This window comes from Ralstonia sp. UBA689 (genome assembly GCF_002298975.1).
In the GTDB taxonomy this organism is placed as follows: Bacteria; Pseudomonadota; Gammaproteobacteria; order Burkholderiales; family Burkholderiaceae; genus Ralstonia.
On sequence record NZ_DBMV01000030.1, the window covers coordinates 1 to 56,225 of the forward strand.

53 protein-coding genes (1 of these 53 running past the window's edge) are annotated in these 56,225 nt (G+C 63.6%); 34 read left to right on the top strand and 19 right to left on the bottom strand.

The genetic code is table 11. The features are described 5' to 3' along the window. Window positions 1-100: 100 nt before the first annotated feature. The 11 genes from B4F51_RS13310 to B4F51_RS13360 all read right to left on the bottom strand — a co-directional run bounded on the left by B4F51_RS13310 (window position 101) and on the right by B4F51_RS13360 (window position 11,281). Window positions 101-955, bottom strand: a complete 855-nt coding sequence (locus B4F51_RS13310) for a DUF4123 domain-containing protein (RefSeq protein ID WP_296226234.1) — start codon at window positions 953-955, stop codon at window positions 101-103. 82 nt (window positions 956-1,037) lie between these two features. Further along, entirely contained in the window at window positions 1,038-1,511 is a 474-nt protein-coding gene (gene yiaA / locus B4F51_RS13315; RefSeq protein WP_296226235.1) for an inner membrane protein YiaA, read from the bottom strand. 38 nt (window positions 1,512-1,549) lie between these two features. Then, a complete protein-coding gene (locus B4F51_RS13320; protein WP_296226236.1) occupies window positions 1,550-4,003 on the bottom strand; it encodes a type VI secretion system Vgr family protein in 2,454 nt (817 codons plus the stop codon). Window positions 4,004-4,254: 251 nt separating this feature from the next. Beyond that, entirely contained in the window at window positions 4,255-5,049 is a 795-nt protein-coding gene (locus B4F51_RS13325; RefSeq protein ID WP_296226237.1) for an ABC transporter ATP-binding protein, read from the bottom strand. 1 nt (window position 5,050) lies between these two features. After that, complete coding sequence (locus tag B4F51_RS13330; RefSeq protein WP_296226240.1) at window positions 5,051-5,959, bottom strand: ABC transporter permease; 909 nt, start codon at window positions 5,957-5,959, stop codon at window positions 5,051-5,053. Between the two features lie 175 nt (window positions 5,960-6,134). Further along, entirely contained in the window at window positions 6,135-7,115 is a 981-nt protein-coding gene (locus B4F51_RS13335) for an ABC transporter substrate-binding protein (protein WP_296226241.1), read from the bottom strand. Between the two features lie 281 nt (window positions 7,116-7,396). Continuing rightward, window positions 7,397-8,194: a peptidylprolyl isomerase gene (locus tag B4F51_RS13340; RefSeq protein ID WP_296226242.1), complete on the bottom strand. Its 798-nt coding sequence runs from the start codon at window positions 8,192-8,194 to the stop codon at window positions 7,397-7,399. Window positions 8,195-8,217: 23 nt separating this feature from the next. Continuing rightward, the gene (locus B4F51_RS13345; protein ID WP_296226243.1) at window positions 8,218-8,490 is read right to left on the bottom strand and encodes a BolA family protein; all 273 of its coding nucleotides are present in this window, start codon (window positions 8,488-8,490) and stop codon (window positions 8,218-8,220) included. Then, entirely contained in the window at window positions 8,490-9,047 is a 558-nt protein-coding gene (locus B4F51_RS13350) for a septation protein A (RefSeq protein ID WP_296226244.1), read from the bottom strand. Before B4F51_RS13350 ends, B4F51_RS13345 begins: the two co-directional genes overlap by 1 nt. Before the next feature lie 34 nt (window positions 9,048-9,081). Next, window positions 9,082-9,468: a peptide-methionine (R)-S-oxide reductase MsrB gene (gene msrB, locus B4F51_RS13355; RefSeq protein ID WP_296226245.1), complete on the bottom strand. Its 387-nt coding sequence runs from the start codon at window positions 9,466-9,468 to the stop codon at window positions 9,082-9,084. Between the two features lie 229 nt (window positions 9,469-9,697). Beyond that, on the bottom strand, window positions 9,698-11,281 hold the full coding sequence (locus tag B4F51_RS13360) for a protein adenylyltransferase SelO (protein ID WP_296226247.1): 1,584 nt from the start codon (window positions 11,279-11,281) through the stop codon (window positions 9,698-9,700). Between the two features lie 331 nt (window positions 11,282-11,612). On the opposite strand from B4F51_RS13360, the gene B4F51_RS13365 reads away from it, so the two are divergent. The 6 genes from B4F51_RS13365 to B4F51_RS13390 all read left to right on the top strand — a co-directional run bounded on the left by B4F51_RS13365 (window position 11,613) and on the right by B4F51_RS13390 (window position 18,619). Next, complete coding sequence (locus tag B4F51_RS13365) at window positions 11,613-13,241, top strand: 3-(methylthio)propionyl-CoA ligase (RefSeq protein WP_296226249.1); 1,629 nt, start codon at window positions 11,613-11,615, stop codon at window positions 13,239-13,241. 221 nt (window positions 13,242-13,462) lie between these two features. Beyond that, window positions 13,463-14,716, top strand: a complete 1,254-nt coding sequence (locus B4F51_RS13370) for a branched-chain amino acid ABC transporter substrate-binding protein (RefSeq protein ID WP_296226251.1) — start codon at window positions 13,463-13,465, stop codon at window positions 14,714-14,716. A gap of 116 nt (window positions 14,717-14,832) precedes the next feature. After that, on the top strand, window positions 14,833-15,780 hold the full coding sequence (locus tag B4F51_RS13375; RefSeq protein WP_296226252.1) for a branched-chain amino acid ABC transporter permease: 948 nt from the start codon (window positions 14,833-14,835) through the stop codon (window positions 15,778-15,780). Beyond that, window positions 15,781-17,115, top strand: coding sequence for a branched-chain amino acid ABC transporter permease (locus B4F51_RS13380; protein ID WP_296226255.1), 1,335 nt, complete (start codon window positions 15,781-15,783; stop codon window positions 17,113-17,115). An 8-nt stretch (window positions 17,116-17,123) separates the two neighbouring features. Then, window positions 17,124-17,900, top strand: a complete 777-nt coding sequence (locus B4F51_RS13385) for an ABC transporter ATP-binding protein (protein WP_296226379.1) — start codon at window positions 17,124-17,126, stop codon at window positions 17,898-17,900. After that, window positions 17,900-18,619 carry an ABC transporter ATP-binding protein gene (locus tag B4F51_RS13390; protein WP_296226257.1) on the top strand — a complete coding sequence of 240 codons (720 nt, stop codon included), beginning with the start codon at window positions 17,900-17,902 and terminating at the stop codon, window positions 18,617-18,619. The genes B4F51_RS13385 and B4F51_RS13390 overlap by 1 nt, the downstream gene beginning before the upstream one ends. 53 nt (window positions 18,620-18,672) lie before the next feature. Here B4F51_RS13390 and B4F51_RS13395 read toward each other — a convergent pair whose 3' ends face one another. Next, a complete protein-coding gene (locus B4F51_RS13395; protein ID WP_296226259.1) occupies window positions 18,673-20,205 on the bottom strand; it encodes an amino acid permease in 1,533 nt (510 codons plus the stop codon). A 77-nt stretch (window positions 20,206-20,282) separates the two neighbouring features. Next, window positions 20,283-21,821: an amino acid permease gene (locus B4F51_RS13400; RefSeq protein WP_296226262.1), complete on the bottom strand. Its 1,539-nt coding sequence runs from the start codon at window positions 21,819-21,821 to the stop codon at window positions 20,283-20,285. Window positions 21,822-22,203: 382 nt separating this feature from the next. On the opposite strand from B4F51_RS13400, the gene B4F51_RS13405 reads away from it, so the two are divergent. The 12 genes from B4F51_RS13405 to B4F51_RS13460 all read left to right on the top strand — a co-directional run bounded on the left by B4F51_RS13405 (window position 22,204) and on the right by B4F51_RS13460 (window position 36,039). Then, on the top strand, window positions 22,204-24,285 hold the full coding sequence (locus B4F51_RS13405) for a 3-hydroxyacyl-CoA dehydrogenase NAD-binding domain-containing protein (RefSeq protein WP_296226264.1): 2,082 nt from the start codon (window positions 22,204-22,206) through the stop codon (window positions 24,283-24,285). A 35-nt stretch (window positions 24,286-24,320) separates the two neighbouring features. Next, complete coding sequence (gene pncA / locus B4F51_RS13410) at window positions 24,321-24,959, top strand: bifunctional nicotinamidase/pyrazinamidase (RefSeq protein WP_296226268.1); 639 nt, start codon at window positions 24,321-24,323, stop codon at window positions 24,957-24,959. Window positions 24,960-25,027: 68 nt separating this feature from the next. Next, on the top strand, window positions 25,028-26,206 hold the full coding sequence (locus B4F51_RS13415) for an acetyl-CoA C-acyltransferase (RefSeq protein ID WP_296226270.1): 1,179 nt from the start codon (window positions 25,028-25,030) through the stop codon (window positions 26,204-26,206). A gap of 318 nt (window positions 26,207-26,524) precedes the next feature. Beyond that, on the top strand, window positions 26,525-28,393 hold the full coding sequence (locus B4F51_RS13420; RefSeq protein WP_296226272.1) for an acyl-CoA dehydrogenase: 1,869 nt from the start codon (window positions 26,525-26,527) through the stop codon (window positions 28,391-28,393). 39 nt (window positions 28,394-28,432) lie between these two features. After that, window positions 28,433-29,215, top strand: a complete 783-nt coding sequence (locus tag B4F51_RS13425; protein WP_296226274.1) for an SDR family oxidoreductase — start codon at window positions 28,433-28,435, stop codon at window positions 29,213-29,215. 34 nt (window positions 29,216-29,249) lie between these two features. Then, a complete protein-coding gene (locus B4F51_RS13430; protein ID WP_296226277.1) occupies window positions 29,250-29,684 on the top strand; it encodes a PaaI family thioesterase in 435 nt (144 codons plus the stop codon). Between the two features lie 81 nt (window positions 29,685-29,765). Continuing rightward, the gene (locus B4F51_RS13435; protein WP_296226279.1) at window positions 29,766-31,139 is read left to right on the top strand and encodes a serine hydrolase domain-containing protein; all 1,374 of its coding nucleotides are present in this window, start codon (window positions 29,766-29,768) and stop codon (window positions 31,137-31,139) included. Window positions 31,140-31,182: 43 nt separating this feature from the next. Then, a complete protein-coding gene (locus B4F51_RS13440; protein ID WP_296226281.1) occupies window positions 31,183-32,193 on the top strand; it encodes an NADP-dependent oxidoreductase in 1,011 nt (336 codons plus the stop codon). Window positions 32,194-32,295: 102 nt separating this feature from the next. Further along, window positions 32,296-33,144, top strand: coding sequence for a class II aldolase/adducin family protein (locus B4F51_RS13445; RefSeq protein WP_296226282.1), 849 nt, complete (start codon window positions 32,296-32,298; stop codon window positions 33,142-33,144). 27 nt (window positions 33,145-33,171) lie between these two features. Then, entirely contained in the window at window positions 33,172-34,128 is a 957-nt protein-coding gene (locus tag B4F51_RS13450) for a glutathione S-transferase family protein (RefSeq protein WP_296226283.1), read from the top strand. 54 nt (window positions 34,129-34,182) lie between these two features. Then, window positions 34,183-35,085 (top strand): SDR family oxidoreductase, encoded by a 903-nt coding sequence (locus tag B4F51_RS13455; protein WP_296226284.1) that lies wholly within the window; start codon window positions 34,183-34,185, stop codon window positions 35,083-35,085. A gap of 27 nt (window positions 35,086-35,112) precedes the next feature. Continuing rightward, window positions 35,113-36,039 carry an alpha/beta fold hydrolase gene (locus B4F51_RS13460; RefSeq protein WP_296226285.1) on the top strand — a complete coding sequence of 309 codons (927 nt, stop codon included), beginning with the start codon at window positions 35,113-35,115 and terminating at the stop codon, window positions 36,037-36,039. 10 nt (window positions 36,040-36,049) lie between these two features. Here the strand turns inward: B4F51_RS13460 and B4F51_RS13465 are convergent, their stop codons facing one another. Beyond that, complete coding sequence (locus B4F51_RS13465) at window positions 36,050-37,198, bottom strand: iron-containing alcohol dehydrogenase (protein WP_296226286.1); 1,149 nt, start codon at window positions 37,196-37,198, stop codon at window positions 36,050-36,052. A gap of 109 nt (window positions 37,199-37,307) precedes the next feature. Between B4F51_RS13465 and B4F51_RS13470 the strand changes: the two genes are divergently transcribed. The 3 genes from B4F51_RS13470 to B4F51_RS13480 are packed head-to-tail and all read left to right on the top strand — an operon-like array spanning window position 37,308 to window position 39,185. After that, entirely contained in the window at window positions 37,308-38,282 is a 975-nt protein-coding gene (locus tag B4F51_RS13470) for an alpha/beta hydrolase (RefSeq protein ID WP_296226287.1), read from the top strand. Between the two features lie 22 nt (window positions 38,283-38,304). Beyond that, the gene (locus B4F51_RS13475) at window positions 38,305-38,742 is read left to right on the top strand and encodes an acyl-CoA thioesterase (RefSeq protein WP_296226288.1); all 438 of its coding nucleotides are present in this window, start codon (window positions 38,305-38,307) and stop codon (window positions 38,740-38,742) included. Further along, window positions 38,739-39,185, top strand: coding sequence for a GNAT family N-acetyltransferase (locus B4F51_RS13480; RefSeq protein WP_296226290.1), 447 nt, complete (start codon window positions 38,739-38,741; stop codon window positions 39,183-39,185). Before B4F51_RS13475 ends, B4F51_RS13480 begins: the two co-directional genes overlap by 4 nt. 5 nt (window positions 39,186-39,190) lie before the next feature. Here the strand turns inward: B4F51_RS13480 and B4F51_RS13485 are convergent, their stop codons facing one another. Then, complete coding sequence (locus tag B4F51_RS13485) at window positions 39,191-40,096, bottom strand: LysR family transcriptional regulator (RefSeq protein ID WP_296226291.1); 906 nt, start codon at window positions 40,094-40,096, stop codon at window positions 39,191-39,193. Window positions 40,097-40,199: 103 nt separating this feature from the next. Between B4F51_RS13485 and B4F51_RS13490 the strand changes: the two genes are divergently transcribed. Next, a complete protein-coding gene (locus tag B4F51_RS13490; protein WP_296226293.1) occupies window positions 40,200-41,093 on the top strand; it encodes a sterol desaturase family protein in 894 nt (297 codons plus the stop codon). A gap of 309 nt (window positions 41,094-41,402) precedes the next feature. After that, window positions 41,403-42,407, top strand: coding sequence for a M23 family metallopeptidase (locus B4F51_RS13495; protein ID WP_296226295.1), 1,005 nt, complete (start codon window positions 41,403-41,405; stop codon window positions 42,405-42,407). A gap of 44 nt (window positions 42,408-42,451) precedes the next feature. On the opposite strand, the gene B4F51_RS13500 is transcribed toward B4F51_RS13495, so the two are convergent. From B4F51_RS13500 to B4F51_RS13510, 3 genes are all read right to left on the bottom strand, one after another. Further along, complete coding sequence (locus B4F51_RS13500; RefSeq protein WP_296226297.1) at window positions 42,452-43,270, bottom strand: NRDE family protein; 819 nt, start codon at window positions 43,268-43,270, stop codon at window positions 42,452-42,454. A 131-nt stretch (window positions 43,271-43,401) separates the two neighbouring features. After that, window positions 43,402-43,692 carry a DUF4936 family protein gene (locus tag B4F51_RS13505; protein WP_296226299.1) on the bottom strand — a complete coding sequence of 97 codons (291 nt, stop codon included), beginning with the start codon at window positions 43,690-43,692 and terminating at the stop codon, window positions 43,402-43,404. Window positions 43,693-43,714: 22 nt separating this feature from the next. Beyond that, window positions 43,715-44,755: a YgfZ/GcvT domain-containing protein gene (locus tag B4F51_RS13510; RefSeq protein ID WP_296226301.1), complete on the bottom strand. Its 1,041-nt coding sequence runs from the start codon at window positions 44,753-44,755 to the stop codon at window positions 43,715-43,717. A 134-nt stretch (window positions 44,756-44,889) separates the two neighbouring features. Here B4F51_RS13510 and mltG point away from each other — a divergent pair, with 134 nt between their 5' ends. From mltG to B4F51_RS13540, 6 genes are all read left to right on the top strand, one after another. After that, window positions 44,890-45,888 (top strand): endolytic transglycosylase MltG, encoded by a 999-nt coding sequence (gene mltG, locus B4F51_RS13515; protein ID WP_296226302.1) that lies wholly within the window; start codon window positions 44,890-44,892, stop codon window positions 45,886-45,888. Next, window positions 45,885-46,502 (top strand): dTMP kinase, encoded by a 618-nt coding sequence (gene tmk / locus B4F51_RS13520; RefSeq protein WP_296226304.1) that lies wholly within the window; start codon window positions 45,885-45,887, stop codon window positions 46,500-46,502. The genes mltG and tmk overlap by 4 nt, the downstream gene beginning before the upstream one ends. Window positions 46,503-46,583: 81 nt before the next feature. Continuing rightward, the gene (locus tag B4F51_RS13525) at window positions 46,584-47,594 is read left to right on the top strand and encodes a DNA polymerase III subunit delta' (RefSeq protein ID WP_296226306.1); all 1,011 of its coding nucleotides are present in this window, start codon (window positions 46,584-46,586) and stop codon (window positions 47,592-47,594) included. Between the two features lie 51 nt (window positions 47,595-47,645). Then, entirely contained in the window at window positions 47,646-48,035 is a 390-nt protein-coding gene (locus B4F51_RS13530) for a PilZ domain-containing protein (protein ID WP_296226308.1), read from the top strand. Window positions 48,036-48,086: 51 nt separating this feature from the next. Continuing rightward, window positions 48,087-48,890 (top strand): TatD family hydrolase, encoded by an 804-nt coding sequence (locus B4F51_RS13535; protein ID WP_296226311.1) that lies wholly within the window; start codon window positions 48,087-48,089, stop codon window positions 48,888-48,890. Beyond that, the gene (locus B4F51_RS13540; RefSeq protein ID WP_296226313.1) at window positions 48,874-49,752 is read left to right on the top strand and encodes an ankyrin repeat domain-containing protein; all 879 of its coding nucleotides are present in this window, start codon (window positions 48,874-48,876) and stop codon (window positions 49,750-49,752) included. Before B4F51_RS13535 ends, B4F51_RS13540 begins: the two co-directional genes overlap by 17 nt. 25 nt (window positions 49,753-49,777) lie before the next feature. Here the strand turns inward: B4F51_RS13540 and egtB are convergent, their stop codons facing one another. Next, a complete protein-coding gene (gene egtB / locus B4F51_RS13545) occupies window positions 49,778-51,112 on the bottom strand; it encodes an ergothioneine biosynthesis protein EgtB (RefSeq protein ID WP_296226315.1) in 1,335 nt (444 codons plus the stop codon). 258 nt (window positions 51,113-51,370) lie between these two features. On the opposite strand from egtB, the gene B4F51_RS13550 reads away from it, so the two are divergent. The 5 genes from B4F51_RS13550 to B4F51_RS13570 form a co-directional block, all read left to right on the top strand. Beyond that, window positions 51,371-52,441 carry a LacI family DNA-binding transcriptional regulator gene (locus tag B4F51_RS13550; RefSeq protein ID WP_296226317.1) on the top strand — a complete coding sequence of 357 codons (1,071 nt, stop codon included), beginning with the start codon at window positions 51,371-51,373 and terminating at the stop codon, window positions 52,439-52,441. Then, window positions 52,438-53,469, top strand: a complete 1,032-nt coding sequence (locus B4F51_RS13555) for an ABC transporter substrate-binding protein (RefSeq protein WP_296226318.1) — start codon at window positions 52,438-52,440, stop codon at window positions 53,467-53,469. The genes B4F51_RS13550 and B4F51_RS13555 overlap by 4 nt, the downstream gene beginning before the upstream one ends. Window positions 53,470-53,471: 2 nt before the next feature. Continuing rightward, complete coding sequence (locus B4F51_RS13560; protein WP_296226320.1) at window positions 53,472-54,326, top strand: ABC transporter permease; 855 nt, start codon at window positions 53,472-53,474, stop codon at window positions 54,324-54,326. Window positions 54,327-54,432: 106 nt separating this feature from the next. Further along, window positions 54,433-55,230, top strand: a complete 798-nt coding sequence (locus tag B4F51_RS13565) for an ABC transporter permease (RefSeq protein WP_296226321.1) — start codon at window positions 54,433-54,435, stop codon at window positions 55,228-55,230. After that, window positions 55,227-56,225 carry the 5' portion of an ABC transporter ATP-binding protein gene (locus B4F51_RS13570; protein WP_296226322.1) on the top strand. Its footprint extends 72 nt past the window's final position, so 999 of the gene's 1,071 nt are visible here — the first part of the coding sequence; the start codon lies at window positions 55,227-55,229; its stop codon lies off the right edge, out of view. Before B4F51_RS13565 ends, B4F51_RS13570 begins: the two co-directional genes overlap by 4 nt.

Here is a 56,225-nt window from a genome sequence, read left to right on the forward strand (position 1 = left end):
TCATCAGCCGACGCTCCGATTCACAGACGAGCCGAGGTGGACGCGCTTTAGCCACGAGGCATCGCCGCCATTGGTGATTGGTCCTTGCAATCTCATCCTGCTATTTCCCGTTCGGTGCTTTCGCAAGTAATTGCTCCCACACGGTGGGATGGATGCCTTCTTCGCACGCCGCCATGGAGCTACTGCTACGCATCCGCTCTTCCAATGCGATGCGAACATTGCTGTGTTCATCGAATGCGGGGCCGTACCGATAGGACAGTTCGCAAAAACGCAGCCGATCAGCAGGTTCGGTCAAGCCCCATGCCGCAGCTTTCTGGTAGCGATGCAGGAAGTTTGTGAACCGAGGAAGGTAAGGGCCATCCTGCGGTGCGATGCCGTTTTCTACCAATGCGGCGAGCAACTGATCAGGCTCGCAGTGCTCCACAAAGCGATCGAGTTGTTCTTGCGTGAGTTGAATGGGGAGTGGGGCGGTTTGCGTGGTGCAACCATCCGCGGGCCCATCAATACGCTCCCAGGTTTCGCTGTGGCCTCGGTACTTCCACTGCTCGATGGGCCACATAAGCTTGTCGCTGATCTCATCGCCCCAGACTTCCATTGTGACCAGCAGGTTGCGTGGGTCGTAATAGCGGATCAGTGCCGTCATGCCGTCGCCAATGTCGGCAATCAGGAATTGGCGTAGATGCTTGGCAAGCGCGTCGATGTCAGCACGGCTCCAGATCAAGGTGAGGCATGGAGCCTGCAAGTCCATCGCATCCAGCTCGGCCAGCCAGGGTGCGTCGGCGTCGGTTACGTGCGCGAGGAAGAGCGATGCGTCTCCGGCTTCTTCTTCGGGCAGGCCGGCGTAGACGTTGCGAAATTCTGTGCCGGCTTCGCGCAGCAAGGCGGCCAGGCGCAAAGGATAGGCAGCGCCATCCGCCAGCACGTAAATATGAACGGGAGTTTCGTTTCCTGACATTGCATTCTTTGCGAGGGGCGAGAGTGATTCCGGCTCGCTGTGACCGAGCTACACCAGCGAGCCGGAGGGCTTGCTGGGCGCGTTAGTCGTCCTGCTGCGCAAAGGTGCCGGTGTCGGGAACGTGCTGCACCAGAGCCGGATCAATGACGAGCGGTTGGGCCGCCTGGATATCGCGCGTGTTCTTCTGCACGGCGATTGCGCCAAACAGCGCAAGGGCAAACGACATGCCGTAGAAGCCCTTTTCGCTCAGGGCAAGCGTGGCGTTGAACAGACCCACGCACAGCAGCAGCACCGCAAGAAGCACGGAAACCCAGCTCAGGCCGTAGTAAATGCCGGTGACGGGGATACCTTCGAGCCTGTCTCGCACGCTCTTCTGTACGGACACAGCGGCAAAGAGGCCGTAGACGAGTACCGTGAAGTAGTAGCCGCGTTCATTCAGTTGCATGTTGGCATTGAAGAGCCCAACGAGGAACGCAAGAAAGCCGGTGAGCAACGCCGCCCATGAGGCTGCAACAAAGGCAAACGACGGTTGATGTGCTTGATAAGAATTTCGCATGATGAATTCAACGATGGTTGGAAAAAGCGGGGGGGGAATTAGCGAGGCACCACGGCGGTGTTGCGCGTGGCGGCCTTCAGCAGGCATTCAAGGCACACCTGCTTGGGCTTGAGATCGACCGGCACGCTGCTGGGGCCGGTGAGGTTCTTGCTGGCGGCGTAGACTTTCCACGCACCTTCGGTGCCGTTCTCGATACCGCCGGTGGTCAGCTTGATATAGCTGCCGCCTCCGTTGAGTTGCAGCTCCTGCTTGGCCTTGATGGTGATCTTCTCGGCGGTAGCGGTAATTTCGAGCTTGGCGAGCAGGTTGATCGAATCCTTGAGGGCCTGCACGTTGATGTTGCCGGCGGCCGCGACAAAGCGCATTCCCGCCGCGTAGACGAAGACGCGCCATGCATGGCGCACGCTGGCGAAGAATCCCCCAGCGGCTGTTACGGACACGTTGTCTCCGGTGGTGATGGCGAGATGCGTGCCGCTCTGTAAGTGGGTCAGACCCGGTGTTGAGGCGGCGATGCCGACAGGGCTGGTCAGCACGAGGTGAGGCGCAGTGAACTCTTTGAGCGGTCCTTCGCCTTTGAGCGCGGCGTGCTGCCGAGCCATGGCCTTGGCGATCTCTTTTTGCTCGCCATCTTGGGCATCCGCTTGCTGAGCGGCGTCGGCCAGTTGTTCGGTCTGTCGTTCTGCTTGTTGCAGGGCGTCCACCATGTCGCCCATGCTCAGGGCGTAGTCGCTGCCGTGGGTGCGCTTGTAGGTGGTCAGGAGCATGCCCATGGATGCACGCATGGCTCCCCACGCATCCGTGCGCAACTCGTAGCCCTCGCCGCGCTTGTTCTTGCGGCCTTGCCAATCAGGAATGGCGACGATATGGCCGAGCGCCAATTCCGATGATTGAAAGTCTGAGCCGATCTGCGCCTGCGGTTGCCCCGGTGTGTCGTCGGCCAGAATCTTGTTTTGGCGGCCGCCACCATGGCCTTCCCCATCTGGCAGTTCCTGGCTGGCAAAACCCGAGAGCGCCTGCATTTGCGGCAACTCCCACGGTGGCAGGTTCATCTTGTTGTAGACGCGCTCGGTGGCGATGAGACAGTCCGGGTCGCCATGAATGCCAATCACTAGAACCTCTTGCCCGACACGCGGCAGGTGCATGGCGCCATAGCGGTGGCTTGCCCACGCGTTGGCTACGCGGACCCAGCATGAGCTGTGCTCATCGTTGTTGCCGTACAGGTCATATGGCATCTGCACTTTGATGCGCCCATAAGCATCGGTGTGAATCGGGTGTCCTGCGGGGCCGACCACGCGCGCCTGGATGGGGCCAGACATACGTGGCTTGTGCTGCGTGCGTACGGGCCGAAATATTTCGTTGGTGGGCTGCACCTCGAATTCCACTTCACAATGCCATTGCTGGCCGGTGCCTGCGGCTTCGCCCACGTCTTCAATGCGCAGTTTGGTGCCGAAAATGAGGTATTCGCGGTTGGCTTCCTGTTCAAGAAAGCCGGTGAGGTGAAAAGTGCAGCCCGGCACCATTGCGCGCAAGTTGCCTTTGCCTCTGCCGCGCAGTCCGTGTTGGCGGATTTCCTCGATCCGAATGCGGGCGATGAACCGGCCTTCGTTCCATGGGTCGCTACCGGTTGTGGGCTGGCTGTGGTCGCCGGGGTATTCGTAGAGACTTTGCGTTGAATGCGCGGTGTCGCGCGGGTCGCGGTCGCGAATGCTCAGGTCGGCGCGCGGCTTGCCAAAGTCGTAGTCCGATGTACGCCACTCGCCCGCGACAAGCTGGTCAATGAGCTCGAATTCGTGGGCGTGCTCTTCGTCGATACGGTCTGGCGTGGCTTGCCAGCGGATCGTTTGATATGCGGTGCTTGAGTAGGGCGCCAGGCGTTGCCGACCGTCTGAATGGGCCATGAACCAGGAAATACCCCACTCTTGCGTGAGACGCTGGAAATAGGCGAAATCCGTCTCGCCATACTGTTGCTGAAACACCCGATTCGGGTATTTCCGCTCATCCAGCCGTTTTTCTACGGGGTAGATGTAATTTCCGAGCAGCGCATCCAGAATCTGAACAACGTTCTTGTTCTGGTAGATCTTGTAATCGGAGCGTCGCGTTGCAAGCCATAACCAGGGCCGCAGCGTAATGCGATAGGCGATGTGCCGGCCAGCGGGATAGGGGCCGCGCACCTGCGTGACGATACCGGTGATCTCACGCGTGCCCGCACCCGCACGGCCCTCTAAACCGACGCCCGAACCATCCAGCTCGATCTTGATCGTGACTTCGGTGCCCTCCAGGGCCTTCTTGTCGAGGTCGGCTGCGGGGCCGTAGATCGCATGACGCTCGTCTGGTGTGCGTAGTTCCAGATCGTATTCGAACAGTTCATTGAGGTTGTCCGTGCCGGATAGGCGCGAGAACACCAAGGTTGGTTGCCCCAGCAGCGTGGGCAGTGCCGCGCCTGAAACGGAAATGGTGCGCTCAGAAAGCGGTAAACGGTCGAGACCGTCCATGACGGGTGCTCCTCCTTTGGCAGGCAATCGACAAAATGAAATACGCGCAAACCTGCCGAAGGCTGCCAAAGGTGAAGCGGGAAATACATGAGACGATTCTGAAAATCGTTTCTAATTATCGAAATCAAAATTCAGAACCATTGATGCCAAATAGAACGTCGTCGAATGCGACGTTTATGCGCTGTCCCCAAAAGAAAACGGGCACCCGAAGGTGCCCGTTTTTCATGGTGCGTTGAAACGCAGTGCCAGTATCAGCCCAGCAGCAGCGCGTCGTCGTCCACCTTGGCGCCGCGCGTTTCCTCGAACTTCTGCAGCAGGTGCGGCACGTCCAGGCCTTTGCGTTCCTCGCCCTGCACGTCGAGGATCACGTTGCCCTGATGCAGCATCACCGTGCGGTCGCCGTAGTCGAGCGCCTGGCGCATGGAGTGCGTGACCATCATCGTCGTCAGCTTGCTTTCAGAGACGATCTTGGCGGTCAGTTCCAGCACGAAGGCCGCCGTCTTCGGGTCCAGCGCTGCGGTGTGCTCGTCCAGCAGCAGGATGCGCGACGGTTGCAGCGAGGCCATCAGCAGGCTCACCGCCTGGCGCTGGCCACCTGAGAGCAGGCCGATACGGTCCGTCAGACGGTTCTCCAGGCCAAGGTCCAGCCGGCGCAGTTGCTCGCGGAAGATCTCGCGCCACTTGCGGTTGGTCGCGAACTTGAAGCCGCGACGCTGCCCGCGGCACATGGCCAGCGACATGTTCTCTTCGATGGTCAGATTCTCGCAGGTGCCTGCCATCGGGTCCTGGAAGACGCGGGCGACTTTGTCGGCGCGCTGCCACGCATGCTTGCGCGTGACGTCTTCACCGTCGATGGTGATGCGGCCGCCGTCGACCATCTGGTCGCCGCTGATGGAGTTCAGGAAGGTCGATTTGCCCGCGCCGTTCGAGCCGATCACGGACACGAACTGGCCCGACGGGATCTCCAGCGACAGGCCACGCAGCGCGCGCGTTTCGATGGGCGTGCCCGGATTGAAGGTGAGGGTGAGTCCTTGTGCGCTCAGCATGTCAGTTCCCCTTGGAGCCGTTCTTGGCGAGTGCACCGAACACCTTGCGGCGCATGCCGGGCAGCACGAGGGCGATCACCACCAGCGCGGCGGTCACCATGTTCAGGTCTTGCGCCTGCAGGCCGATGAAATCACTGTTGAGCGCCAGGGCGATGAAGAAGCGATACAGGATCGCGCCCACCACCACGGCCAGCGTGGTCAGCACCAGGCGGCGTGCCGGCAGCACGGTCTCGCCGATGATGACGGCGGCCAGGCCGATCACGATGGTGCCGATACCCATCGACACGTCTGCGCCGCCTTGCGTCTGTGCGTACAGCGCGCCGGCGAGTGCCACCAGCGCGTTGGACAGCGCCATGCCGGCCAGCGTGGCACGGCCGGTGGCTACGCCTTGGGCGCGTGCCATGCGCGGGTTGGCGCCGGTCGCGCGCAGCGACAGGCCGATCTGCGTGGAGAAGAACCAGTCCACCAGCAGCTTGACCACCACCACCACCACGGCCAGCAGCACGGGGCGGAACACGTAGTCGGGCATCCATTCCGGCTGCAGCAGCGAGAAGACCGTCGGCTCGGTGATGAGCGGCACGTTCGGCTTGCCCATGATGCGCAGGTTGACCGAGTACAGCGCGATCATCATCAGGATACTGGCGAGCAGATCCATGATCTTCAGGCGCACGTTGAGCCAGCCCGTGATGAAGCCAGCAACGGCGCCTGCCAGCATGCCGAACAGGGTCGCCGTGAACGGATCGTGTCCGCCCGCGATGAGCGTGGCCGACACGGCGCCACCCATGGGGAAGCTGCCGTCAACGGTGAGGTCGGGAAAATTGAGGATGCGGAAGGAGATCAGCACCCCGAGCGCCACGAGGCTGAAGATCAGGCCGATCTCCAGGGCGCCGAGTAACGAAAACAGTGACATGACAGAGTAGGGCGCGGCGATTGGGCACCGCACCTGAAGGCAATGAACGGGGACGCTTGAGGGTAGAGCGCGAGCGCCCGGCCATTATGCGGCGGATAGCCGCGTTTGGGCGCGGGCTGACTGACCCGCGCCGGGCCGGCTCCGTTGGGCGGAGCACGGCCCGGCGCCTTGCGATTTACTTGATGATTTCCTTGGCGTCCTTCAGCAGGTCCGCCGACAGGGTGGCGCCTTGCTTCTTGGCTGCGCCTTCGTTCACGAACAGTTCCAGGTCGGAGCTGCCGGCCGAGGCGATGGCACCCGGCTTCTCGCCCTTCAGGATGCGCGCAACGACCTTGCCGGTCTGCTGGCCCAACTTGTAATAGTTGATGCCCAGTGCGGCGATCGCACCGCGCTTCACGCTGTCGGTGTCGCCGGCCACCAGCGGGATCTTAGCTTCGTTGGCCACCTTCACCAGAGATTCGTACGCCGACACCACGTTGTTGTCGGTGTTCGTGTAGATCACGTCAACCTTGCCGATCAGGTTCTTGGCGGCCGGGGCGATATCCACGGTGCGCGGCGCGGCGGATTCCACCAGCGTCATGCCCTGGGCCGGCAGCAGCTTCTTCAGCTCATTGACCACCACCACCGAGTTGGCTTCACCTGGGTTGTAGACCATGCCCACGCGCTTGGCGCCAGGCACCACGCGCTTGATCAGGGCGATTTGCTTGTCCAGCGGCAGCTTGTCGGACACGCCGGTCACGTTGGTGCCCGTCGGCTCCCAGCTTTTGACCAGTTGCGCGGCAACCGGGTCGGTCACGCCGGAGTAGACCACCGGAATGCTCTTCGTGGCGGCTACGACAGCCTGCGCCGACGGCGTGGCGATGGCGATGATGGCATCCGGCTTGTCACCGATGAACTTGCGGGCGATCTGCGCGGCGGTGGCGGTGCTGCCTTGCGCGCTTTGGTATTCCCACTTCAGATTCTTGCCGGCGTCGAAGCCCTGGGCCTTGAGTTCTTCCTTGGCGCCGTCGCGGATGGCATCCAGCGCCGGGTGTTCGACGATGGCCAGCACTTCGACCGACTTGGTGGCCTGGGCCAGCGCCGGGGTGGCTTGCAGAAGCGCCATCGGGATGGCAGCAAGGGCAGCGAGGCGGAAGGCATGCTTGAAGCTGGACATAAGGATCTCCTGTTTCCTTTTGGGTGGTTTCGCTCTGGCCGTGGGCGGGATGTGCCCGGGCTGGCGTGGTTGGTTTTCAGTATTTCTTGAGTGCACCGATGTAGTGCAATATCGGCGCGCGTGGGCGCACATTATGAGACAAATCTGACTGCTTTTCAGCAAACACTTCAAAAGAAGGCGTGCTGTGCCTGGGGGATTCCGATTGCGTGCGATGCAACCGGCCCATCAAATCAAAAAGGGGCACGCGGCCCCTTTTTTTGATTGCCCCAACGGGCTGTTGCTTACTGGATCTTCGCCTTTTCGCGCAGGTCCTTCAGCATGGACTGGAACTTGGTGCGTTGCCAGTTCTGGTCGCCCATCATCATCTCGAGCAGTTGTGGCTTGACGTCTTCGTACGACGGGATCTTGGCGTCGCGCGTGTCGTCCAGGCGGATCACGTGCCAGCCGAATTGCGTCTTGACCGGGGTCTGCGTGATTTCGCCCTTCTTCAGGCCGGTCAGCGCTGCCGAGAACTCCGGCACATAGGTGCCCGGGTTGGCCCAGTCCAGATCGCCACCGTTGGCGCCCGATCCCTTGTCCTTCGATTGGGCCTTGGCGATGTCTTCAAACTTGGCGCCTGCCTTGAGCTTGGCAATGATGGCCTTGGCGTCGGCTTCCTTGTCCACCAGGATGTGGTGGGCGTGGTATTCCTTGCCGTTGCCGAATTGCGCCTTGATCTTTTCGTACTGCTTGTGCAGCTCTTCTTCGGTGGCGGGGCTGTTCTTGACGTAGTCTTCGAACTCGGCGGCTACCAGCACGTTCAGGCGGGAGGCGGCGAGTTGTTCCTGCACGTCGTCACGCTCCAGCAGGCCACGCTTGGCAGCATCCTGTTCGATCAGCTCACGGTCGATCAGCATCTCGCGGGCTTTGTTGCGCAGCTCGGGCGAGTCGGGCTGGCCCGACTTCTTGATCAGCGCGTCCACCTTGGCGCTCGGGATGGCTTTGCCGTTGACCACGGCGGCGTTCTGGGCCATGGCCGGTGCAACAGCCGCAGCAAGGGCAACAGCCAGCAGGCTGGCAGTAAGGCTGGAAATCTTCATGGGATTGCGTTCGAGGGAAGGACTCAGACGTTTTCTTCGGGTGTGACCGCGTGGATCGCCAAGGCATGAATGGCAGCGGGCCACAGCGTGCGCAGCGCATCATACACCATGCGATGGCGCGCAACGCGGCTCTTGCCGGCAAAGGCTGAGCTGACGATATCGACGTTGTAATGTCCGCCGCCGGAAGCCGCACCGGCATGGCCGGCGTGCTTGGCGCTGTCGTCTTCAACGACGAGGTGGATGGGCTGGAAGGCCTCGCGCAGCAGGCGTTCGATCTCGCGCGGATCGGCGGCCATCAGGCGTCTTCCTGGGAGTTGGAGGCCGGGCGTTCCTGCATATGGCGCGCCAGCCAGATGCTCTGCACGATGATGAACACCACCATCAGGCCCATCGAGCCGAACAGCTTGAAGTTGACCCAGACGTCGGTGTCGAAGTGGTACGCCACGTACAGGTTCAGGCCGCCCATGGCGAGGAAGAACGCCGCCCACACCAGGTTCAGACGGGCCCAGAGCGGATCGGGCAGCGAGACCTGCTGCTCCATCATCGCGCGGATCAGGTTCTTGCGAACGATCAGCACGCTGCCCAGCAGCACAACGCCAAATAGCCAGTACAGCACGGTCGGCTTCCACTTGATGAAGGTCTCGTTGTGGAAGATCAGCGTTGCGCCGCCAAACACGCCGATGATGAGCAGTGACAGCCACTGCATGGCATCAACCTTGCGGTGCTTGAACCACACCCAGGCGATCTGCAGCACGGTGGCGACCATTGCGACGGTGGTCGCCACATAAATACCGGCCACCTTGAAGGCAGCAAAGAACAGGATGACCGGGAACAGATCGAACAGGAATTTCATGCGGGAGCGCGCTTAGGTGAGCAGATGCGGAAGATCAATCGCCGAAGTTTAGCGCAGCCGAGTTGATGCAATACCGTAGACCGGTCGGCGCGGGGCCATCTTCGAAGACGTGGCCCAAGTGCGCGCCGCAGTTTTTGCACTGCACCTCGATGCGCACCATGCCGTGCGAATGGTCGGTCTTTTCGGCGATCACCTCGCCGTTGATCGGCTGGAAATAGCTCGGCCAGCCGCAGCCGGCGTCGAACTTGGTCGACGATTCGAAGAGCGGGGTGCCGCAGCAGACGCAGTTGTAAATACCGCGGCCCCAGTGATCCCAGTATTTGCCGGTGAAGGGGCGCTCGGTGGCGGCTTCGCGGGTGACGCGGTATTCGATGTCGGAGAGCTGGTCGCGCCATTCGGCGTCGGTTTTCTTGACGGTCATGGTGATGAGACTCCTGGTTGGTTGCGACGGCGGCTTCATTGGCCGCCGATGTGGTTTTGTCGCGCAGCAGCGGCGATCCTGACAGGGCGCGATGAGAGCGTGGCATCAGGGCCTGCCCAATATCCAGCTGCGTGGCCCGATCTTGCCGCAGCGATGCTCGCCGTACCCGTGTACGGTTGCGCTTCTCACGCCAACCTCGGGCCGCTCGCTACGGATCATGAGGAGGTTCTCATGACGAGCAGCTCACCTCCAGCGATGACGCCCAATCCGGTGCGGGCTGCGCATAGTGCTCAAAGCCTGGGTGGTCGTCGAAGGGGCGGGCCAGCACGGCGCGCAGGTTTTCCACCTCGGAGAAATCCTTCTCCTTGGCGCGGCGGATGGCGATTTCGGCCAAGTGGTTGCGCAGTATGTATTTCGGGTTGACGCGCTGCATGGCGGCGGCGCGTTCGGCATCCGATTGCGGTTCGGCTTGCAGGCGCTGGCGATAAGCGGCGAGCCACACATCGGCGGCGGCGCGGTCGAAGAAGAAATCGCGCACGGTGCACGTTTCTGCCGCGGCGGGCGTGTCGTCGCGGCGCACGTCGGCGAGGTGGCGGAAGAAGAGCGTGTAGTCGGCGCGCTGGGTGTGCAGCAGCTTGAACAGGTCGCCGAAAAGTGTTTCGTCGGCATCCTGCGCGGCCGTCAAGCCGAGCTTGGCGCGGTAGCGGGCGTAGAAGGCGGCGCCGTAGGTGTCGCGGTAGACGAGCAGGGTGTCCTGTGCGGCGTCGATGGCGGGCTGGGTCTGGGCTTCGTCGCTCAAGTCGACCAAAATATCGGGATCTTCGCCGAACAGCGGCAGCAGGGCCTGCGCGAGGCAGAACAGGTTCCAGTAACCGATCTGCGGTTGCTGGGCGTAGGCGTAGCGGCCGCCGGTGTCGGAGTGGTTACAGATGTGGTTGGCATTGAAACCATCGAGGAAGCCGAACGGGCCGTAGTCGAGCGTGAGCCCCAGGATCGACATGTTGTCGGTGTTCATGACGCCGTGACAGAAGCCGACGGCTTGCCATTGCGCCATCAATTCGGCGGTGCGACGGGCGACCTCGCGCAGCAGGGCCAGGTAGGGTTGCGGCTCGTTTCGGCAAGCAGGATAGAAGCGATCGATGACGTAATCGGCCAGCGCACGCAGTTCGGGCAGCTTTTCGTTGGCGGCAAAGTGCTCGAAATGGCCGAAGCGCACGAATGATGGCGCCAGGCGCGTGACCACGGAGGCGGTTTCGATGTCTTCGCGGCGTACCGGGGCGTCGGTGCCGGTCACGCACAAAGCGCGCGTGGTCGGGATGCCCAGGCCAGCCATTGCCTCGGAGCACAGGAATTCACGGATGGACGATCGCAGCACGGCGCGCCCGTCAGCCATGCGCGAATACGGCGTGCGACCCGCGCCCTTGAGCTGGACTTCGCAGGGGCCGTCGCCTGTCTGCAGTTCTGCCAGCAGCAGCGCACGGCCGTCGCCCAACTGGCCGGCCCATACGCCGAACTGGTGGCCCGAGTAGACAGTGGCAAACGGGTCGCTCCATGTGGCGATGGCGTTGCCGGTGAATACGTCCAGCCCGGCTGGGGTGTCGAGTTCCGTGCGCGAAATGCCCAGCGGCGCGGCGGCGTCCGGTGAAAAGCCCACCAGATAAGGCGCTCCGAAAGACGACATTGGCAGCGGAGGCAGGCGAGTCAGGAAACGTTCGCCAAGTGTGGCGAATCCTGGGGCGGCGGCAGGGCGGCCCGGCCAGTCGAACTGGCTGATCAGTGAATCGTCAGGAAGGGCGGCGGGGGAGGTCGGCATGGAGCGGGCGAGCGATTAGCACAGGAAACAGCGCAAGAACAGTGCCGAATCGTCAAGAGTTGAGAATTCCGCAGTGCAGAAAAATGCTCTCTGCGTAGGGGAAAACGCCATGTTGAGACGCAGCAACGCTATCGCGTATTGTACTTGCCAGTAAAGAAGGCTGCAGCCTGTGAACCCTTGCACCACAACGGTTAACAGGGTTTTTCAGATGGCCGGGTAAACATGGGGGCCGATGTGGCAGCGCACAACAATATCCCGTTGACGAGCTAGGCGATCACGGGAACAATCGGCCAAAAAATAGAACGGTTGTTCAGTTTTTCTAGGAGACACCATGGCCCTGATGGGACAAATGATGAGCAGCCCTTTGCTTATCTCGACCATCATCGAGCATGCAGCGCGCAATTCCGGTTCGACTGAAGTCGTGTCGCGCCGTGTCGAGGGCGATATCCATCGCACCACGTACCGGCAAGTGCGAGACCGCTCGAAGCAACTGGCGAACGCGCTGGCAGCGCTGGGCGTACAGCCCGGCGATCGCATTGGGACGTTGGCCTGGAATGGCTACCGCCACCTTGAGATCTATTACGGAGTCTCAGGCTCGGGTTCGGTGTGCCACACCATCAACCCGCGGCTGTTCCCGGACCAGATCGCCTACATCGTCAATCACGCAGACGATCAGTACGTCTTCTTCGACCTGACCTTCGTGCCGCTCGTCGAGGGCATCGCGCCGCATTGCCCGAACGTGAAGGGCTGGGTGGCGATGACCGACCGGGCCCACATGCCCAACTCCAGCGTGCCGATGCTCTGCTATGAAGAGCTGCTGGACGCGCAGAGCGCCGACTACACTTGGCCGCAGTTCGACGAGAACACCGCATCGAGCCTGTGCTACACGTCGGGCACGACAGGCAACCCGAAGGGCGCGCTGTATTCGCACCGCTCCACCGTGCTGCATTCGTATGCGTCGGCACTGCCGGATGCGCTGGGGTGCTCGGCGCAGGACGTGATCCTGCCGGTGGTGCCGATGTTCCACGTCAACGCGTGGGGGCTGCCGTATTCGGTGCCGCTGGTGGGTGCCAAGCTGGTTTTTCCGGGGCCGAAGCTGGACGGTGCTTCGTTGTATGAGCTGTTCGAGCAGGAGAAGGTGACCTTCTCCGCCGGCGTGCCGACGGTGTGGCTGGGCTTGCTGCAGCATATGCAAGCCAACAACCTCAAGTTTTCGACGTTCCGTCGCACGGTGATCGGCGGCTCGGCTTGCCCGCCGGCCATGATCCGAGCGCTCGAGGCGCTCGACGTGGAGGTCATCCATGCGTGGGGCATGACCGAGATGTCACCGCTGGGCACGACGTGCAAGCTGATGGGCAAGCATGCCGACCTGCCGGAAGAGGCCAAGCAGCACGTGCTCGAACGCCAGGGCCGCGCCATCTATGGTGTCGAGATGAAGATTGTCGATGCGGAAGGTGCCGAGCTGCCGTGGGATGGCAAGGCTTTCGGCGATCTCTACGTGCGTGGTCCGTGGGTCATCGACACTTACTATCGGGGCGATCGCTCACCGCTGGTCGACGGCTGGTTCCCGACCGGCGATGTGGCCAATATCGACGCCGACGGTTACATGCAGATCACCGATCGCAGCAAGGACGTGATCAAGTCCGGCGGCGAGTGGATCTCGTCCATCGACGTGGAGAACGTGGCCGCTGCGCACCCCGCCGTGCACATGGCGGCGTGTATCGCCTGTTACCACCCGAAGTGGGATGAGCGCCCGCTGCTGGTGGTAATGAAGAAGCCGGGCGCGGAGCTCACGCGCGAGGAGATGCTCAAGTTCTTCGAGGGCAAGGTCGCCAAGTGGTGGATTCCGGACGACGTGGTGTTCGTCACCGAAATTCCGCTCACCGCCACCGGCAAGATGCAGAAGCTCAAGCTGCGCGAGCAGTTCAAGGACTATCAGTTCCCCGCCGTGCAGGCGTAGACACAAAACAGAAACCGCCGCCCGTGCACCGGCAACAAGCCGGGCATGAGGATGGCGGACGGAGGACAACCGGATCAGGGCCGGCCGCCGCGTATCCAATGCGGATGCGGCGGGATGAAGCCCGGGCGCGTTGCAACCTGGAGACGCAAGCAGCCTGCATGCCCGTTGTGGCATGCAGGAGAGTGACTCGCCGGCGGCTCCACGACATGAAGGAGACACGCATGACGAAGTTCCGTCCGTTGTTTGTGGCTGTTGCATGTGTCGCGGCAATCGGTAGCGCCGCTGCGCCCACCGCGGCATCCGCCGCCGAAACCGTCAAGATCGCCTGGATCGACCCGTTGTCGGGCCTGATGGGCGCGCTGGGTCAGAACCAGTTGCGCAGTTGGCAATACATCGCCGACCTGGCCACGCAGAAGAACTGGGCCGGCGACGGCACCAAGTTCGAGGTGGTGGGCTTCGACAATAAGCTCTCGCCGCAGGAAAGCCTGACCGTGCTCAAGCAGGTGGCTGACCAGGGCATCCACTACATCGTGCAGGGCAACGGCTCGAGCGTGGGCATGGCGCTGGAAGACGCAGTGGCCAAGTACAACGAGCGCAACCCTGGCAAGGAAATCGTCTACCTGAACTACGCGGCGGTGGATCCGGACATGACCAATAGCAAGTGCAACTACTGGCACTTCCGTCTGGACGCCAACTCCGACATGAAGATGGAGGCCCTGACCAGCTACCTGGCCAAGGACCCGAAGGTCAAGAAGGTCTACCTGATCAACCAAAACTATTCGTTTGGTCATCAGGTGGCGCGTGCGGCCAAGGAATACCTCAAGCGCAAGCGCCCGGACATCGAGATCGTGGGCGAAGACCTGCACCCGCTGGCACAGGTGAAGGATTTCTCGCCGTACGTCTCGAAGATCAAATCGTCTGGCGCGGACACTGTTATCACTGGCAACTGGGGCAGCGACCTGGCGCTGCTCATCAAGGCCGGCAAGGATGCGGGCCTGAACGCCAACTTCTATACGTATTACGCCTCGACGACGGGCGTGCCGACGGCCATGGGTTCGGCCGGTGCCGACCACGTGAAGTATGTCGGCTACTGGAACGTCAACAACGACGGCTTCAAGGGCGCGGACATCGTCGACGGCTTCAAGAAGAAGTACAACGACGACTTCTACCTGATGGCCTCATACACCGGCATCGCCATGCTGGCCAAGGCCGTCAAGCAGACCAAGTCGACCGAGCCTGCCAAGGTCGCGAAGGCCTTTGAGGGCATGAAGGTCGACAGCCTGAATGGTTCCTTCGAGATGCGAGCAACTGACCACCAGGGCCAGCAGCCGCTCTACATCGCCACCTGGGAAAAGACCAACGGCAAGACGGTCAAGTACGACCAGGAAAACACCGGCTACGGCTGGAAGACCGATGCGGTGCTAGACCAATACATCGCGTCGCAGCCGACTTCCTGCCAGATGAAACGTCCTTAATGAAACGGTAGGTGGTGTGTCGAAGGGCCGCCCGATGCTATCGTGTGGCGATGTTTTAAACGAGCAAAGGCATGGACCGGCGCGCCGCGTCCATGCCTTGCCGAGAGGGCTGTAGCGTGGAATTCCTAGTCATCAACTTGTTGAACGGCATCAGCTACGGGCTGCTGCTGTTCATGCTGTCGTCGGGCCTGACGCTGATCTTCAGCATGATGGGCGTCCTCAACTTCGCGCATGCCAGCTTCTACATGCTGGGCGCGTATTTCGCCTACGTGGTCAGCGGGTATCTGGGCTTCTGGGCCGCGCTGATCGTGGCGCCGCTGATGGTGGGGGCGCTGGGTGCGGTGGTCGAGCGTTTCGGCCTGCGCACGGTGCACCGTTACGGGCACGTTGCCGAACTGCTGTTCACCTTTGGTCTGGCCTATCTCATTGAAGAGGGCGTGAAGCTGGTGTGGGGCCTGCCGGCCGTGCCGTACCGCGTGCCGGACGCGCTGGACGGGCCGCTGTTTACGCTGTTCACGTCGTCGTTCCCCAAGTACCGCGCGTTCATGATGCTCGTATCGCTGCTGATGCTGGTGGGCATCTTCCTGCTGCTCACCCGTACGCGCATCGGGCTGGTCATCCAGGCGGCGCTTACGCACCCCGACATGGTCGAAGCGCTCGGCCACAACGTGCCGCGCGTGTTCATGCTGGTGTTCGGTGGCGGCTGCGCACTCGCCGGGCTGGCGGGCGTGATCGGTGGCAATGCCTTCGTCACTGAGCCTTCAATGGCGGCGGCGGTGGGCTCCATCGTTTTCGTGGTGGCGGTGGTGGGCGGAATGGGGTCGCTGGTGGGCGCCTTCGTCGCGTCGCTGCTGATCGGCTGCATCCAGACCTTTGCCGTCACGCTGGATATTTCGGTGCAGAGCCTGCTGGGCAACATCGGTGTCGCGCTCAACCCAGATGTGCCACTCATCTCGGTCTGGAGCCTGACGATCGCGCAGGTGGCGCCGGTGCTGCCATATCTGCTGCTGGTACTGATGCTGATCTTCCGCCCGCGTGGGCTGATGGGTACGCGGGAGAGCTAAATGGAACGCACTATGCGTCAACAAGCGCAACAACAACGAACGCTGCCGTCCAACGATCGCGCGTGCACGATGAAATTCAAGCCGGTCAATCTCGTTCGCTGGCTCATCTGGGGCGCCACTGCGATGGTGATGATCGTGCTGCCGCTCATCTGGCCGCAGGGTTTTGCGATCACGCTGCTCTCGCAGATGGGCATCATGATCATCTTTGCGCTGTCGTACAACATGCTGCTGGGGCAGTCGGGCATGCTGTCGTTCGGGCACGCGGTCTATGCCGGCTTGGGTGCCTTCATGGCGGTGCATGCGCTCAACAAGATCGGGGCAATGCCGGCACTGGGCATCGGCGGGCCGCTGGCTGTCGCATTGCTGCCGATCGCAGGTGGACTGGGCGGTGCGCTGTTCGGCGTGATCTTCGGCTATGTCACCACCAAGAAGTCGGGCACGACGTTCGCGATGATCACGCTGGGCATCGGCGAGATGGTGTTCGCCAGCGCGCTGATGTTCCCCGATTTCTTTGGCGGCGAGGGCGGCGTATCGACCAACCGCAGCATCGGCGATGCGCTGCTGGGTGTCAGCTTTGGCCCGGCGCGTCAGGTGTATTACCTGATTGCCGCGTGGTGCCTGATCTCGATGGCGCTCATGTATGCCTGGACGCAGACGCCGTTGGGCCGCATTGCCAACGCCGTGCGTGACAACCCCGAGCGCGTGGAATTCATCGGCTACAACACACAGCGCGTGCGGTATCTGGTGGTGATTCTGTCGGCGTTTTTCGCGGGCATTGCCGGGGCGCTGTCGTGCATCAACTTCGAAATCGTGACGGCCGAAAACGTGTCGGCGGTGCGCTCGGGCGCGGTGCTGCTGGCGGCGTTCATCGGCGGCATGGGCAGCTTCTTCGGTCCGATCATCGGCGCGGTGCTGACCGTGTTCTTTACCGTGGCGCTGTCCGGCATCACCAAGGCGTGGCTGCTGTACCTCGGCCTGTTTTTCGTGCTGATGGTCATGTATGCACCGGGCGGCATTGCCAGCCTCTTGGTGATGCATCTGCCGATCGCACGGCGCGGCAAGCTCAAGACGCTGCTGCCGGCTTATGGCGTGGCAATCGTGCCGGCGGCGATCCTGCTGGTGGCGCTGATCTCCACCGTCGAGATGATCTACGCCGTGCAGGACGACAGCTCGGGCGGCGTGGCTACGCTGTTCGGCCTGTCGGTCGAACCGAATACCTGGATGCCGTGGGCCGTGACCGCCGTGCTGTGGGTGGTGGGCGCCGTCGGTCTGCGCGTCGCAGCAGGCAAGCTGCGCACCGCCTGGGACAATGCATTGCAGGAGCCGAAACCATGAGCCAACCCATGTCTGGGCCGGTCGCCGCGCTTGAGTTGCGCGACGTGCGCAAGCGCTTCGGCGCCACCGAGATCATCCGAGGCGTCAACCTCACCGTCGGCAAGGGTGAGCGCCACGCGCTCATCGGACCGAACGGCGCCGGCAAGTCGACCACGTTCAATCTGATCTCGGGTCGTTTCCCTGCCAGTTCGGGCAGCGTGCGCCTGAATGGTGAGGAGATCAGCGGTCTTGCCCCGTTCGAGATCAACCGCAAGGGCCTGTCGCGCAGTTTCCAGATCACCAACATCTTCCATCGGCTGTCGGTGTTCGAAAACCTGCGCTGCGCAGTGCTCTGGTCGCTCGGCTACAAGTATTCGTTCTGGCACAAGCTGGCCGAATTGCGCGATGCCCGCGAGCGGGCGGAGGAGGTGCTCGAGCAGATTGGCATGACGCACCGGCGCGATGCCGCCGCGGGTCTGCTCACGTATGCCGAGCAGCGCGCGCTGGAGATCGGCGTCACCATCGCCGGTGGTGCAGACGTGATCCTGCTGGATGAGCCGACTGCCGGCATGAGCCGCTCAGAGTCCGACCACGCCGTCGACTTGATCCGCAAGGTGACCGTCGGTAAGACGCTGGTGATGGTCGAGCACGACATGAGCGTGGTGTTTGGCCTGGCCGATCGCATTTCGGTGCTGGTCTACGGCGAGGTGATCGCCACCGACACGCCCGAGGCCATCCGCAACAACCGCCGCGTGAAGGAGGCCTACCTGGGCACCACGCTGGACGAACCTGCAGGAGCGCACTGATGGCAACGAATACTCCCATGCTCGAAGTGCGCGGGCTGCACGCGTACTACGGCAAGAGCCACATTCTGCACGGCGTCGACATGCACGTGGGCGAGGGCGAGATCGTCGCCTTGCTCGGGCGCAACGGCGTGGGGCGCTCCACGCTGGCCAAGTCCATCATGGGCATGGTCAGGCACGAAGGCGAAATCCTGTTGCGCGGCAAGAACGTGAGCGGCCTGCGTACCTTCGAGGTGGCGCACCAGGGCATCGGCTATGTGCCCGAGAACCGCGATATCTTTCCGACGCTGACGGTGCGGCAGAACCTGTTGCTGGGTGATAAGCGCAATCCGAGTCAGCCGAAACCGCGCTGGCAGTTGGAAGACATGTACCGCATGTTTCCGCGCCTGAAGGAGCGCGAGAACACCCCGGCCGGCGTGCTGTCCGGTGGCGAGCAGCAGATGCTGACGCTGTGCCGCACGCTGATGGGCGATCCGGATTTCATCATCATCGACGAGCCGACCGAGGGGCTCGCGCCGCTGATCGTGACGCTGGTGGGCGAGTATCTGAAGACGCTCAAGGAGCGGGGGATTTCAGTGTTGCTCGTTGAGCAGAAGCTCGCCATTGCCCTCGATATCTCACAACGTGTTTATGTGATGGGGCATGGGCAGATTGTGTTTGAGGGCACGCCTCAAGACCTGAAGGAGGATGCGAAGGTTCGGCAGGAGTGGTTGGAGGTTTGATGTCTTGTTCGGGATGGACCGCGAGCAAACGAACGGTCCATCTCATCATCCGCTCAGTTGGTGGCAACCTCGGAAGATCGATATGCAGTACCGGGGCTCACGGTTTCACGCTGGAGGTGTTCCGCACTGAACCGCATCTCCGCGTATCGCACAAACCGGGTCTTGTACCGCCAGCGGTACCCCAGCCAAATCGCCACGAACAGGAACACCCCGCAGTACGTTGCGACGAAGGCGCCAAAGTTGTCGATCGGCGCAAACAGCGCCTTGGTGTTCTGGCCAAGAATGATCACCACGCACAGGATCGCCACCATGATCGGCCCGAACGGGAAGAACGGCGATCGATACGCCAGTTGCCCCACCGAATGCCCCTGGCTCACGAACCCCTTGCGGAACCGGTAGTGCGCCAGTGCAATGCCAAACCACGCAATGAAGCACGTCACTGCTGACGTGTTCAACAGCCACAGGTAGACGACCTGATCCCCAAACAGCGAGCTGAAGAAGCACAGCGCGCCCACCGCCGAGGTGGCAAGCAGCGCCCGGTGCGGCACGCCGTTGCCCGACACCTTGGCAAACCAGCGCGGCGCCTGGCCTTCGAGCGACAGGTCGTACAGAATCCGCGTCGAGACATACAGGCTCGATGTACCCGACGACAGCAGCGCTGTGAGCACCACCGCATTCATCATCCCGGCAGCGAAGGCCAGCCCAGCATGCTGGAACACCAGCGCAAAGGGACTCACGCCGATGTCGGTGGCTTCATTGCGCAGCAGATTCGGATCGGTGTACGGCAGCAGCACACCGATGATCAGGATCGCCAGCACGTAGAACAGCAGGATGCGCCAGAACGTCTGGCGAATGGCGCGCGGGATCGTACGGGAGGGGTTCTCCGCCTCGCCTGCAGCCACGCCAATGGTCTCGACGCCCTGAAACGAGAACCCGGCGATCATCGCCACGCCCACCATGGCCGGTAGGCCGCCCACAAACGGCGCGTCTCCGACCGTAAAGTTCTGCCAGCCCGATTGCGGCCCGCCGTGCATGATGCCGAAGATCATCGCCAGGCCCATCAGCAAGAACACGACGATGGTCACCACCTTGATCATCGAGAACCAGTATTCCGCCTCGCCAAAGCCGCGCACGGAGAAGGCGTTGAGGACAAACATCAGCAGCAGGAACGCCGCGCTCCACACCATGCCCGACATGCCTGGGAACCAGTACTTCATCACCAGTTGCGCGGCGGCCAATTCCACCGCCACTGACACGGCCAGCGCAAACCAGTAGTTCCACCCGAGCGCAAAGCCGAAGCCTTCTTCCACATACAGCCGGCTGTAGGTCACGAACGAACCCGACACCGGCAGGTGCACCGCCAACTCTCCCAGGCTCGTCATCAGGCTATAGACCATTGCGCCGAGCAGCACATACGTCAGCAGGGCGCCGCCGGGGCCGGCCTGCGCGATCGACGCACCTGAGGCGACGAACAGTCCCGTGCCGATGGCGCCGCCCAGGGCGATCATCATCAGGTGGCGCGAGCGCAGGCGTCGTCGCAGTTCGGATTGGGCTTCGAGGCCGGTGGGGGTGATGGGTGTGTGCATAGCGGGTGACGCCAGGGTGGGGCGTCCAAGTCAAAACGCCCGCCGGACGCAATGCGTGCGGCAGGCGAGGCGGGTTGTTATTGCTGCGTGCTGGCAGCGATGACCGGCAGTTCGGGGCCGGGGTCCTGGCCGGCCAGCGGATCGCGCATCACGGGTGGGCGCGGGAAGTGCATCTCGTGATAGCGGATGATGCGGCCGCCGCGCGCCGCGCGGTAGCCAAACCAGATCGCAAAGAAGATCGGAATGCCGATATACGTGGCGACCACCGCCGGCCAGTCGATCATGCCGCTGGTAAAGGCCTGGTAGTTCTGGCCCAGCGTGATGATCAGGCACAGCCCAAATGCGAACAGCGGGCCATACGGGAAGAACTTCGAGCGATACGGTAGTTGCGAGAGGTCATGCCCCTGCGCTACCAGTCCTTTGCGGAACCGATAGTGGCTGATGGCAATGCCCAGCCACGCCACGAAGCCGGTCATGCCCGAGGTGTTCAGAAGCCACAGGTAGACCGTCTTGTCGCCATACAGCGAGCTGAGGAAGCACAGTGCGCCGACGGCAGTCGTGGCCAGCAGCGCATTGCGCGGCACGCCATTCTTTGAAAGCTGCGCAAAGATGCGCGGCGCACGGCCTTCGGTGGCCAGGTTGTAGAGCATGCGCGTGGAGGCATACATGCCCGAATTGCCGGCCGACAGCACGGCGGTCAGGATCACGGCATTCATCAGCCCGGCCGCAAACGCCAGACCCGCATGCTGGAACACCAGCGTGAACGGGCTCACGCCGATGTTGGTGACTTCCGTCGAAAGCAGATTCGGATCGGTGTACGGCACCAGCACACCGATGATGAAGATCGCCAGCACATAGAACAGGAGGATCCGCCAGAAAACCTGCTTGACTGCCCGCGGAATGGTGCGTGCCGGGTCCGCCGATTCGCCCGCCGCCACGCCGATCAGCTCCGTACCCTGGAACGAGAAGCCCGCGATCATCGCCACGCCGATCATCGCCGGCAGCCCGCCCACGAACGGCGCATCGCCTACCGTCAGGTTGCGTAAGCCCGATTGCGGACCGCCCTTCATGATCCCGAAGATCATCGCCAGGCCAATGGCAATAAAGAAGATCACGGTGACAACCTTGATGAGCGCAAACCAGTACTCTGCTTCGCCAAAGCCGCGCACCGAGATCGCGTTGAGCAGGAAGATGATGGCGAGAAAGACTGCGCTCCACAGGACGCCCGGCACATCGGGAAACCAGTAGTGCATGACGAGCTGTGCGGCGGCCAGTTCCACTGCAATCGTCACCGCCCAGTTGTACCAGTAGTTCCAGCCCAGCGCGAAGCCGAAGCCTTCGTCTACATACAGCGCGCCGTAGGTGGCGAACGAGCCGGAGACGGGCATATAGGCGGCAAGCTCGCCGAGGCTGGTCATCAGGAAATAGACCATCGCCCCGATCAGGATGTAGGCGGCAAGTGCGCCTCCGGGGCCTGCCTGCGAAACCGATGCGCCCGAGGCCACAAATAGCCCAGTGCCGATCGATCCACCAATGGCGATCATGGTGAGATGGCGCGCGCGCAAGGTGCGGCGCAAGCCCGGCGTCTCTGAGGACGGGGTAGCGTGTTCTGACATGGATACAGAGTGGTCGATTTTGCTCGGATCGCGAGCGGAATCGACGAAATGTGACGAAACGTCCCCGCGCCTAGTGGGCGCCTGGCGAACGAAATGCGCGACTCTATCAAAACCGTCATGTGCCGGGCAAAAAATCGATGCTGCAGCACACGCGTTTGAACCCGGCACAACCCGCCGCACCGCGCGCAAAATGGCGCCGTGCAGCGCAAAAATAAAAATTGAACGACCGTGCTATTTTGTGTATTCTGTGTCGAGTCGCGGACTTACCGCGCGTTAAAAAAACGATATTTGAGAGACAGTTCAACCGCGAGGCGCGGTGCGTCCTTCCAGCGCCGCTTTGGCGTCATTTTGAGTCGGCCCTCGCATCATCAAAGGAACCAGCATGACAGCGGAGTACAAGGTCCAGGACGGCGTTGCCGTCATCACGCTCAGCAACCCGCCGGTCAACGGCCTTGGCCACTCCACGCGCCTGGGCATCGTTGAAGGGATGGTCAAGGCGGGCGATGACCCCAGCGTCAAGGCCATCGTGATCACCGGTGCAGGCAAGGCCTTCTCGGGCGGCGCCGACATCCGCGAGTTCAACACGCCCAAGGCCACCCAGGAGCCGTCGTTGCACGCCGTCATCAAGGCGGTCGAGTCGAGCAGCAAGCCGGTCGTGGCCGCCATCCACTCGGTGGCGATGGGCGGTGGGCTGGAATTGGCGATGGGCTGTCACTATCGCGTGGCCGCCCCGGGCGCGCAGATCGCGCTGCCGGAAGTGAAGCTGGGCATCCTGCCGGGCGCCGGCGGCACGCAGCGCCTGCCGCGCGCCATCGGCCTTGAGCCGGCTCTGAACATGATCGTCTCGGGCACTGCCATTCCGTCGGAAAAGCTCGCCAAGAGCGGCCTGTTCGACCAGATGATCGAAAGCGACCTGATGGCCGGCGCTATCGATTTCGCGCTGAAGGCCGCCGCCGAAGGCAAGCTGCCGAAGCTGCGCGATCGCAAGGTCGTGCACGACAATCCGCAAGGTTTCCTGCAATTCGCGCGCAATACCGTGGCCGCTGTGGCCAAGAACTTCCCGGCACCGGGCAAGTGCGTTGACGCCGTGCAGGCTGCCGTGGAAAAGCGCTTTGACGACGGCATCAAGTTCGAGCGCGAACTGTTCATCGAACTGGTCAACACGCCCGAATCGCGCGCGCTGCGCCACGCCTTCTTCGGCGAGCGTGCCGCGAGCAAGATCCCCGACGTGCCGGAAGACACGCCCGTGCGCAAGGTGGAGAAGGTTGCCGTCATCGGTGCCGGCACCATGGGCGGCGGCATCTCGATGAACTTCCTGAACGCCGGCATTCCGGTCACGATCCTGGAAACCAAGCAGGAAGCGCTGGACCGTGGCGTCGCCACCATCCGCAAGAATTACGAGAACAGCGCCAAGAAGGGCAAGCTGACGCAAGAGAAGGTCGAGCAGCGCATGGGCCTGCTGACCCCGACGCTCTCGTACGACGACATCAAAGATGCGGACCTCGTCATCGAGGCCGTCTTTGAAGAAATGGGCGTCAAGGAAGTCGTGTTCAAGAAGCTGGATGAAGTCGTCAAGCAGGGCGCGATCCTGGCATCGAACACCTCCACGCTGGACGTCGACAAGATCGCCAGTTTCACCAAGCGCCCGCAAGACGTGGTCGGCATGCATTTCTTCAGCCCCGCCAACGTGATGAAGCTGCTGGAAGTCGTGCGCGGCAAGGACACCGCCAAGGATGTACTGGCAACCGTCATGAAGCTGGCCAAGGCCATCAAGAAGACGGCTGTTGTCTCCGGCGTGTGCGACGGCTTCATCGGCAACCGCATGATCGAGCAATACAGCCGCCAGGCCGGTTACCTGTTGGACGAAGGCGCGCTGCCCGAGCAGGTCGACAAGGCCATCGAAAAGTTCGGCTTTGCGATGGGCCCGTTCCGCATGGGCGACCTGGCCGGCAACGACATCGGCTGGGCCATCCGCAAGCGCCGCGCCGTGGACAAGCCGGACATCGTCTATTCCAAGACGGCTGATTTGCTGTGCGAGATGGGGCGCTTTGGTCAGAAGACCGGCGGCGGCTGGTACGACTACAAGGCGGGCGACCGCAAGCCGTATCCGAACCAGCAAGTCAACGACATGATCGTCCAGCACTCGAAGGATCTGGGCATCACGCGCCGCAAGATTTCGGATGAAGAGATCGTCGAGCGCCTGGTGTTCGCGCTGGTCAACGAAGGCGCGAAGATTCTGGAAGAGGGCATCGCCTCAAAGGCGTCGGACATCGACATGGTCTACCTGACCGGTTACGGCTTCCCGCTGTTCCGCGGCGGCCCGATGCTCTACGCAGACACCGTCGGTCTCTACAACGTCGCGCAAGCGATGCACCGCTACAGCAAGGGCTACCACGGCGAAGCCTGGAAGCCGGCGCCGCTGCTGCAGAAGCTGGCAGACGAGGGCAAGGGATTTAACGGTTAAGCGGCTGACCAACCGACGAAAGCGACTGAACCGCCATGCCACTCACGCCCACCGACTGCCTGCTGATCATCGACGTGCAGAACGACTTTCTGCCCGGCGGTGCGCTGGCTGTGCCGGACGGCGACCAGGTCATCCCGGTCGTCAATCGGCTCGCCCAGGCATTCGGGCGCGTGGTGCTGACGCAGGATTGGCACCCGCGAGAGCACGTGTCGTTCGCTGCCAACCATCCCGGCAAACAGCCGTTCGGCACGATTGTATTGCCGTATGGGCAGCAGGTGCTGTGGCCGGTGCACTGCGTGCAGCACAGCACCGGTGCGGCGTTGGCCGATGGGCTGGACGTGCCGCATGCGCAGTTGATTGTCCGCAAGGGCTATCACCCGCACATCGATAGCTACTCCGCATTCTTTGAAGCGGATCGCAAGACGCCGACCGGCCTGCTGGGCTACCTGCGCGAGCTTGGAATCAAGCGCGTGTTCTGCGTCGGGCTGGCCACGGACTTTTGCGTGGCGTGGTCGGCGCTGGATGCGCGTGCAGCGGGGCTGGACGTGGCTGTCATTGAAGATGCCTGCCGCGCCATCGACCTGAACGGGTCGCTCGCACAGGCGTGGAAGAACATGGCGGATGCGGGCATCGCGCGGTTGCAGTCGACGGACGTTTTGAACACCTTGTCTTGAACGGATAACAGAGATACCGGGCGCCTGCCGATGCAGTGCGCCCGCCACCAGTTACGAGGAGCAGCACCATGACCGAAGCAGTCATCGTTTCCACCGCACGTACCGGCCTGGCCAAGAGCTGGAAGGGCGCCTTCAACATGACGCACGGCGCGACCCTGGGCGGCCATGCGGTCGAACACGCCATCGCACGCGCCAAGATCGAGCCGGGCGAAGTTGAAGACGTGCTGATGGGATGCGCCAACCCGGAAGGCGCAACCGGCGCCAACATCGCGCGCCAGATCGCCCTGCGTGCCGGCTGCCCCGTGACGGTGCCGGGCGCGACCGTGAACCGCTTCTGCTCGTCGGGTCTGCAGACCATCGCAATGGCCGCGCAGCGCGTGATTGCCGATGAAGGCGACATCTTCGTGGCTGGCGGGGTGGAATCCATCTCGTGCGTGCAGCAAGAGATGAACCGCCACATGCTGGCCGAAGGCTGGCTGAACAAACACAAGCCGGAAATCTACTGGAGCATGCTCCAGACCGCCGAGACCGTCGCCAAGCGCTACAACATCGGCAAGGATCGCCAGGATGAATACGGTGTGCAAAGCCAGCAGCGCGCTGCCGCTGCGGCTGCGGCCGGCAAGTTCAACGACGAAATCGTCCCGATGACCACGGTGATGGGCGTGGCCGATGCCAAGACCGGCCAGCTCATGACGCGCGAGGTCACGATCTCCGCTGACGAAGGCATCCGTGCAGACACGACGCTCGAAGGCGTGTCGAAGATCCGCACCGCCATGCCGGGCGGCGTGGTCACGGCAGGCAACGCCAGCCAGTTCTCGGACGGCGCCTCGGCAGTGGTGGTGATGAACGGCAAGGTGGCCGCGGCCAAGGGCCTGCAGCCGCTGGGCGTGTTCCGTGGCTTTGCCGTGGCTGGCTGTGAGCCGGATGAAATGGGCATCGGCCCTGTATTTGCGGTGCCCAAGCTGCTCAAGAAGGCCGGCCTGAAGGTTGAGGATATCGGTCTGTGGGAGTTGAATGAGGCGTTTGCCGTGCAGGTGCTGTACTGCGCAGACAAGCTCGGCATTCCGATGGACCGTCTGAACGTCAACGGTGGTGCCATCGCTGTGGGCCACCCGTACGGCGTGTCGGGCGCCCGCCTGACGGGCCACGCACTGATCGAAGGCAAGCGCCGTGGCGTCAAGTACGTGGTCGTGACCATGTGCATCGGCGGCGGCCAAGGCGCTGCCGGTCTGTTCGAGGTGCTCTAAAAGCAGACAGGCTCCCCAACAAACGGGAGCCTGTTTTGTTTCTGCCAGACCTGACTTCAGTGTCAGCTCATGCACCTAGACGGTTTGGCCGTTGTCGTTCTTGCCCTAGATGGCACCTTGAATTTCTGTAAGCGGGCGGGAAAAAGAAGGACCGCTGTCTGAGCGCAGCGAGTTTCGGCCCTTCTCCGCCCGGTTACGGAAATTCGAGGAATCTTTCGCCATCTCGGGCGCGCCTTTCTTTGCTTACTTTCTTTGGCAAGACAAAGAAAGTGAGTCGGCCCCGGCAGGGGACGAAACACAGGATGGTCCACCAACATCATGTCTTCTCTACTGCTATCCCGTCGCGACCTGAGCTTCCTGCTCTATGAATGGCTCGACGTCGAATCGCTCACACGCATTCCGCGTTTTGCCGACCACTCCCGCGAAACCTTCGATGCTGCGCTCGATACCTGCGAGCGTATCGCCACCGATCTTTTCGCCCCGCACAACAAGAAGAACGACCAGCAAGAGCCGCATTTCGACGGCACCACGGTCCACATCATTCCCGAAGTGAAGGTGGCGCTGGATGCCTTCAACAAGGCTGGCCTGATGGCTGCCGGGCAAGACTTCGAGCGCGGCGGCATGCAGTTGCCGACCGTAGTCGAGAAAGCCGGCTTCGGTTTCTTCAAGGCCGCCAATGTCGGCACCAGCTCGTATCCGTTTCTCACCATCGGCAACGCGAACCTGCTGCTCGCGCACGGTACGCCCGCGCAGATCGAGACCTTCGTGCAGCCCGAGATGGAAGGCCGCTTCTACGGCACGATGTGCCTGTCGGAGCCGCAGGCCGGTTCGTCGCTGTCGGACATCGTCACGCGCGCTGAATACGAAGGCGAATCGCCGCTGGGCCAGCAATATCGCCTGACCGGCAACAAGATGTGGATCTCCGCCGGTGAGCACGAACTGTCGGACAACATCGTCCACCTTGTGCTGGCGAAGATTCCCGGGCCGGACGGCAAGCTGATTCCCGGGGTGAAGGGCATCTCGTTGTTCATCGTGCCCAAGTTCCTCGTCAACGCCGATGGCTCGCTGGGCGAGCGCAACGACGTCGTGCTGGCTGGCCTGAACCACAAGATGGGCTATCGCGGCACGACCAATTGCCTGCTGAACTTTGGCGAGGGCACGCAGTTCCGCCCCAAAGGCGCAGACGGCCAGCCGCGCGCCGGTGCCATCGGCTATCTGGTCGGCGAGCCGCACAAGGGCCTGGCGTGCATGTTCCACATGATGAATGAGGCACGCATCGGCGTTGGCATGGGCGCGACGATGCTCGGCTACACCGGCTATCTGCATGCGGTGGATTACGCGCGCAACCGCCCGCAAGGCCGCCCGATTGGTCCATCCGGCAAGGATGCCGCGTCCCCGCAAATCCGCATTGTTGACCACGCCGATGTGCGCCGCATGCTGCTGGCGCAGAAGGCCTACGTGGAAGGCGCGCTCGGCTTGAACCTGTATTGCGCCAAGCTCGTCGATGAAGAGCGTGGTGAAACCGACGCGGCCAAGCGCGCGAAGCTCGGCCTGCTGCTCGACATCCTCACGCCGATCGCCAAGAGCTGGCCGTCGCAGTGGTGCCTGGAAGCCAACAGCCTGGCGATCCAGGTGCACGGCGGCTACGGCTACACGCGCGAATACAACGTCGAGCAGTTCTACCGCGACAACCGCCTGAATCCGATCCACGAGGGCACGCACGGTATCCAGGGGCTGGACCTGCTCGGCCGCAAGGTCGTCATGCAGGATGGCGCCGCCTTCAGCGCGCTGGGCGAACGCGTGCAAGCCACGGTCGGTCGCGCGCTGGAGACCGGTGACGAGACGCTGGTCGGCTACGGCCGTGCGCTGGGCATGGCCACGCAAAAGCTGGCCAAGGTCACGCAGACGCTGTGGGCGGCCGGTGACCCGCGCGTGACGCTGGCCAACGCCTCGGTCTATCTCGAAGCCTTCGGCCATGTCGTTGTCGCGTGGATCTGGCTGGAGCAAGCCTTGTCTGCCGCAAAGGCGTTGCCGAGCGCGCAGGGCGAGGAAGCCGACTTCTATCGCGGCAAGCTTCAGGCCGCGCGCTACTTCTTCCAGTGGGAGTTGCCGAAGATCGACCCACAGATTGCGCTGCTGGGCTCGCTCGACACCACCACGCTGGATATGCAGGACGCCTGGTTCTGATCGAACCGCCAACTACGACAACGACATACAGGAGACACCATGGGTACGCTCAAGCACCTCTTTGATCTGTCCGGCAAGACGGCGCTGATCACCGGCGGCTCGCGCGGGCTCGGCCTGCAGATTGCCGAAGCACTGGGCGAGCAGGGCGCGCGCATCGTGCTGTCGGCGCGCAAGGCCGATGAGCTGAGGGAAGCGCAGGCGCATCTGAAGTCGCTCGGTATCGAGGCCGACTGGATTGCCGCTGATGGCGCTGTGGACGCAGACATCCAGCGCCTGGCCGATGAAGCGCTTGCCAAGCTGGGGCACGTTGACATCCTCGTCAACAATGCCGGCGCCACCTGGGGCGCCCCGGCCGAAGACCACCCGGTCGAAGCCTGGGACAAGGTGATGAACCTGAACATCCGTGGCCTGTTCCTGCTCACGCAGCAGATCGGCAAGCGTTCGATGATCCCGCGCAAGTACGGCAAGGTCATCAATGTGGCGTCCATCGCCGGCCTCAAGGGCAACCCGCCGGGCTCGTTGGATACGATTGCCTACAACACCAGCAAGGGCGCCGTGGTCAATTTCACGCGCGCGCTGGCCGGCGAATGGGGCGAGCACAACATCACCGTCAACGCGATTGCCCCGGGCTTCTTCCCGTCGAAGATGACGCGTGGCTCGCTGGAAAAGCTGGGCGTGGACAAGCTAGCCGAGCGATCGCCGCTGCACCGCATTGGCGACGAGGAAGACCTCAAGGGCGTGGCCGCACTGTTCGCGTCGGATGCCTCCAAGCACATCACCGGTCAGATCCTGGCCGTCGACGGCGGCGTGAGCGTGGTCTAATTCCGGCTGCTTCTCAATCCTCATTGAACGCAGCATGAACGCAGACACCAACGGTTTTCCGATCAAGATCCCCTTCCTGCAATGGCTGGGCATGCGCTGCCTGAAGGCGGCTGATGGCGAGGGCATCGTCGAACTGGCGCTCGAAGATCGCCACATGAACAGTTGGGAAATGGCGCACGGCGGCGTGACCATGACGATGCTGGACGTGGCCATGGCAATGGCCGGACGTTCTGCGGACGTGCACGGCCGCGGCGTGGTGACGATCGAGATGAAAACGGCGTTCATGCAGCCCGGGCGCGGCACGCTGCGTGCCAGCGCGCGCTGCGTGCACCAGTCCACCACCATGGCCTTCTGCGAAGGCGAGGTGCGCGATGCAGACGACAAGCTGGTCGCACGTGGCTCGGGCACCTTCAAGTTCGTCAAGCGCATGCCGCCGCCGCGCACGCCCGAACCAGGCGCGGACGGTTGACCAGACAACACCGCAGTTGCAGTACCTAGTTGCACACCGGACAGCGTCCGGCACACAAGAAGAGCAACCACGGAGACAACCATGCAACAACCTGCGCGGCGGACGGCATCTGCCCTTGCCATCACTCTGCTTTGCTGCACCGGACTGACCATGACCCTGGAAGGATGCGCCTCGAACGCGACGCAGGCGGCGGCTGCCCCAGCCAATACACCTGTCGCGGTGCAGAAGCCGCTCACGGCGGAACAGTCCGACCCGAACAAGATGGGCTGGATGCAGGGCTTCCCGCCGCCGCCGGATCGCACCATCCGCTTTGACCTGGCGGGCAACATGTTCCCGCGCACGCGCTACGGCTACAGCCGGGTGCGTGAATTCGTGCCCACGCGTGCCGTCTGGCGCGGCGAGGGTTCGGTCAGCAAGCTGCCCCGCGCCGAGCGCGACATCGGCAACGTGCTTTTCACCGATGTCGATGGCACGCGCCGTACGTTTACCGACATGCTGAACCTGACGTATACCGACGGCATCCTTGTCATGCACAAGGGCAAGGTGGTGTACGAGCGTTACTTCGGCGTGCTCGATGCGCACACACAGCACATCGCCATGTCGGTCACGAAATCGTTTGTCGGCACGTTGGCCGCCACGCTGGCGGCCGATGGCAAGCTCGATCCGGCCGCGCCTGTGACGCAATACGTGCCGGAGTTGAAGGACAGCGCCTACGGCGACGCCACTGTGCGTCAGGTGATGGATATGACCGTCGGCGTGCGGTACTCCGAGAACTACGCAGACCCGAACGCCGACGTCTGGGTCTACGCCCGTGCCGGCGGCATGCTGCCGCGCCCGGCTGACTACAAGGGACCGACCAGCTTCTACGATTACCTCGTCACGTTGCGCAAGGAAGGTGCACACGACGAGGCATTCGCTTACAAGACCGTCAACGCAGAGGTGCTGGCGTGGATCGTCCGCCGAGCATCGGGCAAGTCGCTCGCGGCGCTGCTGTCAGAGCGCATCTGGCAGCCGATGGGCGCACAGACCGACGCGTACTTCTCGGTGGACGGTATTGGCACTGAATCGGGGGGCGGTGGCCTGAACACCACGTTGCCGGACCTGGCCCGCTTTGGCGAGATGATCCGCAACGAAGGGCGTTTCAACGGCAAGCAAATTCTGCCCAAGAGCGTGATCGACGATATCCGCCGCGGCGGCGATCCAGACAAGTTTGCCAAGGCCGGCTACACCACGCTGCCGGGCTATTCGTACCGCGACATGTGGTGGGTTTCCAGCAACGATCACCACACGTTCGAGGCACGCGGTATTCACGGCCAGCGCATCTATATTGATCCGGTGGCCCAGATGACCATCGTGCGCTACGCCTCGCATCCGATCGCCGCCAACGCTGCCAACGATCCGGTCACGCACCAGGCGTATGCGGCGCTGGCCGAGTATTTCATGCAACACAAATAACGTCGGCTCCTTACCCCGATACCGACATTCAGGAGCGTTTTTCATGTCGAAGACCTATCAGCGCATCGTTCTGGCTTCCCGCCCGCAGGGGGCTGTCACGCCGGACAACTTCCGCCTGGAGACGGCGGAGATCCCCGAGCTGCAGGATGGCCAGGTGCTGGTGCGCAACCATTTCCTGTCGCTCGATCCGTACATGCGCGGGCGCATGAACGAGAGCAAGTCGTATGCACAACCGCAGCCGCTGGACGAAGTGATGATCGGCGGCACGGTGGGTGTGGTGGAAGCCTCGAAGAACCCGTCGTTTGCCGTAGGCGACAACGTAGTTGGCATGTTCGGGTGGCAGGAGGTGGGTATTTCCGACGGCCGTGGCATCCAGAAGGTGGATACGCGCCACATTCCGCTGTCGGCCTACCTGGGCTCGGTTGGCATGCCGGGCGTGACTGCCTGGTATGGCCTGAACAAGATCATGCTCCCCAAGCCCGGTCAGACCGTGGCGGTGAGCGCCGCTTCGGGCGCCGTGGGCAGCGTGGTCGGCCAGCTCGCCAAGCTCAAGGGCTGCCGCGCCGTCGGCTTTGCCGGCGGCAAGGACAAGTGCGACTACGTGGTCAATGAACTCGGCTTTGACGCCTGCATTGACTACAAGGCCGCCAAGGATCCGAAGGAGCTGTATCAGATGCTCAAGGCCGCGACGCCCGACGGCATCGACTCTTACTTTGAAAACGTCGGTGGTGCCATCCTGGATGCCGTGCTGCTGCGCATGAACGCCTTCGGCCGCATCGCCATGTGCGGCATGATCGCCGGCTACGATGGCCAGCCGCTGCCGCTGCAGAACCCGCAACTGATCCTGGTGTCGCGCCTGACCATTGAAGGCTTCATCGTCTCTGAGCACATGGACGTGTGGCCGGAAGCACTGCGCGAGCTGGGCGGCTACGTGGCGCAGGGCAAGCTGAAGTTCCGCGAGAGCGTGTCGCAGGGTCTGGCGAGTGCGCCGGAAGCCTTCATGGGCCTGCTCAAGGGCAAGAACTTCGGCAAGCAGCTTGTGAAGCTGGTCTGACGTTTTAACGTCAATGCGCGGACTGTCAATCGCTTGACAGTCCGCTGGGCGAGGGCCGCAACAGAATGGCTCCACCCACAACGATCGCGTGAAGGAGACACCATGAACGCACCCGATACCTCGCACGCCAAGCGCCCCGATGACATGGCGACCAACCTCAGCCCTGAGGCGGCCGCCAGATACCGCAACCTGCCGCGTCCGCCGCAGTTCGCCACCGTTGCTGAAGAGCGTCTGCATCGCAAGCAACGTCTGGCAGCGGCGTTTCGGCTGTTCTCCAAGTTCGGCTTCGATGAAGGCGTGGCCGGGCACATCACTGCGCGTGACCCCGAGCACCAGGACAGCTTCTGGGTCAACCCGTTCGGTGTGCATTTCAGCCAGGTGACGGTGTCGAACCTGATCCGCTGCGATCACCACGGCAACGTGGTCGAAGGCGATTACCCGGTCAACGCGGCGGCCTTTGCCATCCACTCGCGCGTGCACCAGGCGCGGCCCGACGCGGTGGCAGCGGCGCATTCGCACAGCACCTATGGCCGAGCATGGTCGACGCTGGGCCGTAAGCTCGATCCGCTCACGCAGGATGTCTGCGCGTTCTACGAAGACCACGCGCTGTACGACGATTTCGGCGGCGTGGTGGTCGAACTGGACGAAGGCCAGCGCATTGCGGAAGCACTTGGCGACAACAAGGCGGCCATCCTGCAGAACCACGGTCTGCTGACGGTCGGCAAGACGGTCGACGAGGCCGCGTGGTGGTTTATCACGATGGAGCGTTCCTGCCAGGTGCAGTTGCTGGCAGAGGCGGCGGCTGCGCGCACCGGCCAGGCGCCGCGCACCATTTCCGATGCGGCTGCGCGGCAGGCGTATTCCATCGTCGGCTCAGCGCAGGCGGGGTGGTTCCAGTTCCAGCCGCTGTATGCGCGCATCGTCAAGGAGCAGCCCGATCTGCTCGACTGATCGACCGCTCAACCTGCTGGAGCACCCATGACGGATTTGATTCTGCATCACTACGCCACCTCGCCGTTCTCGGAAAAAGTGCGCCTGATTCTCGGCTACAAGGACCAGCCGTGGAAGTCCGTCACGGTGCCCGTGATCCTGCCCAAGCCGGACGTGATACCGCTCACCGGCGGCTACCGGCGCACACCGTTCCTGCAGATCGGTGCGGACATCTATTGCGATACCGCGCTGATCGCGCAGGTGCTGGAGTCGATCCATCCAGCACCGACGCTGTATCCGGCAGACCATGCCGCTGCGGTGTTCGCGATGGCCCAATGGGCCGATACGACGCTGTTCTGGGCGGCAGCTTCGTTCATCGGCCAGCCTGAAGGCTTCAAGAGCCTGATGGCGGGACTGCCGGAAGAATTCGTCAAGGCCTTCTTTGAAGACCGCAAAGCGATGCGTGTGGGCGGTACCGGGCTGCGTACGCCGCTGCCGGAAGCGATCTCGACGCTGCACGTGTTTCTCGCGCAACTGGAGCGTCAACTCGCCACGGGCGAACGTATCTTCCTGTTTGGCGAGCAGCCGACCGTGGCCGATTTTTCCGTCTATCACTGCCTGTGGTTCATCCGCCGCGCGACGGCGGTAGCGGGCGTTCTCGATGCACACCCGGAAGTGGTGGCGTGGATGCACCGCGTGGCTGGCCTCGGGCATTCGCAAGCGCAGCCGATGACATCTGCCGAAGCACTGGACGTGGCGAAGGCCGCCACACCGCGCGCGCTGACCGAATTCAATGCCCCATTTGACGAACGCTACGGCTTGCCCAAGGGCACGCGCGTGACCGTGGCAGCGGTCGACTACGGTGTCGATCCGGTCGAAGGCGAACTGGTCGCCTCCACGCGCGACGCAGTGGGCGTGCTGCGGGAAGACCCACGCGTTGGCCAGGTGGTGGTGCATTTTCCGCGCGTGGGTTACGCCGTGCGCAAGGTCGAGGCGGCCGGCTGACACGGTTTTGCCATTTCGACCGCATTTCATGACAACAAGACGAGAGAGACACATATGAAGCAATTCGCAGGCGGCGTGGCCGTCATCACGGGCGGTGCATCGGGTTTCGGCAAGGAGTTCGCCAAGATCGGTGCCGGATTGGGCATGAAGCTGGTGCTGGCCGATATCCAGCAGGATGCGCTGGATGCCGCCGTGGCCGAGTTCAAGGCGCAGGGTGTGGAAGTGATCGGCCTGCGCGTCGATGTGTCCAAGGTGGAAGACGTGCAGGCGCTGGCCGATGCGGCCATCAAGACATTCGGCAAGGTCAACCTGCTGTTCAACAACGCGGGCGTCGGCTCTGGCGGACTGGTCTGGGAGAACACCGAGCGCGACTGGGACTGGGTGCTGGGCGTCAACCTGCATGGCGTGATCCACGGCGTGCGCATCTTCACCCCGCTGATGCTGGCGGCCGCCAAGAAGGACCCGTCATACGAGGGCCATATCGTCAACACCGCGTCGATGGCTGGGCTGCTCAACGCGCCGGCCATGGGTATCTACAACGTGTCCAAGCATGCGGTGGTGGCGCTGACGGAGTCGCTGTACCAAGACTTGAGCCTGGTGACAGAGCAGGTCCATTGCTCGGTGCTGTGCCCGTATTTCGTGCCGACCGGCATTACGCAATCGCATCGCAATCGCCCGCAGGACTTGGCCAACACGGCGCCGCCCACCAAGTCCCAACTGGTCGCCCAAGCCATGTCGGACAAGGCGGTCAACTCCGGCAAGGTGACGGCCGAGCAGGTCGGACAGATGACCTTCGATGCGATCCGCAATGCAGGCTTCTATATTTATTCGCATCCGCACGCGCTGGCGCCGGTGCAGCATCGGTTTGAAGACATCGTCTCGCAGCGCAATCCATCCGATCCGTTCGAAGGTAAGCCGGACGTGCGCGCGCGTTTGGTGGAAGCGCTGCGCGGATAACCCTTACCCCAAGACTCCGAAATCGCCATGAACACTGCCGCAGCAGTTGCCATCACCGAATCGCAATTCGCCGATCTGCCCAACGGCACACGGTTGCATTACGCCAGCGCCGGCAAGCGCGGTGCGCCGCTGATGCTGTTTGTTCATGGCTTTCCGGAGTTCTGGTACGAGTGGGAAGCGCAGCTCGCTGCCTTTGGCGGCACGCACTTTGCCGTGGCGCCTGACATGCGCGGCTACAACCTGTCGAGCAAGCCGGCGGCGGTGGATGCCTACCGCCCCAAGCTGCTGGTGCAGGATCTGGAGCAGTTCATCACAGCGCTTGGCTATGAACGTGCCATCGTGGTCGCGCATGACTGGGGTGGGGCGATCTGCTGGAACTTGGCGATCCAGCACCCGGAGTTGGTCGAGCGGCTGGTCATCGTCAATTCGCCGCATCCGTGGCTGTTTGCCAATGCGCTGCTGAGCGATCCGGCACAGCAGGCGTCGTCGGCGTATATGAATTGGCTGCGCCAGCCGGGTTCGGAAGCCGCGTTGGCCGCCAACGAGTTCGAGAAGCTCGAAGGCTTCTTCCACGGCATGGGCCAACCGGTGGCCGAGTGGTTCACGCCGGAGGTGCGAGCGCGCTATCACGCTGCCTGGAGCCAGGCGGGTGAGGGTGGCTCGCACGGCCTGACGGGTGGGGTGAACTACTACCGCGCATCGCCGCTGCATCCGCCCGCAGAGGGCACCACGCCGCTGCGCATCGATCAGATGCCGCCCGAGGCGTTCGTGGTGAGGGTGCCGACGCTCGTGATCTGGGGCGAGAAAGACATGGCGCTGCCCAAGAGCCTGCTCAACGGGCTGGAGCGCTTCATTCCCGATCTGCGGATCGAGCGCATTCCAGAGGGCACACACTGGGTGGTGCATGAACAGCCGGAGCGCATCACTGCGCTGATCCGGCCATTCGTTTCGTAGCCCTGTCGCGTTACATCGATTCCGCCAGCATGCGCCGGTAGTCGTCCGCCGTAGCGACGCGCGGGTTGGTCTTGTGGCAGTGGTCGAGCAGGGCGCCTTCCACTACGTGCTCCAGTACGGCTTCCGGTACGCCCATCTGGCGTAGCCCCGTCGGCAGCCCCAATCGTGCCGTCAGGTCGTGCACAGCCTGGGCGAGGTCGGCATTGGCCGGCAGGTTCATCACGCGGCGCATGCGTGCGTAACGGTTGTCCCGCACCACCGATTCCGCAGTCTCGTTGAAGCGCAGCACCGCCGGCAGCACCACTGCGTTAAGCGTCCCGTGGTGCAGCCCGGTCTTGCCGTCGACCTTCACGCCGCCCAGCGGGTGCGACAGCGAATGCACGCAGCCCAGCCCCTTCTGGAACGCCATCGCACCCTGCATGGACGCGCTCATCATGTTCAGCCGAGCGTCGCGGTCTGAGCCATCGCGCGTGGCGCGCTCGATGTTGGCCCAGGCGCGCTCCAGGCCATCCAGTGCGATGCCATCGGCGGGCGGGTTGAAGGCGGGGGCGAGGAAGGTCTCGATGCAATGCGCGATGGCATCCATGCCCGTGGCGGCTGTCAGTATGGGCGGCAGGCCGAGCGTCAACTCCGCATCGCAGATGGCCGATTTGGGCAGCAGGTGCCAGGAGTGGAAGCCGAGCTTGCGGCCGTCTTCTAGGATGATGATGGCGCCGCGCGCCACTTCGCTGCCGGTGCCCGCCGTGGTGGGGATGGCGATCAAGGGCGCTGCCGCCTCGGTGATCTTGCCGCTGCCGCCCTCGATGGTCGCATAGGTGGTGAGCGGCTCCGGGTGCGTCGCCGCAATAGCAATGCCCTTGGCCAGATCGATGGATGAGCCGCCGCCGATGGCGATCAGCCCATCACAGCCAGCCGCTTTGTACTGCGCGGTGGCCTTCTTGACCATCACCTCGGTCGGGTTGGACGGCGTCTCGTCGAACACGGTGACGGGCAGGCCGCCCGTGGCGTCGATGGCCCGCTGCGCCAGCCCGGCCGCCGCCACGCCCTTGTCGGTCACCACCATCGGCCTGCGGATGCCCACGCGCGCGCATTCGCTCTTCAATTCGTTGATCGTGCCGAAGCCGAGGTGGATGTGGGTGAGGTAGTAGATGAGGGCCATGCGCTGTCTCCGGTGGTTTGTGCGTATCGCCCGTCTTGTGTCGCGGGCATGGTTCAATGGATACTCCCGATGATAGTCAAATTAGAACGATCGTTCAGTTCTCGCCCTCATGCAGTCCTCGTCTCTCGACCCGCACGTCGCCCAATTGCTCGATCTGGTGGCGCGCGCCAAGCGTCCGCCGTTGAATGCGCTCGATCCGGCCGACGCCAAGATCGCCTACGAAAAAAGCAGCCCCATCGTCGATATCCCGAGCATTCCGTTGGAATCGGTGCACGACCTGACGGTCTCGGCGCGCGATGGCTATGCCATCCCCATTCGCACGTACGCCGCGCGTGAGGCAAGCTGGGCCGATCCGCTGCCGCTGTTGGTGTATTTCCACGGTGGCGGTTTCACGGTCGGCAGCATCAAGACACACGATCAGTTGTGCCGATCCTTAGCCGCCAAATCCGGGGCGATGGTGCTGTCGGTCGATTATCGGCTTGGGCCCGATTGGAAGTTCCCGACCGCCGCCAACGACGCCTTCGATGTGCTGCAATGGGTGTTCGATGAAGCGGCCACGATTGGCGTGGATGCCACGCGCATCGCTTTCGGCGGTGACAGCGCGGGCGGCACGTTGGCCGCCGTGAGTGCGATTGAGGCACGCAACCGCGGCCTCCAACCCGTTCTGCAATTGCTGATCTACCCCGGCACCACGGCACGCGAGACCACGCCGTCGCACCGCGAATTTGCCGAAGGTTATCTGCTTACGCACGAGATGATCCGCTGGTTCTTCTCGCAATACCTGCGCACCGACGCCGATCGCGACGACTGGCGCTTCGCCCCGCTGGACGCCGGCGGCCATGGCGCCGATGTGCACGGCGTGTGCCCTGCCTGGATTGCCGTGGCCGGCTTCGACCCCATCCGCGATGCGGGCATCGGCTACGCGAACAAACTGCGCGTTGCCGATGTGCCGGTCGACGTGAAGTATTACGAAGGCATGATCCACGACTTCTTCAAGATCGGCCGCTTTGTGCCGGCGGTCGAGCACGCCCATTGGGACGCCGCCAACGCGCTGCGCCGCGCCTTCGGCACCGAAACTGAATAAGCCTCCAAACAGAGGAGACCGCATGGCGATCGAGGATTTCCGCCACAGCACGCCGCTGCGCGTGCGCTGGGCTGAAGTCGATGCGCAGGGCATCGTCTTCAACGGCCACTATCTGCTGTATGCCGACGTGTGCCTCACCGAATACTGGCGCAGCATCGGCGTGCGCTATCCGACCGACGTGGTGGATGCTTTCGGCGTCGATTTCTACGTGGTCAAATCCACGCTCGAATATCACGCCTCCGCGCGCTTTGACGACGAGCTGGACCTGCGTGCCCGCGTGGCGCGCCTGGGCCGCTCCAGCATGCGCTTTATCATCGAGATGTATCGCGCAGGCGAACACCTCGTCACCGGTGAAGTCATCTACGTGTGCGCCGATCCAGCCACGCAGACCTCCGCACCGCTGCCCGACATGCTGCGCGAACGCATCCTCAATTTCGAAGTACTGAAGCCTGAAACATGACTGCCCCTGAATCTGTCCGCCCGCTTGCCAGTGTTGAAGTCGATCGCTGGGACGCCGTGCGCGAAGAAGCCCGCGCCATCCGTTACGACGTGTTCGTCATTGAGCAAGGCGTGCCCGTCGAACTTGAGTGGGACACATGGGACGACCAATGCTGGCATGCCCTGGCGCGCGACACTGCCGGGCGTGCGGTGGCCACCGGCCGTCTGCTGCCCGATGGGCATATCGGCCGCATGGCGGTCCGCAAGGAGGCGCGCGGCACGGGCGTGGGCGCGCGCGTGCTCGAGGCGTTGATCGACAAGGCGAAATCGCTCGGTTATCCCGAGTTGATCCTCAATGCGCAAACCCACGCCATGCCGTTCTATGCCCGCGTTGGTTTCACGCCGGAAGGCGAGGAATTTGAAGAGGCCGGCATTCCGCATCGGAGCATGCGCCGCGTGCTGTAGCTCACCTACACGTTGATCGCCTTGGCGGCCCCCACGATTGCCTCGATCGCTGCCTGCGCCGCTGGCGACGACGTTCTGCCGCGCAGCCGCACGATGCCCGTACTGGACGGCGGCGACAGCCAGCCTTCCACCACCAGCCGGACGAACGCGCCGGATTCCAGTTCTTCCCGCACAGCAGCGTCCGTTGCGCCCAGCACGGTGTCCGTGGTGAGTGCAATCGTCTTGAGCACCGCATAGTTGTCGCATTCGAGCGCAATGGCGGCTTCCTGGCCGGCCGGTAGTCCCAACAAGGCGGCCAGTTCCATCTTTGAAGGGCTCAGGAGCTTGGGCACGGCAATGCCGTATTCCCAGACTTCGCGCAGCGTACGCTCGCGCGTCGCCAGCGGGTGGCCCGCCCGCACGTACAGATGGGGCGGCTGCCCCCCGATCAGTTGAATGTCCAACGCAGCGTCTTTTGGCATGTCGCGCACGTCGGCGGCAAAGAACTCGATGCCCTCGGTGCGCAGACTCTCCAGCAATTGCACCCAGTTGCCGACCTCCATGCGCAGCGCTACCTGCGGGTGCTGGCGCCGCAGCGCCTGCAATGCCTGCGGCATGAGCGTGGCGGTCAGCAGCGGGCCCACGCCGAAGGCCGTATCGCCAAGCTGACTGTCGCGGTACAGATCGACGTCACGCTGCAGGCAGCGTGCCTCGAACAGCAGCTTGCGCGCCCGTTCGATGACGAATTCGCCTGCAGGGGTCGGGCGCACGTCTCCCACGTCGCGGTCGAACAGGCGGATCCCCAGATCGCTCTCGATGGCCTGGATGCTGCGGCTGAAGGCGGGCTGGCTCAGGTGTACCTGCTCGGCGGCTCGGGCAAAGTGCAGGGTATCGGCCAGGGCAACGACGTGACTGAGGCGGCGCAGGTCCATGGTGTTGCGTCCATTGCATCGAATGAATGCTAATTATGCATTGGACGCATTGAAATGCCACTTCTAGGCTTGTCTCCACAATCAAAATGAGGAGACACCCCTGATGAGTCAGCAAGTGCAGTTGCTTCTGATCGTCGCCTGCATCCTGGGCTTCGGTGCCATGGAGTTCATTACCCGGCGTTACCAGGCCAGCGTAGGCAAGCACGTCACCGCCAACGACACCTGGCTGGAAGTGTTGATGTTCGTCAGCCTGATCGCCGTCACTCAGCCGATTGCGCTCCTGGGCAGCAATGCACTGTGCAACTGGCTCATGCCCGCCCAGCACAACGCTTGGGCCAGTCTTCCGTGGTGGGCGATGACGGGGCTGCTGCTGATCGGCGATGACCTCACGCAATACCTGTGGCATCGGGCCTCGCACACGCCGCTGCTGTGGCCGCTGCACCGGGCGCATCACAGCGCGTCGTACATGAGCGTGCGCATTACGTACCGCAACAACTTCTTCTACTACCTGATGATGCCGGGCCTGTGGATCGGCGGCGTGGCGGTTTATCTTGGCTTTGGCGAGGTCTATGCCGTCTATCTGGTCGTCAAGATTGCCGTCATCCTGGGCGCGCACTGCGCTTGGCCGTGGGATGCACCGCTGTACCGCATCCGCGCGCTGCGCCCGTTGATGTGGGTGGTTGAGCGCACCATCTCCACGCCGGCCACGCACTGGGCCCACCACGCACTCACCAACGCCGACGGCATCGGCCACTACAAAGGCAATTTCGGCAATCTGCTGTTCTTCTGGGATGTGCTGTTCGGCACCGGCCACATCACGCGCAAGTACCCCGCACAGGTCGGCCTGCAAGATGACGTGCTGTTTGGTCCGGAGCGCTGGACCGCGCAGATGTTCTATCCGCTGGTGCATTCTGAGCGCGAGCACTCGGCGTTGCGCCCAGGCGGCCATGGCTTCACCGAGGCCGACTCCGCCCCCGTCAAACAGGAGACGGCGTGAGGCACGAAACGGCGCATATTGGCGCGTATTCGCGACGCGGCGGGTGAGGGATCGCTCGCAATGCTTGGTCGGATGACGCCGACGTTACGCAATCCAGGCAAGGACGATAGGTTCTTGCGCACAAATCGGACTGATCTCATTTCGCTCAATTTCAGCATCACGATAATTGACGAATCGTCGCCGCCCACCTGGATCGGGCGCCGCACGCCGAGATGACGGCAACGCGTCAACTCGTCGCGCCGCGCATGTGCAACTCCGAGAGGCGGCCGGCAGTCTCCAGTCTCTGTGTTGCTTTGCGTGCGTCAGGTCATGAAAACCGATTCCCTTTTCCGCTTCACCCTCGGCATGCGCCGTATTGCAGGCGCAGCGCTTGCGGCCTGCATGGCCATGGCGCCGCCGCCAGCCGTCGCCGTGCTGAGCAACGCCACCCACGCCACGCGGCACCCCGCTGCAACGGCCTTGTCTGCCGATGGCCCTTGGGTGCCCGACGACCAGGGCGCACGCATGGCTTTCGGCGACATCGAATCGAACCTGCGCGACGAGCTTGAAGCGGCCGCCGTGCCGGACCACGTTGTGGCGGAAGTCGAGCGCTTGTTTGGCACGCGTGCGGATCTGAAGGCGCCGGGCCTGCCGGGCGATTACTTCCGGTTGATCTACGAACCGATTCGGCTGCACGAGAAGGCCGGGGCAGGCAAACAGATTGCGGCGGCGGAGATTGTGCTGGGCGGCCGGCAGATGACCGCTGTCCGATTTGCTGCCCCTGGCCGAACCACGAACCACTATTACACGTTCGATGGCCAGCCGCTCCTGAACAAGCGCTTCACGACGCCGGTCAAGCGCGCGCGCCTGACTTCGCCGTTCGGGATGCGCACGCACCCCATTACCGGCGTGCCACATGGCCATTCAGGGACGGACTTTGCCGCGCCAATTGGCACGCCTGTTGGTGCAGCGGCACCAGGCATAGTCCGTTTTGTGGGCACCGAGCGCGGCTACGGCAAGCATGTCGTCGTCAACCACGCAGACGGGTATTCAACGCTGTATGCGCATTTGTCCGCATTTGCGCCGGGCATCCGTGCGGGGGCCAAGGTTGCGCGGGGGCAAAAGCTGGGCGCTGTCGGAAAGACGGGCATGGCGACCGGGCCGCATCTGCACTTCGAGGTGCGGGTCGATAACCAACCGACCGACCCGATTGCCGAGTTGCACAAACCCGGCGGACACGCCATCACGGCAACAGCACGCGCAGCGTTCACGCGCACGGTGGAGAAGGCACGCGCTTGGTTTGCAATGCTGCCGTCCGACACCGGGAATGCGTAACGCCTGCGGTCTGCCACCAACCGCCAACGACTGCGTTTCTGTCTTTAAGGCGTGTCAGCCTGGGTGACCGTGTCGAGCACGCCCAGATAGCGCGTCTCTCCGATCTGCCCCTCGGCATTGAAACGGCGCTCGGTCACGTCGAAGCAGCCATCGTGGCGGATGCGCATCACGGTGCTGGCCCGTGTGCCATAACGCGGCGAGCGGATGAACGCGGCGGAGAGCAGCTTTTCCCACTCCGGCGCCACGCCTGTGGCGGGCAGGGCGCCGGTAGGGGCTTCTCGCGTTTCCGCCAGCAGGTCGAGGTAGCGGGTGACGTCAAGCGCATTGCCATGCCGCCCCGTGTCTGCGGCCAGCGCTTCGGCAAAGGCGGCCATGCGGTGCCGCACCTTGAACCATGGCGTATCGAGCAGGGCATTGGACAGCCCATACAGACCGGGCGCGAGCTTGCGCGGGGCGTCGGCGCGGTTGCTGGTCCACCAGAGTTCGTCGCGCGTGGCGGTCAGCAGGTTGTAGCCGTTATAGGCGCCGTTGCGAGCGGTGAGGCTGTCGAGATACGTCGGGATCGATGTCTCTTCGGTCGTCAGAAAATTGGCGACGAGCTCGCCGCGCGAGCGTGCATCGGGGCGGCGTTCGGACGGTGCGCGGTAGTTGGTCAGCGCCGCAAAGCGCCCGTCGCGCGTCATACCCATCCACGTGCCTGCGTGACCGACCACCTCGGCCAAGTCGCGCCCAGCCAGCACGTTGGGCGCGTCGCTCCACCACGCCAGCGGCGCGGCAGGGCGGTCATAGAATTCGTCCCGGTTGGCGGCCACCACCAGCGCGTAGGCGGGGTGGGCGTGCCAGGCCGTGAGAATCAGGCACATATGAGCACTTCCTTTGAACATGCTGCGCGACGATCGATGTGACGACCTGTGTCGCGCAGGCTTCGGCCAAGCATAGCAGCCTGCCGGATTTTTGCGATGACGATTGCGGTGAGGTGCTCTCGGTGGCGCGGTCAACCACTTTCGAGATCGGCGAAAAGCTCCGCGTGGCGTTCACCGGCGACGAATTGGCGCGGGCCGCCGGTTTCCCACAGGCCGGCCAGCGTGGCGGCAAAGGCGGGCGGAATGTCGTGATAGCACTCCATCCACGTGGCTTGGCCATCGCTTATTTCGGGGCGCCGCATCAGCGTGCCGGCCACGCCGGTGGCTTCTTCCACGGTGTCGAGCCAGCGCTGCCAGCGCGGCAGGGCTCGCTCGGCGTCGCGCTCGGCGATGCGGAAGTAGACGAACAGGTGGTCGGCCATGATGGGTACTCAGGCTCCGATATCAGGCGCTTTCCGCCGTGGGAATCGTGTACGGCAGGCCTTGCAGCGTCAGCACCGGGCCATCTGTCGTGGCCAGGTGGATGACCGATTCGATCGCATCGAGTTTCAGCTCGACCAGCAGGTCGGTGCCGCCATCTGGTGCCATGGCCGCGTTGACGACCATGCCGCATGGCTGGTTGGGGTCGGTGTCGCTGTAGACTTCGGCGCCGGCGGAGGTGGGCGCCTTTACGTGAGCGCGGTGCATGCGCCGCTTGAGCGTACCGCGATACTGGCTGCGCGCCACAACCTCCTGCCCCGGGTAGCAGCCTTTGCGGAAATCGACGCCGCCCACCAGTTCGAGGTTCACCATCTGCGGCACGAACTGTTCCTGCGTGGGCAGGGTGATTTGCGGCACACCCGCCTGCAGGCTGAGCCAATCCCAGACTTCCGTGCCGACCAACGACAGGCGCGATGAGAGCGTCTTCCAGGCGTGCTGGAAGTGCTCGGCATGCACCATCCACTGATAGCGCGGGCGGCCGTCGGTATCAGGCAGGCGGATCACCGCGCCGACTTGCTGGCCGACCGTGCCCGGCTGTTGCGCAACGGCATAGACGGCGTCCGGCTCGGGCAGCACGGCACCGGCCTCGCGCAGCGCATCCGCCGCACCCGGCCCGGCGACGCCGATGGCAATGAACTCGTCCATCGGGCGCAGCTTGGCCTTGGCGCGCAGCACGAACATCGACAGCCGCTTGGTCAGTGCCGGGGCGATCAGCTTGTCGGCCTGCAGCACGATCGTATCGGCCTGGCGCCACATCAGCAGTGTGGCGAGCAGGCGGCCCTTGGGCGAGCAGTAGCCGGACAGGCGCGCCTGGTCCAAGCCCAGGCCCGTCACTGCATTGGTCAGTTGGTTGTGGAGAAATTCGGCGGCATCGGCGCCTTCGACGGCGATGCGCGCAAGATTGGTCGGCGGGCAGAGAACGCTGCCGCGCGCTGCGGCGTCAAACTGTACGTCGAGCGGCGGAAAGCTGAGCGTATCGACGAAATCCTGGAAAACGTCATTCATGGTGTGCAGGCTGCCGGAGATTGACCCGGTATTATATGAGGCTGTCTGAAGGGCGGTTTGTGCCTTTTCAACCCATTTCAAGAGTGCGGACAAGCCCGCTGCCGGGCTGAATCCGCGCGCAAACTCGCAAGTCAATGTTCTCTTTTCTCAAACGCTTGGTGCTGCTGGCGATCCTGATCGCGCTGGCGGCCGCGGGCGGCGTGGTGTGGTGGGCCCAGCAACCGGTGAGCCTGGCGGCCTCGCCGCAGGAAGTGGTGATCAAGCCGAACTCGAGCGTGATCTCGGTCGGGCGACAACTCGCGAGTGCAGGCGTGGGCGTCCAGCCGCAGTTGTTTTCGCTCGTGGCGCGTGCCACCGGCAATGCAAAGAGCCTGAAAGCCGGTGGCTATGAGCTGGAGACGGGCGCTACGCCGCTGTCCATCCTCGGCAAGATGGCGCGCGGCGAAGTCACGCATTACGTCGTCACCGTCATCGAGGGCTGGAACATGCGTCAGATGCGTGCGGCGGTGGACGCCGAGCCCGCGCTCAGGCACGACACCGCGGGCCTGTCCGACGCCGATCTGATGCGCAAGATCGGCGCACCCGAGACCAATCCGGAAGGCCTGTTCTTCCCTGACACCTACCTGTTCGCGCGCGGCAGTTCCGACGTGGAGCTTTATCGTCATGCCTACCAGGCCATGCAGAAGCGCCTGACCGACGCCTGGGCCAAGCGTGCACCCGACCTGCCATACAAGACGCCGTACGAGGCGCTGACCATGGCTTCCATCGTCGAGAAGGAAACCGGCCAAAAGCAAGACCGGCCGCTGGTCGCCTCGGTGTTCATCAACCGCCTGCGCAAGAACATGTTGCTGCAGACCGATCCGACGGTCATCTACGGTATTGGCGCTGGCTTTGACGGCAACTTGCGCAAGCGCGACCTGCTGGCCGACACGCCGTACAACACCTACACGCGTATCGGCTTGCCGCCGACGCCGATCTCGCTGCCGGGCGTGGCATCGCTGCAAGCGGCGCTGAATCCGGCGCCCTCCGATGCGCTGTACTTCGTGGCGCGCGGCGATGGCAGCAGCCAGTTTTCGACCAACCTGACGGACCACAACCGGGCCGTCAACAAATACCAGCGCGGCCAACCATGACCGGCAAGTTCATCACATTCGAAGGCATCGACGGTGCGGGCAAGAGCACGCACCTGGCGTGGTTCGCGCAGCAGTTGCAGACCAAATTGGCGCCGCAGGGCAAAAAGGTGGTCGTCACGAGGGAGCCGGGCGGCACGCCTTTGGGCGAGCGCCTGCGCGAGGTGCTGCTGCACGAGCGCATGCATCTGGAAACGGAAGCTCTGCTGATGTTTGCTGGCCGCCGAGAGCACATCGCCGAGGTGATCCAGCCCGCGCTCGATCGCGGTGACTGGGTCATTTCCGACCGCTTCACCGACGCCACTTTCGCCTATCAGGGCGGGGGCAGGGGGCTGGCCATCGACCGGCTGGAAGCGCTGGAGCAATGGGTGCAGCAGGGCCTGCAGCCGACCAAGACCATCCTCTTCGACCTGGCGCCCGAGATTGCGGCTGCGCGCTTGGCCGATGCCCGCACGCCCGACAAGTTCGAAGCCGAATCGGTCCAGTTTTTTCTGCGCACCCGTGCCGAATACCTGCGCAGGGCTGCCGCCGAGCCGCAGCGATTCGTCGTGCTGGATGCCAACCGCGAGCGAGGCGATATCCAGAAAGACTTAGAGAAATTGCTCGCAACACTCTGATTCTGCAGGTAATTTCCGATACAGAAATAATGGTTTCACGGCAATATTTCGCATCAACAATCTGACGTAACTCATTGATTCATGATGCTTTATCCTTGGCAATCTGCTGATTGGGCACATCTGCAGGCAATGCGGGCCAAGCTGCCGCACGCCATCCTGCTGAATGGCCAGGCCGGCACGGGCAAGCGCGATTTCGCCATGCACTTCGCGCAGGGTCTGCTGTGCGATACGCCCGCCGCTGACGGCCAATCCTGCGGAACGTGCGCCGCATGCAACTGGTTTGCCCAGGGCAACCACCCGGATTTTCACCTCGTGCGCCCCGAGGCCATGGAAGACGCGCCCGAGACCGAGAAAGACGCCGAGGGCAAGAAGAAGGCGCCCAGCAAGATCATCCGCATGGAGCAGGTGCGTAACCTGATCGAAGCCATTGGCGTGGGCACGCACCGGGCGGGCTTGCGCGTGGTGGTGCTGTATCCGCTGGAGGCGCTGCAGACCGAGGGCGCCAACGCACTGCTCAAGACGCTGGAAGAGCCGCCGCAGGACACGATTTTCCTGCTGGTGACGGACCGCATCGACCGCATCCTGCCGACCATCCTGTCGCGCTGCCGGCAGTTTCCGCTGCAGCCGCCACAGCCGGAGGCCGCTCGCCAGTGGCTGGAGCGGCAGGGCGTGCCGCATGCGCAAAGCCTGCTGGCCGAGTACGGCAACGCACCGCTTGCGGCGTTGGCTGCTGCGGAGTCCGAAGACCGGCCGCTGCTGCAGTTTCTGCTCGAACAGCTTGGGCAGGGCCCGAAGCTGGATGCGCTCGGCACGGCCGATCATTTACAGAAATTGTCGGTTCCAGCCGTTCTCAGTACCATGCACCGATGGGTCTTTGATCTGATGGCAGCACGGCTGGCGGGGCGCCCGCGCTATTTCCCCGCTCAGCGAGACGCGCTGCAGCGCTGCGCGAACGCCATCCCGCTGGACCGCCTGGAACGTTTTGCGCGCGCCTTACCCGGGCGGCGCCGCACGGAACAGCATCCGCTAGCCGCACGGCTCGTCATCGAAAGCCTTTTGCTGGATTACCGGCAGCTCTTTGCGGCTGCCTGAACCTGAACTCTTGGAACTTCTGTGAGCACTGCACCCCTTCGTACACCCGGTATGCCGGTCACCCCTGGCGCTCCTGCTGCACCCGGCATGGCGACTGGCGCTCCGACGCGCCCGGGTATCGTCTCGCTGGCCATCAAGGACGAGGCGGGCCTGTATGCCGCCTATATGCCGTTCCTGAAGAACGGCGGCATCTTCGTGCCGACCCAGCGCCCGTACCGCATTGGCGAGGATGTCTTCCTGGTGCTCTCGTTGCTGGATCGCCCGCAGAAGTACCAGGTGGCTGGCAAGGTGGCCTGGATCACCCCGGTGGGCACGCCCAACAAGACGCCGGGCATCGGCGTGCACCTGGGCGAGGATGAGCCTGGCCGCGTACTGCGCCGCGTGGTGGAGGAGATTCTCGGCAAGGCAATGGGCTCCCAACGGTCTACCCAGACGCTTTGACGCTTTCTGACGCAGCGCATGAAATCTGCGCTGTAACACACTGATTATTCGATGTTTGTTGATTCCCACTGCCATATCAACTTTCCGGATCTCCGGGCGCGCCTGCCTGAGTTGCTGACGCGCATGCGCGAGAACCGCGTCACGCACGCGCTGTGCATCTCTGTCACGCTGGAAGACTTCCCGAGCGTGCTGGAGATTGCCGAGCAGGAACCGAACATCTACGCCACCGTGGGCGTGCACCCGGATGCCGAGGCCGACATCGAGGAAGGCACTCGCATTGAAGAGCCCACGCTGGAACGCCTGCTGGCGCTGGCCGATCACCCGCGCGTGGTCGGTATCGGCGAGACCGGACTCGACTACTACCGCCTGGGCGACCGCACGCTGGCCGACATGGAGTGGCAGCGCGAGCGCTTTCGCACGCATATCCGCGCGTCGAAGCAGACCGGCAAGCCGCTTGTGATCCACACACGCTCGGCCGCCGCGGACACGCTGGCCATCATGCGCGAGGAGGATGCCGAGGCCGCGCGCGGCGTGATGCACTGCTTTACCGAGAGCTGGGAGGTGGCCAAGGCCGCGCTGGACCTGGGCTTCTACATCTCGTTCTCGGGCATCGTGACGTTCAAGAACGCGGTGGACCTGCAGGAAACCGCCAAGAAGGTGCCGCTTGACCGCATGCTGATCGAGACCGATTCGCCGTACCTGGCGCCGGTGCCGTTTCGCGGCAAGACCAACGAGCCGGCCTATGTGCGCCACGTGGGCGAATTTCTTGCCACGCTGCGCGGCGAACCGCTGGACCGCATCGCCAGCGTAACTACCGAGAATTTTTTCAATCTATTCAATGCAATACCGCGATAACTTGAAGCGCAACATGAAGCAAATCGCGCTGGCCGCCGGGCTGGTCGTAGCGTTTGCGGGCGCCGCACAGGCCACGCCGCAGGACGATCTGCGCGCCTCCGTCGAATACAACCGGCCGGCCCTCGTGCAGAAGCTCGTCGCCCAGGGCGTCAATCCGAACCTGAATACGCGCGACGGTACGCCGCTGCTGGTGGATGCGCTCAAGGACAAGAACCTTGAGGTGGCCGAAGCGCTGATCCGCGCCAAGGGCCTGGACTTCGAGCGCACCAACGCCTCCGGCGAGAATGCGCTGATGATGGCCGCCTACCAGGGCCTGCTGCCGCTGGTGAAGCTGATGGTGGAAACGTACGACGTGGAGGTCAACAAGACCGGCTGGACCGCGCTGCACTACGCCGCCACCAACGGGTATGACGACACCGTCAAATACCTGCTGGACCACGCCGCCTACATTGACGCCGAAAGCCCCAACGCCACCACGCCGCTGATGATGGCGGCCATGAGCGGCCACATCACCACCGTCAAGTTGCTGTTGGACGAGGGCGCGGACATGAACCTGCGCAACCAGCAGAAGATGGACGTGATCGACTTTGCCAAGCGGTATCACCAGGACGAGATTGCGGCGGGGCTGGAATCGCGCCGACGCAAGCTGGCAGAGCAGGCGGCTGCAGCCAAGGCGGCATCTGCGCCAGCCCAGTCCGGGCCGGTAGCTGCACAACCCGCCAAACCTGCGGTGCCCGCCATGCCGGCGCCGATGCAGGCACCCAAACCGGCCGCGGCGGCATCCAGCAACCGCGATGCGATCGGTACCTCAACCGACGCGCTGTTTGACAGCAACGACAACAAGCGCCTGCCCGGCAATTGACCCTCTCGGCCGGGCGTGGCCCTCGTCACGCCTGCCGCGCCAGCCGCACACCGGTGAACTGCCACCGTTGATGCGGATAGAAGAAGTTGCGGTACGTCGCCCGCAGATGCCCTTCGGGCGACACGCATGACCCGCCGCGCAGCACCATTTGGCTGCACATGAACTTGCCGTTGTATTCGCCCACGGCGCCCTCGGCCGGCTGGAAGCCGGGGTAGGGGCCATACGGGCTGGCGGTCCATTCCCACACATCCCCGAATAGTTGACGCAGGCTGCCTGCCTCGGCCACGCCATGGTCAGGCAGGGGCCTCCGTGGCCCCAGCGAGCCCCCCCGGCTGGCGAAATTGCCTTGCACGGGCAGCCCTTCGGCGGCGTGTTCCCACTCGGCTTCGGTCGGCAGGCGGGCGCCGGCCCAGCGGGCGTAGGCATCGGCCTCGTAGAAGCTGACGTGCGTGACGGGCGCATCCGGGTCGACCGGCTGCAGGCCGTGCAGCGACATCTGCTGCCAACCTTCCCCCGCATCGGCATTTGCGCGCCAGTAAAGCGGAGCATCGATGCCTTCGCGCTGGACCCAGGCCCAGCCGTCGGACAGCCAGAGCATCGGCTGCCGGTAGCCGCCGTCCTCCATGAAGGCGATCCACTCGCGGTTGGTGACGGGGTGGGTGGCCAATGCATAGGGCTCCAGCCAGACGGTGTGGCGCGGGCCCTCGCAATCGAACATGAAATCGGCGCCAAGGTTGGGATCACAAGCGGTTTTGCCGATCTGCACGGCGCCACCCTGGAAGCTGACCCAGCCAGGTTGCGCCCTGGGTTGACCACCTGCTGCGCGAACGGGCGCTGGGCGAGTCTCTGCATAGGCTGGACACATCGGGTTCTGGGCAAACAGGTGCAGCAGATCGGTCAGGAGCAACTCCTGATGCTGCTGCTCGTGATGCAGGCCGAGTGTGACCAGCCGGGCAACGTCGGCTGACACGCCGCCAGCCAGCAGGCGCTGCATGGCCCCATCGACATGCGCACGGTAGCTACGCACCTCGTCGAGCGTCGGGCGCGTGAGCATGCCCCGGCGCGGGCGTGGGTGCCGTGCGCCGACCGCCTCGTAGTACGAATTGAAGAGATACCGGTAGCGCGCGTCCGGCGAGCGGTAGCCGGGCACGTTGGGGCCAAGGATGAACTCCTCGAAGAACCACGTGGTGTGGGCCAGGTGCCATTTGGCGGGGCTGGCGTCGTCCATGGACTGGACGGTGGCGTCTGCGTCCGACAGCGGCGCGGCCAGCGCCAGGGACTGCGCCCGCACGGCGTCGTATTGCAGCAGCAGATCGGGCAAAGCGGTGGCGGGTGCATCGAAGGCGGGCAATACACGCATAGGCGTCTCCAGTCTCCAGGCAAGCGGCAGGAACAGCCCAGCAGCAAGCGGGCCTGTTGAAACGTGCCCATCTGCGTCAATTGGCGTGGCGCGCTTCCCCTGTTTGGTAAGAAGCATATGCGAGCTTTGCAACTTTGCTATGCGCAACACTCGCCATGCTGCGTTGCAAGGAACATCGCGGTGCAACATCGATTGTCATGAAACGTTCATTGCTGCCGCCTAGGATGTAAACGTTTACAAATCTTCCAGGGCGCCAGCATGGCGAGCAGCATCAAGGATGTGGCAACGCACGCCGGCATCTCCATCGCTACTGTGTCGCGCGCGGTCAATACGCCGGAGCGCGTGAGCGCCGAAACGCTTGCCCGCGTGCAGGCAGCCATGGATGCGCTGCAATACCGCCCGAATGCGCTTGGGCGCCAGTTGCGCGCGATGCGCACGGGTCTGCTGGGCGTTGTGCTGCCGTCGCTGGCCAACCCGGTGTTTGCCGAGTGCATGCAGGGCATCGACGAGGCGGCATCCGTCACCGGCCAGCGCGTCATGCTGATGACCACCGCCTACAACCGCGAGCGTGAAGCCCGTGCCATCGAGACCATGCTGGAGCAGCGCGTCGATGGCCTGATCCTGACCGTGGCCGATGCCGCCGCCAACCCGCACCTCGATCGTCTGGACGCTGAGCACGTGCCCTACGTGCTGGTCTACAACGACACGTACGGCCAGCCGCGCATCCCCGCACGCTGCTGCGTGACGGTCGACAACCGTGCCGCCGCGTGCGACGCCATTCGCGCCTTGCTCGCGCAGGGCCACCGCCAGATTCGCATGCTGACCGGCACGCTGTCGGCGTCCGACCGTGCCGCGCTGCGCCACGACGGCTATCGCGAGGCGCTGCAGGCCGCCGGCATAACGCCGCAGCCGCCCGTGGAAATCGACTTCAATGCCGACGCCATGCTGCCCGCCGAGCTGGCCCGCCTGCTGGCGCCGCCGCGCCCGACCGCCATCTTCTGCAGCAACGACCGGCTGGCCCTGCTGACCATCCGCTCGCTGCGCGAGATGGAACTGCGTGTGCCGGAAGACGTGAGCGTGATCGGTTTCGACGGCTTGGCGATGGGGCAGTGGCTCTCGCCCACGCTCGCCACGGTGGCCCAGCCGCACCGCCAGATCGGCGTCGATGCGGCCCAGGCGCTGGCCCGCCGCATCGCCGGCGAGGTGGTTCCGTCGATCACGCTGCCTCACCGGTTGCTTGCGGGCGGCACGCTGGCCAAGGCGCCGGCCGAGCCGTCTTTGTCCGTTATTTCTTCCCTCACGTCTGATACGCAAGGAGCGTCTCGATGAAACGTCTTGTTCAATGGCTGCGCGCGTGCGGCCTCGTGGCTGCCGGCGCCTTCGCTGTTGCTGCGCCGGTGCAGGCTCAGCCGGCCGGTCAGCAGGTTGCCATCTGCTACAACTGCCCGCCGGAATGGGCCGACTGGGCCAGCCAGATCAAGGCCATCAAGGAGAAGACCGGCATCACCGTGCCGTTCGACAACAAGAACTCCGGCCAGGCCATTGCGCAGATGCTGGCCGAGAAGGGGCACCCGGTGGCCGACGTGGCCTACCTGGGCATCACGTCTGCCTACCAGGCCAAGGAAAAGGGGCTGGTCGCCAACTACAAGCCCAAGCATTGGGAAGACATTCCGGCCGGTATGAAAGACCCGGACGGCGCGTTCTTTTCGATCCACTCCGGCACGCTGGGCTTCTTCGTCAACAAGGATGCGCTGGAAGGCAAGCCCGTGCCGCGTTCGTGGAAGGATCTGCTCAAGCCCGAATACAAGGGCATGGTCGGCTACCTGGACCCGAGCAGCGCCTTCGTCGGCTACGTGGGTGCCGTGGCGGTCAATCAGGCGCTGGGCGGCACGCTCGACAACTTCAGCCCGGCCATCGAGTGGTTCAAGCAGTTGAAGAAGAACGCGCCGATCGTGCCGAAGCAGACCGCCTACGCGCGCGTCGTGGCAGGGGAAATCCCCATCCTGCTCGACTACGACTTCAACGCCTACCGCGCCAAGTACAAGGACCACGCCAACGTGGAGTTCGTGATCCCGCAGGAAGGCTCGATTGCCGTGCCGTACGTGATGAGCCTGACCGCCGGCGCGCCGCACGCTGACAACGCCAAGAAGGTGCTGGACTTCGTGCTGTCGGATGAAGGCCAGGCGCTGTGGGCCAACGCCTACCTGCGTCCGGTGCGCGCCAATGCCATGAGCAAGGAAGCCGCATCGCGCTTCCTGCCGGCCAGCGAATACGCCCGCGTGAAGACGGTCGACTTCAACAAGATGGCAGCTGGCCAGCAAGCTTTCGGCACGCGCTATCTGGACGAGGTGCGCTAAGCATGGCCGCAGCCGCCACCCGCCCCACCTTGCCGGAGGACGCCGTATTGCCCGCGCGGTGGCGGGTGGCGCTGCTCGCGCCAGCCGTTGCGCTGTTCTGCGCGTTCTGGCTGCTGCCGATGGCTGCGCTGCTGCGTGTAAGCGGCAGCGAAGGCTTGGTCGCCACCTATACCGCCGCGCTCACCACGCCGCGTTACCTCGGCAGCCTCGTCTCCACGGTGATGCTATCGGCGGCGGTCACGCTGGCAACGCTCATCCTATCGACCATCGCCGGGCTGTTCCTGGTGCGTCACAACGTGCCGGGTAAGCGGCTGATCACAGCCATGCTGACGTTTCCGCTGGCGTTCCCTGGCGTGGTGGTCGGTTTCATGGTGATCCTGCTGGCCGGGCGCCAGGGCCTGCTGGGTGACCTGACCCACAAGCTGACCGGCGAGAAATGGGTCTTCGCCTATTCGATCGGCGGGCTGTTTCTCGGCTACCTGTATTTCTCCATCCCCCGCGTGGTGCTGACGGTGATGGCCGCGGCGGAAAAGCTTGATCGCTCGCTGGAAGAGGCGGCCCGCTCGCTGGGCGCATCGTCGTGGCAGGTGACGCGCGATGTGCTGGTGCCGGGGCTCGCGCCCGCGCTCATCGCCTCCGGGGCCATCTGCTTTGCCACGTCGATGGGCGCGTTCGGCACCGCCTTCACGCTCGCCACCGATATCGACGTGTTACCGATGACGATCTATACCGAATTCACGCTCAACGCCGGGATTGCGATGGCGGCGGCGCTCTCCGTCGTGCTGGGTGTGGTGACGTGGGTGGTGCTGGCGATTGCGCGTACGGCCGCTGGCGGGCAAGCAGGAGCGGCAGCATGAGCAGCGAGCAGGGGCCCCGCGCAGCGGGGATGCGCGCGTCCGCGAATGCTGCCGGCCGCCGACACCAAGACACAGGCATGACCAACAACTTTTGGAAGGCGGCAGCATGAAGCGCGCGCTTTCTCTCTCGCAGTGGCTCATCACGCTGCTGCTGTGCCTGTTCCTGATCGTGCCGGTCGTGCTGTCGATGGCCGTGGGTCTGACGCGCAACTACATCCGCGGCTTCAAGAGCGGTTGGACGCTGGATTGGGTCGCCCAGGTGTGGGACATGTATCACGCGTCGATCTGGATGTCGCTGCTGGTGGCGCTGTGCACGCTGGTGATCGTGCTGGCCGCAGGCGTTCCGGCAGGTTACGTGCTGGCCCGCCGCCAGAGCCGCACAAGCCGCCTGATCGAAGAATTCCTGACGCTGCCCGTGGCGCTGCCGGGGCTGGCGACCGCGCTGGGGCTGATCGTGGCCTACGGCGGGTTCGGCAGCTTTCGCGAGAGCCTGTGGTTCATCGTTGTCGGGCACGTGGTGTTCACGCTGCCGTTCATGGTGCGCTCCGTGGCGGCGGTTTGCGCGGGGCAGAATCTGCGTACGCTGGAGGAGGGCGCGGCCAGCCTCGGCGCATCGTTCTGGCAGCGCTTTCGCACCATCGTGCTGCCCAACGTGCAGCCCGGCATCCTCGCTGGCGCGTTGACGGTCGTGACGCTCTCGGTGGGCGAATTCAACCTGACCTGGATGCTGCACACGCCGGAAACCAAGACCCTGCCGGTCGGCCTGGCCGACACCTATGCGTCGATGCGCCTGGAGATTGCCAGCGCCTACACGCTGATCTTCTTCGTCATGATCGTGCCGCTGCTGGTGCTGATGCAGCGCTTCGGCGGGCTGCGTGTGAACAACGGAAAGACTTCCCGATGAGCAACGAACCTCTTCAACTCGCGCCCGTGTCGATCCGGTTGCGCGGCTGCGGCAAGCACTTCGGCGGCCAGCGCGTGCTGGACCCGCTCGACCTCGACATCGGCGCCGGCGAGACCGTCGTGTTGCTCGGCCCATCAGGCTGCGGCAAGACCACCACGCTGCGCATCGTCGCCGGGCTGGAAGCGCCGGATGCCGGCGGCACCGTGTGCTTTGGCGACGAGGATGTCACCGCCCGTCCGATCGAGCGTCGCCGCGTAGGCATGGTGTTCCAGAACTACGCGCTTTTTCCCAACCTGAGCGTGCGCGGCAATGTGGAATACGGCCTGCGCATCCAGCGCCGCCAGAATCGCCTGTCCGACACGCAAATCAGCGCGCGGGCGGATACGCTGCTGGAGATGATGCACCTCGCGCCGTACGCCGACCGTCGCGTCGATCAGCTCTCGGGCGGACAGCGTCAGCGCGTGGCATTGGCGCGTGCATTGGCACCCGAGCCGCGCGTGCTGCTGCTCGACGAACCGCTCACGGCGCTCGACGCCAAGCTGCGCGAATCCGTGCGTGCCGAGATGGACCGCCTGCTGCGCGGCCTCGGCATCACCACCATCTACGTGACGCACGATCAGGAAGAGGCGATGGCGCTGGCTGATCGCATCGTTGTCATGGAAGCCGGCCGCATCGCGCAGATCGGCACGCCGCGCGAAATCTACTTCCAGCCGGCCAACCGGCATGTGGCGGATTTCATCGGCATCATGAACCGGCTTGACGGTCTGCGCCGGGATGGCGCGTTCGTTTGTGCAGGCGGCCGCGTGGCCCTGCCGTCGAGCGGCGCGGGCGAAGGCGACACTGTGTTTTTCCGCCCCGAAGATGCGGTCCTGGCCGATCCGGCCCAGGCGGCGCTCAAGGGCACGGTGGAATCTGCGGTGTTTTTGGGCTTCCGAACCCGTGTGCGTGTGGCAGGTGTTTCTGCGACGCCGTTGTTTATTGATGTGCCTGGCCGC

Bases quoted from the DNA above. Each gene is read 5' to 3' on its own strand.
- B4F51_RS13310 (WP_296226234.1), bottom strand. From the start codon at position 955: ATGTCAGGAAACGAAACTCCCGTTCATATTTACGTGCTGGCGGATGGC.
- yiaA (WP_296226235.1), bottom strand. From the start codon at position 1,511: ATGCGAAATTCTTATCAAGCACATCAACCGTCGTTTGCCTTTGTTGCA.
- B4F51_RS13320 (WP_296226236.1), bottom strand. From the start codon at position 4,003: ATGGACGGTCTCGACCGTTTACCGCTTTCTGAGCGCACCATTTCCGTT.
- B4F51_RS13325 (WP_296226237.1), bottom strand. From the start codon at position 5,049: ATGCTGAGCGCACAAGGACTCACCCTCACCTTCAATCCGGGCACGCCC.
- B4F51_RS13330 (WP_296226240.1), bottom strand. From the start codon at position 5,959: ATGTCACTGTTTTCGTTACTCGGCGCCCTGGAGATCGGCCTGATCTTC.
- B4F51_RS13335 (WP_296226241.1), bottom strand. From the start codon at position 7,115: ATGTCCAGCTTCAAGCATGCCTTCCGCCTCGCTGCCCTTGCTGCCATC.
- B4F51_RS13340 (WP_296226242.1), bottom strand. From the start codon at position 8,194: ATGAAGATTTCCAGCCTTACTGCCAGCCTGCTGGCTGTTGCCCTTGCT.
- B4F51_RS13345 (WP_296226243.1), bottom strand. From the start codon at position 8,490: ATGGCCGCCGATCCGCGCGAGATCGAACGCCTGCTGCGCGAGGCCTTC.
- B4F51_RS13350 (WP_296226244.1), bottom strand. From the start codon at position 9,047: ATGAAATTCCTGTTCGATCTGTTCCCGGTCATCCTGTTCTTTGCTGCC.
- msrB (WP_296226245.1), bottom strand. From the start codon at position 9,468: ATGACCGTCAAGAAAACCGACGCCGAATGGCGCGACCAGCTCTCCGAC.
- B4F51_RS13360 (WP_296226247.1), bottom strand. From the start codon at position 11,281: ATGCCGACCTCCCCCGCCGCCCTTCCTGACGATTCACTGATCAGCCAG.
- B4F51_RS13365 (WP_296226249.1), top strand. From the start codon at position 11,613: ATGGCCCTGATGGGACAAATGATGAGCAGCCCTTTGCTTATCTCGACC.
- B4F51_RS13370 (WP_296226251.1), top strand. From the start codon at position 13,463: ATGACGAAGTTCCGTCCGTTGTTTGTGGCTGTTGCATGTGTCGCGGCA.
- B4F51_RS13380 (WP_296226255.1), top strand. From the start codon at position 15,781: ATGGAACGCACTATGCGTCAACAAGCGCAACAACAACGAACGCTGCCG.
- B4F51_RS13385 (WP_296226379.1), top strand. From the start codon at position 17,124: ATGTCTGGGCCGGTCGCCGCGCTTGAGTTGCGCGACGTGCGCAAGCGC.
- B4F51_RS13390 (WP_296226257.1), top strand. From the start codon at position 17,900: ATGGCAACGAATACTCCCATGCTCGAAGTGCGCGGGCTGCACGCGTAC.
- B4F51_RS13395 (WP_296226259.1), bottom strand. From the start codon at position 20,205: ATGCACACACCCATCACCCCCACCGGCCTCGAAGCCCAATCCGAACTG.
- B4F51_RS13400 (WP_296226262.1), bottom strand. From the start codon at position 21,821: ATGTCAGAACACGCTACCCCGTCCTCAGAGACGCCGGGCTTGCGCCGC.
- B4F51_RS13405 (WP_296226264.1), top strand. From the start codon at position 22,204: ATGACAGCGGAGTACAAGGTCCAGGACGGCGTTGCCGTCATCACGCTC.
- pncA (WP_296226268.1), top strand. From the start codon at position 24,321: ATGCCACTCACGCCCACCGACTGCCTGCTGATCATCGACGTGCAGAAC.
- B4F51_RS13415 (WP_296226270.1), top strand. From the start codon at position 25,028: ATGACCGAAGCAGTCATCGTTTCCACCGCACGTACCGGCCTGGCCAAG.
- B4F51_RS13420 (WP_296226272.1), top strand. From the start codon at position 26,525: ATGTCTTCTCTACTGCTATCCCGTCGCGACCTGAGCTTCCTGCTCTAT.
- B4F51_RS13425 (WP_296226274.1), top strand. From the start codon at position 28,433: ATGGGTACGCTCAAGCACCTCTTTGATCTGTCCGGCAAGACGGCGCTG.
- B4F51_RS13430 (WP_296226277.1), top strand. From the start codon at position 29,250: ATGAACGCAGACACCAACGGTTTTCCGATCAAGATCCCCTTCCTGCAA.
- B4F51_RS13435 (WP_296226279.1), top strand. From the start codon at position 29,766: ATGCAACAACCTGCGCGGCGGACGGCATCTGCCCTTGCCATCACTCTG.
- B4F51_RS13440 (WP_296226281.1), top strand. From the start codon at position 31,183: ATGTCGAAGACCTATCAGCGCATCGTTCTGGCTTCCCGCCCGCAGGGG.
- B4F51_RS13445 (WP_296226282.1), top strand. From the start codon at position 32,296: ATGAACGCACCCGATACCTCGCACGCCAAGCGCCCCGATGACATGGCG.
- B4F51_RS13450 (WP_296226283.1), top strand. From the start codon at position 33,172: ATGACGGATTTGATTCTGCATCACTACGCCACCTCGCCGTTCTCGGAA.
- B4F51_RS13455 (WP_296226284.1), top strand. From the start codon at position 34,183: ATGAAGCAATTCGCAGGCGGCGTGGCCGTCATCACGGGCGGTGCATCG.
- B4F51_RS13460 (WP_296226285.1), top strand. From the start codon at position 35,113: ATGAACACTGCCGCAGCAGTTGCCATCACCGAATCGCAATTCGCCGAT.
- B4F51_RS13465 (WP_296226286.1), bottom strand. From the start codon at position 37,198: ATGGCCCTCATCTACTACCTCACCCACATCCACCTCGGCTTCGGCACG.
- B4F51_RS13470 (WP_296226287.1), top strand. From the start codon at position 37,308: ATGCAGTCCTCGTCTCTCGACCCGCACGTCGCCCAATTGCTCGATCTG.
- B4F51_RS13475 (WP_296226288.1), top strand. From the start codon at position 38,305: ATGGCGATCGAGGATTTCCGCCACAGCACGCCGCTGCGCGTGCGCTGG.
- B4F51_RS13480 (WP_296226290.1), top strand. From the start codon at position 38,739: ATGACTGCCCCTGAATCTGTCCGCCCGCTTGCCAGTGTTGAAGTCGAT.
- B4F51_RS13485 (WP_296226291.1), bottom strand. From the start codon at position 40,096: ATGGACCTGCGCCGCCTCAGTCACGTCGTTGCCCTGGCCGATACCCTG.
- B4F51_RS13490 (WP_296226293.1), top strand. From the start codon at position 40,200: ATGAGTCAGCAAGTGCAGTTGCTTCTGATCGTCGCCTGCATCCTGGGC.
- B4F51_RS13495 (WP_296226295.1), top strand. From the start codon at position 41,403: ATGAAAACCGATTCCCTTTTCCGCTTCACCCTCGGCATGCGCCGTATT.
- B4F51_RS13500 (WP_296226297.1), bottom strand. From the start codon at position 43,270: ATGTGCCTGATTCTCACGGCCTGGCACGCCCACCCCGCCTACGCGCTG.
- B4F51_RS13505 (WP_296226299.1), bottom strand. From the start codon at position 43,692: ATGGCCGACCACCTGTTCGTCTACTTCCGCATCGCCGAGCGCGACGCC.
- B4F51_RS13510 (WP_296226301.1), bottom strand. From the start codon at position 44,755: ATGAATGACGTTTTCCAGGATTTCGTCGATACGCTCAGCTTTCCGCCG.
- mltG (WP_296226302.1), top strand. From the start codon at position 44,890: ATGTTCTCTTTTCTCAAACGCTTGGTGCTGCTGGCGATCCTGATCGCG.
- tmk (WP_296226304.1), top strand. From the start codon at position 45,885: ATGACCGGCAAGTTCATCACATTCGAAGGCATCGACGGTGCGGGCAAG.
- B4F51_RS13525 (WP_296226306.1), top strand. From the start codon at position 46,584: ATGATGCTTTATCCTTGGCAATCTGCTGATTGGGCACATCTGCAGGCA.
- B4F51_RS13530 (WP_296226308.1), top strand. From the start codon at position 47,646: ATGCCGGTCACCCCTGGCGCTCCTGCTGCACCCGGCATGGCGACTGGC.
- B4F51_RS13535 (WP_296226311.1), top strand. From the start codon at position 48,087: ATGTTTGTTGATTCCCACTGCCATATCAACTTTCCGGATCTCCGGGCG.
- B4F51_RS13540 (WP_296226313.1), top strand. From the start codon at position 48,874: ATGCAATACCGCGATAACTTGAAGCGCAACATGAAGCAAATCGCGCTG.
- egtB (WP_296226315.1), bottom strand. From the start codon at position 51,112: ATGCGTGTATTGCCCGCCTTCGATGCACCCGCCACCGCTTTGCCCGAT.
- B4F51_RS13550 (WP_296226317.1), top strand. From the start codon at position 51,371: ATGGCGAGCAGCATCAAGGATGTGGCAACGCACGCCGGCATCTCCATC.
- B4F51_RS13555 (WP_296226318.1), top strand. From the start codon at position 52,438: ATGAAACGTCTTGTTCAATGGCTGCGCGCGTGCGGCCTCGTGGCTGCC.
- B4F51_RS13560 (WP_296226320.1), top strand. From the start codon at position 53,472: ATGGCCGCAGCCGCCACCCGCCCCACCTTGCCGGAGGACGCCGTATTG.
- B4F51_RS13565 (WP_296226321.1), top strand. From the start codon at position 54,433: ATGAAGCGCGCGCTTTCTCTCTCGCAGTGGCTCATCACGCTGCTGCTG.